Here is a 57,671-nt window from a genome sequence, read left to right on the forward strand (position 1 = left end):
CGTAAGCTCATCATCATGCTCAACGCCATCATCAAAAACCCAAACTATAAAATAGCATGAGCCAAAACAAAGACAGTTGCTCCAGACACCCTGCCCGCCCGACACCGGTGAAAACCGCGCCCCAACTACCTTCACGCGACTGAAACATTCCAAAAATGGGCTTTAACCCTCCCCAGAATCCGCTAGCTTCAGTGGTTTTTTACGCCTCCATGCCGTTGAATTTCTTCTCAAAAGCCAAAAACTCCATCGTCAAGCGTTGTCAGGACGACGATGTGACGCGGCTGCGCAAACGTTACAACCCTTATTACCACACGTTTGAAACGCAGCGGGGCTCCCGGGTCATCCGGGACGGCAAGGAGTACGTCATGCTCTGCAGCAACGACTACCTCGGCCTGAGCAACCACCCCAAAGTTCTTGAGAACGCCAAGCGCGGCCTCGACGAATGGGGCAGCAGCACCACCGGTGCCCGCCTGGCCAACGGCTCACGCGGTTTCCACACCGCGCTGGAGGAAAAGTTTGCTGCCTTCATCGGCAAGGAAGCCTGCCACATCAGCGTGGCTGGCTACATTTCGTGCATGTCTTCGGTGCAGTCCTTTGCGCAAAAGGGCGACATCGTGCTCGTCGATAAAAATGTCCACAGCTCACTCTGGGCGGGCATCGGCCTGACCCAGGCTTCGGTGGAGCGCTTTTCGCACAACAACCCCGCCGACCTGAAGGACGTCATTTCGTTCGAGAAACCGGAGACGCCAAAGATCGTCGTTTTCGAGGGTGTTTATTCGATGGAAGGCCATGTAGGCCGTGTCCCCGAATTGCTCAAGGCCTGCGAAGGCCACGACTGTTTCTTTGTCATGGACGACGCGCACGGCTTCGGCGTGATGGGTGAGCAAGGTCGCGGCACCGCCAACCACTTTGGCCTGACCGACGAGATCGACGTCATCACCGGCAGTTTCTCCAAGTCCCTCAGCAGCACGGGCGGCTTCGTCGCCGGCTCGAAGGACGTCATCGAATACCTGCGCACCCACAGCAAGCAGACGATTTTCTCCGCCTCGATCAGCCCACCGCAGGCCTACGCGGCCTCGGCCTCGCTGGACATCCTGCAAAACGAGCCCGAGCACCATCAGCGCCTCTGGGAAAACACCCGCCGCTACAAGGAGATGCTCCGCAGCCTGGGCCTGGACATTTGGGAAAGCGAAACGCCCGCCGTGCCGATCATCATGGGCAAGAAGGAGAAGGCTTACCGCTTCTGGCAGGCCCTGCTCGAAAAGGGCGTCTTCACCGTAATTTCGATCGCCCCGGCCGTCCCCCCAGGCAAGGACCTGATCCGCACCAGCATCTCCGCCCGCCACACCGAGGAAGACCTGGAAATCGTCTTCGACGCCATGTCCTACGCGGCAAAAAAGGTCAAAGGCGCATCGACGTTTAGCTTCGGCTTTTAGGAAGCCGCTGGCGGAAAGAAGGCGACGTTGGCAGAACACGGAACGCTGGTGGAACGCGAACCTCTGTGTTCGCTTACGATCCGTCTAGAATGAGGTAGCGCGGAGCGTCCCCGCTCCGCAAGCAGTGGCAAGAGAGGAAATTTCGTTCGATAGGAGTTGGTTAGTGAAATTCACCTTACTCGAACCTTTGGACCGAAGTCTCATTTCTTGCGGAGCGAGGACGCTCCGCGCTACCTCAGAATCATCGATTATAGGCGAACACAGAGGTTCGCGTTCCCGCCACTCCACGTCATTTTGCCGCGCTCTTATAAGTGCTCAAATTAACACTGAATAAATTTGCAATTATCCGCCGCCCGATGTAGCATGCGCCCATTCTTTTCGGCCATGTCCTTGCGGTTTATCTTTGTCGACCTCGACTCCTACTTTGCCTCCTGCGAGCAGCAGCGTGACCCTGCGCTACGCGGGCGGCCAGTGGGCGTGGTCCCCATGATGACGGACTCCACTTGCTGCATTGCCGCAAGCTATGAGGCCAAGGCCTTCGGCGTGAAGACCGGCACGAATGTCCGCGAGGCGCGCTGGTTGTGCCCGCAAATTAAATTCGTCGAAGCCGGACACGCGAACTATGTAGATATCCACAACCGCATTACCAAAGCAGTGGAGCATGATTGCCTGCCGGAAATCAATATCCGCTCCATCGACGAATTTTGCGCCGTCATCCCGCCCAGTTGGTGCAACGAACGCGACGCCCGCGCGCTCGCGGGCCGCATCCGGGAGACCATTACCCGCGTCGCTGGCGAATGCGTGACGTGCTCCATCGGCATTGGGCCCAACGTGTTTTTGGCCAAGATGGGCAGCGGCATGAACAAGCCGCGTGGACTGACTTTCCTCCACGCCGACAACCTGCCCGGCCCGCTGGAGGCGCTGGATCTGTCCGACATTTATGGCGTCGGCAAACGCATGCACCAGCGCCTGCTGCGCCGCGGCGTGCGCTCGATCCGCGACCTCTACGACTGCAACCGCGCCAAGATGCACTCCATCTGGGGCGGTATTGAGGGCGACCGCATGTATGCCGAGCTACGCGGCGAGATCATTGAGCACGCTGAAACGGTGCGCCGCCAGGTGAGCCATTCACACGTGCTTCCGCCCAGACTACGCAACCGCGAGGACGCCTTTGCCGTAATTCACCGGCTCACGCAAAAGGCCGCCATGCGCCTGCGCAAGCTAGACCACTACGCCGGCAGTTTGTCCATCGGCGTGCGGCTGGGCTTCGACAACCGCTGGGGCCGCGAAACGCGATTTTTCCCGACGCAGGAGAGCCGCATTTTTCTGCGCGAGCTCAGGAAGCTCTGGTCGCAAATCCCCGACGACGCCCCCGAGCCGTGCAAGGTGAGCGTGGTCCTCGGCGAGCTCGTTTCCTCGACCAACTACACCAACCCGCTCTTCACCGAGATGAACAACCCCCGCAACGTAAAGCTAGACCAAGCCATGGACGCTCTTAATAAACGCTTTGGCGCGAAGACGCTCTACTACGCCGGCGGCCACAAGGCCCGCGACGAGACCCCGATGCGCATCGCCTTCCAACACATTCCCGATCTGGAAACGGAGAATGATCAGGCGTGAGGCTTGAACTATCGCGGCATTTAAAAACACCCGCCGCGAAAACGCCGCTCGGAAAATTTCTCAGTGTCGATTTTAACGACCTCCCCGTAGCCGGTAACGACTTGGACTTGCTCGCTCTCGCGCGTGATCTGCAACGACGAATAATCCTCGCCCGCCACCTGCCGCAGGTTTTTAAAAGCGGTGAGTAGCATGGTCCGGTTGTTGCTCGAATCCCTCATAAACGGATCAAAGATGCCCGCTTCTTTCACGGCGGGGTCCAGCTTCTCATAATCCGAAACAAGGTCCTGAAACGTTACCACCGTCACTGCGTCGCGCCGCATTTTTTCATGCGCCGCCATGACCAGCAAATTCAGGTTTTCCGCAATCGCGCCGGAGCCCTTCCCCGTCAGTTTTCCGTTACTCTCAATGTCGCCAATGGTCAAAGCCATCCGGTGCTGCGGCCGCTCACTTACCGAGGCACCACCATGCAGGTGGATGCGGTATTGCACGCCGTCGCGCTCCAGTTCGACGAACGAGGAATCCTTCTGCGCCATGACGCGCCGCACACGAAAGTCATCGATGAGCGAATCTTGTCGCACGCGGTAACGCAGGCCGTAATCGAGGTCTTCCACAATGGCTTCGGCGTCGTCATCAATGCGCATCAGCCCCACCAATCGAAAGCACGACGCCGACTGCACGCTAGCCCCCTCATCCGCTGCATAGAGCGGGTAAAATACCCCTAATAGGATAAGCGATAACAGGGCCGCTTTCATTAGGTATTAATATCACCTTCGCTGCCAACGCGCATCGTTGGCAGCGGAAATTATTAATGCGTAATCTCCACAGGGGTCGCATTGATGTCCACGTCAAAGTCCGCATTCACGACTGGTGCATTATTTGTCAGGACCGAATATTCAACCGTTTCACCATAACGTGTAACAACGCTGAAATGAAAAGTATCCTGAGTAAAACGAAAGCTGGAATAGTTCTCACCAGCAATTGCGGTTAACTCATGAAAAGCTTCAAAAGTATGTCTGAATTGAATGAACTCGCTATAGAGAGTTTCCATGCCTGCGTTCATAATGGTTGCCTTAGTCCGTTGATAATCCGCTTCCAAATCGGCAAAGGTCGCCGTGTTTATATTTTCACGATCTAATTTTTCTAATGCGGCGTCGATGAGGTTTCTCAAATTTTGCTCAATATGGTCCCGCCCTTGCGGTGTCAACGAACCATCTTCATTGATGAAACCCGCCTCGACGCTCGCGAGGTGTGCTGACTCCACATCATCCGTTTTCACGCGCTTCAGGCCAACGCGATAGGCATTCCCGGCGCGCTCCAGCTCCACATAGGATTCGCGTCCATTCAGCGCCAAGCGGACAACCTTGTAGCCGTCTAGCTCATCATCCGCCGATACGCGGAAACGCGCATGGTCTTTGTCGCGCTCAATGATCGCAACCACGTCATCATCGACGCGCAGTAAGCCCACCAGGTGATAATCGCCCAGCGGCTGCAGGAAGCGGAAGCTGGTATTGAAATCATAGCCCAACAGCAGGGAGGCATTCATCAGCGCCAATAGCGAGAGCAGGACCACTTTCATCGAATAATAATATCACACAAGACACGCGCTTGTTCCCGAAATATGCGCATCAACGGCAGCGCGTGGGAACAAAGGCCCGCATTTTTCAGTCTTTCCCCGTGGATAAAAATTCATAGCATTGCGGCATGGATACGGACACAATCAGTCAAGGACTGGCGATACTGATGGGCATTGGCCTGGCGGCGGCCTGTGGCTTTCGCGTGTTCGTGCCCTTGTTTGTCGCCAGCCTCGCGGCCAATGCGGACATCAATACGATCGGCGGCGAAAACATCCAGCAACTGCTTGGGCAGGACTTTGAATGGCTCGGCAGCACACCGGTCACGATCGCCCTCGGCGTGGCGACCGCCGTGGAAATTGCCGCGTATTATATCCCGTGGGTCGACAACATGCTGGACTCCATCGCGAGCCCGGCGGCGGTCATCGCGGGCACGTTTGTCACCGCAGCCGTGATGCCGGACTTCCTCGGCGGCGGGGCCACGCAATGGTTCACCGCAATGATCATCGGTGGCGGCACGGCGGGCGCGGTGCAGACGGCATCCGTCGTCACCCGAGGTGCCTCGACAGCGACCACCGGTGGCGCGGGTAACCCCATTATCTCCACTGCCGAGCTGGGTGGCTCGATCATGACGGCAATCCTCGCGATCCTGGTTCCCGTCATCGCGGGCATTGTGCTGATCGTGATTTTCTTCTTCGTGATTCGGACGATTCTCCGCTATTTCAAGCGCCGCGCTCAGGCCAAGCCAGTCAGCCAAGCCACCACGCCTCAGACCCACGGCTAAAATAGCCTGAGATAGGGCGTGCCCGGCGATTCAGTCGGTCAGGTTAGAGGAAACCGTTTCTAGCGCCCGGCGGGTGCCAGTTTGCGTTGCGGATTTTCCATCCAGCAGCAGGCGATGAAAAAGCCACAGGCGGCAACAATGCTCGCCCAGTAGGCCCAGCCGTAGTCGCCGGTTAACCATTCGCACAGGTCGAAGAACACCGGCCCCAGAGCGCTGGTCACGACGAGCAGCGACATCACCCAGCTACTGATATTGCCCAGGTGACGGAGGCCAAAATACCGGGGCCACGTCACCGTGAGCAGCGTTCCGTAGGTGCCCCAGCTAACCCCGAAGCCCGCGACAAAGATCACCTTGGCCCAAGCCTCAGGCAGGTTCATAAACCCGAACAGCCCCAGGGCCATACCAAAGGTCGTGATCAGGTAGCAATACTTCAGGCGGAAACGGCTCGTCATCCAACCAATAACAAAGCTCACCGGGATGTTAATCAGCACCGTCTGCGCGATGAGCGAGTACAGCGCCTCCGCGTCCATGCCCAGCTGCCCCGCAATTGTCGAGGCGTGAAACCCGATGGCCGTGCCAACGAACCCATTGAGGCATATCGCCAGCGAGAAGACCCAAAATGGCCAGGTCCGCAGCGCCTCGGGCACGGTGAAATCCCGATGCGTCACAAATTCAGCATCCACCTTTTTGCTCGAAGCCGTCTTGCCGTCGTCAATCTCCAGCCCGCATTCCTCGGGATTATCCCGGAATACGAGCCAGCAAAACAGCGAGCAGAAGAAAAACATAAACAGCGCCATGCCGATCCAGGCCTGCCGCCAGCCGCCGGACAAATCGATCACCCAGGATAAAATCAGCAGGGCCGAGGTAAACGCCACGGCCACCGGCACCCCACTAATCGCGCTGGCCAAGCCACGGCGGCGGTCAAACCACTTGCCAATCATCATGCGCGAAACGATCGACAGCACCCCCTGCCCCCAAAAGCGGATCAGGAAAAATCCCAGCACCATCAGCGGCATGGCGAGCCAAAAGGTCGTCTGCCCGGCCAGCGCCAGAACGATACGGTCCACCTGCGAAATAAACAACAACGACACACCCAGCGCGAGCGAGGCCATCACCCCCGTCTTGCGCGCGCCCATACGGTCGAAAAGCCCGCCCAGCGTGGGCAGGGTCAACCCCGAGGCAATCGTCCCGATCATGTAAGCAATGCTCAGGTCCATACTTTCGATCCCCAGCGCCTCTAGCATATAGGGCTTAAACGGGCCGACACCCGCCGTCTGCCCCGGCAGGCTGAAGAGCATCGCCGCCGTGCACCCGGCCACAATCACCCAGCCGTAGAAAAACGGAAAAGCACTGGGCCGGAAGGGCGCGTTCGGATCAAACAGTCGTTTCATTCAAAGACCGTGAACCTACCCGCTTCACTTACCAGCACAACCCGCGAATCAAATTTTTCGCGCCCTCTGCGGCCTGTTGTGGCCGCACCGGACTTAATCGTAATAACTCGGAGGGAGCAGCCGGCCGCCAAAGAAAAAGACGACCATCATCATGTTGGCCAGCAGACCGAGGCGGATGGCGGTTTCCACCGTCATCAGGACCAGCGCCCATTTGAGCCCGCATACGCGACGCAGCGCAAAGCCGCCAATCGACACCATCAGCATCAGGGCGCCCTGCAGGCCTCCGCGCGGATCGAACACCAGCGCCACCATGTAGAGCCACATGATGCCCATGCCCGCCAGCCACAGCAACACCGCCCAGGAGGGCAGGCGGCGGTCACCGTCGACCGGGTGCACGCCTTTGCGAATTTGCTTCACCCCGATAAAGCGCTCCGACACGAGCAATTGCACGATGTCGATCACCATAATCAAGGGGGCCAAATAGATCAGTAGCATGGGTCTGTCGGTCTGCGAGTTGGGAGTGTGGCTCCAGCGTCGCGTTTTCTGGTGGGCGGGTCAAATGCCGGTTGAAATTTTTTCCATTTGCACATTTGACAAGCTACGTGGTTTAAACAGACGTTTGAAACGAAAAATGGAGGCATTAGACACCAGACATCGTATTTTACTGACGGCCGAACGATTCTACGCCGAGCGCGGCTTCGACGGCACGTCGATGCGTAGCTTAACTGAGGACGCCGGCGTCAACCTGGCTGCCGTTAACTATCACTTCGGCTCGAAAAAAGCGCTGATGTGGGAAATGTTTCGCGCCAAAATCGTCCCGCTCAACACCGAACGCATCCGCCTGCTCGACGCCGCGCAAGCCAAGCCCGGCGGCGCGACGCTGGAGGACATTTTCGACGCCCTGCTCCGCCCAATGTTCGAGGTGGCCAAAGGCCCCGACGGCCCCAACATCATTCTCCTGCGCATGGTCGGCCGCCTCTTCTCGGAGTCCGAAGAGTTCTGGGAGCAGCTGCACGAGGAATTTTTTGTCGACCTGTCCGCCCGCTTCATTGAGGCCGTTCAGGCCGCCGCACCCGATGTGGAGCCCGAGTCGCTCGCTTGGCGTTTTCACTTCTCCATCGGGGCCATGCTCGGCGCGCTGCTGATGCACCACCCCAAGAAGTGCAACCACGCGGAGATCGATATCAATAACTTGGACCTCTCCTGCAAAAAGCTATGCAGCTATATGTGCGCGGGCTTCCGCGGCATGGAGGACAGCGCTTCGTGAAACGCCGTTGGCAGCGCTGGGCACCGCTCGGTGCCGGGCTGATTCTGGCTGGCTGCGCCACACCGCCGGAGAGCCGCGTGGAGGAAATGCCCGCCAGCTATCCGGCCAACTGGACCGCCGACGGCGCACCCGGGGAAACCGAAACCGGCGTCTCCCTGGAGGAAGATCAGGGCGGCTGGGTGGACGATTTTAACTCCGCCGACCTGCGCCCGCTGATCAACGAGGCCATCGCCAACAACTACGATTTGCAGGCCACCGCGGCCTCCCTCGGCATCGCCAGCGCGGACGCCACCATCGCCGGCGCGGACGCCTATCCTCAAATCAACGGCGAGTTCGGCGGCGGTCGCCAGCGCCAGAATATCGGCGGCATGAACACGGAATTTTCCAACGTGATGCTCAGTGTCGGTGCCACGTGGGAAATCGATATTTGGGGCCGATTGCGTGATCGCCAAAGCGCGGCCCTGGCCGACGTGCAGGCCCAGCTGGCCACGTATCGCGGGGCGCGGCTCTCCCTCGCCGCCCGCACGGCCAACGCCTGGTTCCGCACCATCGAGGCGCGCCAGCAGCTCGACCTCGCCACCGTCACCTACGAAAGTTTTAACCGTGGCACGGAGGCCATCCGCAGCCGCTACGAACGCGGTGTCAGCCCCGCGCTCGACCTGCGCCTGTCCCTCGCGCAAACCGCTGCCGCCAAGGCATCGATGGATCTGCGCGGGCAGGAATACGACGCCGCCGTGCGCCAGTTGGAGGTCCTCCTCGGGCGCTACCCAGCCAAGGAGCTCGCCGTCGTGGAAGAGCTGCCCAGCATCACCCGCCCGGTGCCCGTCGGCCTGCCGTCGGAATTGCTCGACCGTCGGCCCGACCTGATCGTCGCCGAGCGGCAGCTCGCCGCCTCGGGTAAGCGCATCAGCGAAGCCCGCAAATCCATGCTCCCGCGCATCGCGCTGACGGGTGAGTATGGCTACTCCAGTAGCTCGCTGAGCAACCTGCTCGACAGCAGTTTTTCCGTGTGGACGCTCGCGGGTAATGCCCTGCAACCGATCTTTCAAGGCATGCGCCTAAGCGCCGCCGTGGACCGCGCCAAGGCCGTGGCTCAGCAGAATCTGGCCGCCTACGGGCAGACCGCGCTCGACGCTTTTCGCGAAGTCGAAACCACCCTCGCCGCCGAGCAATTCCTCAACGAGCGTGTCGACAACCTCGACGAATCGGCCACCCAATCCATTGCCGCCGAAGACGCCGCGTGGGAGCAATATTCGCGCGGCTTGACGGACATCATCACCGTGCTGGAATCCCAGCGCCGCGCCTTTGAAGCGCGTACCGCACTGATCAACGCGCGCACGAACCGCCTCGTCAACCGCGTCAATCTCTACCTCGCGCTCGGGGGCGATTTCGACCACGCGCCGCAGGAGGGGGTCGAGGTCAAGTCGCCGCTTGGCCCGGACGAAATTACACTACCATCTGAAACTTTGCCTGAGAAAGTAGCTTTGCAGGACAAAGCTACCGCTGAGGAATCCTGACATGAACCGTCCCAAATCTGACTCATCCGTGGACAAGACACCGCCATTACCGCAGAGCCAATCTCCCGCTGCTAAGAACCGCGGGGTGACGCCGTGGAAAATCATTCTGCCCATCGTCATCCTGATCGCCGCCGCGTTTCTGGGCAAAGTCATCGTCAACAGCAAGCCGCAGCCCGAGAAAAAAACGCCGCCGCCGCGCGTCGTTGCGGTGGAGGTGGTCAACGTGCAGCCGGAGACTGTCCGGCTAAGCGTGGATTCGCAGGGCACCGTGCGCCCGCGCATGGAAACCCAGCTGACTGCCGAAGTCGCCGGGCGCATCGAATCGGTGTCACCCAACTTTCGCGAAGGCGGTTTTATTAAAAAGGGCGAAGTGCTGATCCAGATTGAAACGTTGGACTATGAAGCCGCACTGGCCAACGCCCAGGCCCAGCTTGCCCAGGCTAAGTTTACCCTCGCCCAGGAGCAGGCACAGTCCGAACAGGCCGCCGCTGATTGGGAAGACCTCGGGCGTGGCGACCCCTCCGACCTCGCCCTGCGCAAGCCACAGCTGGAGCAGGCGCAGGCCATGATCGGCAGCTCCAAGGCCGGTGTGATTCGCGCCGAACGTAACCTCGAGCGCACTAGGCTTCGCGCCCCCTACGATGGCCGCGTGGTCGCGCAGGATGTTGACCTGGGCCAATACGTCGGGGCCAACACCGTGCTCGGCAAGATCTACGCGACCGACGTTGCCGAAGTCTTTTTGCCGCTTTCGGACCATGAGCTGGCCCGCCTCGATTTGCCAAGCGGACTCGACGCCAATGACGATATCACCGGGCCGAAGGTAACGCTCTCCAGCGATTACGGCAACCGCCGCTACACCTGGGAAGGCCAGATCATACGCACTGGCGCACAGTTCGACTCGAGCAGCCGTTTGCTCGATGTCGTGGTGGAAATCACCGACCCGCTCGCCGCTGACCGCAAGCAGCCGGGCCGCCCGCCACTCAAGCCGGGCAAATACGTGGAGGCGCAGATTCAGGGACGCGAGGTGCACGACGCTTACTCAATTCCCCGCAGCGCCCTGCGCGAGGGCGATACCGTGCTCATCGCCAAGGCGGACGATACTTTAACGCAACGCGAAGTCGTGGTGATTCAGGCCGACACCGAAAAGGCCGTGATCAGCGAGGGCCTTGAACCCGGCGACCGCGTCATTACCAGCCCGGTCGAATACGTGATCGAGGGCATGAAGCTCGTTATCGATAACGGCGAAGGCAGCGCGTCATGATTAACTGGTTTGCCCGCAATGGCGTCGCCGCCAACTTGCTGATGTTCGTCCTCGTTCTGGGCGGGCTGGCAACCATGTACACGATCAAGATCGAGCTGTTCCCTCAGTTTTCGTTCGATACGATCAGCGTGCGCGTGCCGTTCCGTGGCGCGGCTCCGGCCGAAGTGGAGGAGCAGATCGTCAAGCGCATTGAAGAGGAAATCCAGGACCTCGACGGCATCAAGGAAATGACGAGCACCGCGATCGAGGGCTATGGCACCGTGACCGTGGAAGTCGAGAAAGGCTACGATGTTCGCAAGCTGCTGGACGACATCAAGACGCGCGTCGATGCGATCAACACCTTCCCCCCCGAGTCCGAGCGCCCCGTGATTCAGGAGAACCTGATCCGGCGCGAAGTCATGGCCATTTCGCTCGCAGGTGACACCGACGAAAAGACGCTCAAGCGCCTCGCCGAGGAAGTCCGCGAGGACCTCCTGGCCACCGGAAAGATCAGCCAGGTGGACATCATTGGCGTGCGCGATTACGAGATTGGCATCGAAGTCAGCGAGAACGACCTGCGCCGCCACGGCCTCACGTTTAATGACGTGGTTAACGCCGTGCGCTCGACCTCCATCGACTTACCGGGCGGCTCGATTAAGAGCGATGGCGGCGAAATCCTGGTCCGCACCAAGGGCCAGGCCTACGAGCGCCAGCAGTTTGAAGACATCGTTCTGATCACACGCGAGGACGGCTCGCGCATCACATTGGGCGAGGTGGCCACAGTCAACGATGGCTTCACCGACGAGCCGCTGCGCATGATCACCGACGGGCAGCCGGGTGTCGATTTGGTCGTGTATGAAGTCGGCCAGCAAAACCCGCTAAGCATCTCCGCCGCCGTCAAAGAATACGTGAAAGACAAGCAGAGTGACCTGCCGCCGGGCATCACGATCAGCACCTGGCGCGACACCTCGTTTTACCTCTGGGGCCGCCTGAACATGCTGATCGAAAACGGTATCCTCGGCCTCGTGCTCGTGCTCGCCGTGTTGACACTTTTCCTGCGCCCGTCGCTCGCATTTTGGGTGACACTGGGCATCCCGATTTCGTTCCTCGGCACCTTTTTCGCGATGCCGTTTATCGACGTGTCGGTGAACTTGATTTCGCTGTTCGGCTTCATCCTCGTGCTCGGCATTGTGGTGGACGACGCCATCGTTGTCGGCGAAAGTGTCTTCACGGAGTTCCAGCGCAGCGGACCCGGCGTGGAGTCTTCCATTCGCGGCACCAAGGCCGTGGCGACGCCCGTGACCTTCGCCGTGCTGACGACTGCTGTGGCTTTCATTCCGATGCTGATGATCCCCGGCTTTCAGGGTAAATTCCTGAAGGCGATTCCGATGGTGGTCATCCCGACGTTGCTCTTCTCGCTGATCGAATCGAAGCTCATCCTGCCCTACCACCTCTCGCTGTGCAAGGTGGGTGACCGCAAGCGCGAGAAGCTGAATTTCTTCCAACGCTTTCAGCGCAAAATTTCCGATGGCCTTGAGCGCCTGATCGACAAATGGTATCGCCCATTGCTGGCCAAGGCGCTGAACTTCCGCTACGTGACGATGGCGAGCTTTGTCGGCATTCTGGCGCTAACGATCTCGCTCGTGATCGGCGGCTTTATTAAGTTCGTGCCGTTCCCGGCCGTGCCCAGTGACTACATCGGCGTGGTGTTCTCTTACCCGGACGGCACCCCGGCCAGCGTCACCCAGAAAGCGATCGACCGCATCAACGGCGCGCTGGACGAAGTCATTGCCGAGAGCAAGGCGGCGGGCCGGCCCAACCCCGTCGACAAGCGCCAGAGCGTGCTCGGTATCCAGGCCTTTGGCGGCGGCCCCGGCGGCACGCAAACCACCGACGTGCAGAGCCACCAAGGGCAGGTCGTGGTGGAGCTACGCAAGTCCGAACTGCGCACCGACGAAGACTCCGCCGTGCTGCTGGCTAACCGCTGGCGCGCCGCGCTCGGCCAGGTGCCAGGCGTGAAGTCCATGACTTTTGAAGCCACCGCGGCCGGCGGCCAAGGCGAACCCATCGACATCCAGCTGACCGGTGAATCCCTGGAACAGCTCCGCTCCGTGGCCAACGAGCTTAAGGACGCACTGCGCAACTTTGACGGCGTGTTCGACATCCGTGACAACCTCGCCGACGGCCAAAAGGAAATTCAGCTCAACATCAAACCGAGCGCCGAAGCCTTGGGCCTGAGCCAGCTCGAGCTGGGCAACCAGGTGCGCGCGGCGTTCTTTGGCGAGGAAGCGCAGCGCGTGCAGCGTGGCCGCGACGACATCCGCGTGATGGTCCGCTACCCGCGCGAAGAGCGCGAGTCCGTGGGTAATCTGGAGCGTATGCGCATCCGCACCGCCGACGGCCGCGAAGTGCCGTTTAGCGAAGTGGCGGAGGCCGAAGTTGGCCTTGGCTACGCGGCAATTAACCGCGACAACCGCCAGCGCATCGTCAACGTGTTCGCCGATGCCGACAAGGACAACATCGACCTGGAGTCCGTGAAAAATACACTGAAGGAAGAAATCCTGCCCGGCATTCTGGAGCGCTATGACGGCGTCAACGCCGTCTTCCGCGGCGAAGACGAGGAGGTCCGCGAAAGCAATTCGAGCATGCTCAGCAGCACGATTCTGGTATTTTTCCTGATCTATGCACTGCTCGCGATTCCGTTTAAGAGCTACCTGCAGCCGCTGATCGTGATGTTCGTCATTCCGTTTGGTTTGGTGGGCGCATTCCTGGGTCACGCCTTCATGGGGCACCCGATCAGCCAGCTGTCGATCTTTGGCATCATCGCGCTGTCGGGCGTCGTCGTGAACGACAGCCTTGTGCTCGTGGACTACATTAACCAACAGCGCAAGCAGGGCGTGTCGCTGCTGGACGCAGTCTGGGAGTCCGGTGCCGCCCGCTTCCGGCCGATTTTGCTCACCTCGCTGACGACATTCTGCGGGCTGACGCCCATCCTTTTCGAGAAAAGCCTGCAAGCGCAATTCCTGATTCCCATGGCGATCTCGCTGAGCTTCGGCATCCTCTTCGCGACGTTTATTACGCTGCTGCTGGTGCCGGCGATCTACCTGATTCTGGAGGACTTCAAGCGCATCACGGTCCGCCTGTGGTCCTGGTTCTGGGGCCTCGACAAGCCCGAGCCCAACGCCTCGCAGCACGCGTAGGGCTTGTCAAAACCGGCCCCGCCCGCCAAGGTGCGCAGATGGAAACCGTCGCCAATTGCCCGTATCTGCCGCCCGCGCCCGACCGCATGAGCTGGCGCGATCTGGCCGCGTGGCGTGAGCAGCAGGGTCCAGAGTTTTACGCCATCGCCCTGGCCTACGGCCAATACCTCTGGCGACAGGGGCTGAGCGCGCGGGCACTGCTGGCCGTCGACCGCGGACTTTACGCCGACCTGACGGGCAGCGAAGCCATCCTCGCCGACTGGCCCCTGCCCTACCGTGCGATCGGCTGGCTGGTGGCGAACAACCCGCCAGGCGTTTTCATCGGCAACCCGCGCGTGCACTACCAGCACTTGGCCGACCGCGTTCGCGGCGAGCGCGCCGAGCAGAAGAAATGGCGCGCCTGGGCCGCCTGGGCCGTGGTTCGCCAAGTCGCCCCCGATTACTCCGCCGATCCCAAGCACGACGTCGCCGAGCCCACGCTGGAGCAAATCGAAGACGGACTGACCCAGCACGGTGCGTCAGGCGAAGTGGCCGTCTGGCAGGCCTTGATTGATGAATTCCGCCAATCTCAAACCCGCACGTGAATGCGGCTTAGCGCAGCGGCGAGGTCTTTAATTTTGATCGGCTTGCTCAGGTAGTCGGACATGCCCGCTTCGCGGCATTTTCTTTCATCGCCCTTCATCGCGAGGGCGGTTAGCGCAATAATCGGGATGTCCCGGCAGGTCACGCCGTGGAAGCCTTCGCGGATCGCGCGGGTGCACGCAAAGCCGTCCATCTCCGGCATCTGGCAGTCCATCAGGACGCAATCAACCGTCTGGCTGCGTAAAAACTCCAAGGCTTGCAGGCCGTTTTCCGCCAGGTAAACCGTGTGGTTGAGCTTTTCCAGCATCTCGATTGCCACCTGCTGGTTCGTCGCGGAGTCTTCCACGATGAGCACACGCAGGCTGTGCTGCGGCTCTGCCTTCTCCTCGTCGGCGGCAATCGCGGTCAAATAGGCCGGCGCATCGGGCTGGTAGCGTTCCAACAGGCGCTGCACAGCATTCGGGCTCAAGGGCTTGTAAATGTTGGCGACGTTCTCGCAGCAGGATTTCACTCGGCGAGACATCAGGCCGACCATGATAATCGTCACCGCGTCGAGGGCCTGATCACTGCGTACCTGGTCGCAAAAATCCCGACCGGAAAGCGTCTCCTGCTCGGTTTCGATCAGAGCGAAGTCAAACGGCTTACCCTGCTCTTGCGCGCTGCGAACACGGTTTAGCGCGGCGACGTTGTCATGGTAGATTTCTACCTGACAGCCAATACCTTGCAGCATCTTCCCCATAATCTCGCACATGCGGGCGTTGTCATCGCAAAAGAGCACGCGCAGGCCTTTGATCAGGCGCAGCGGTTCGGTGGGCAGCGCCTCCGTATCCGACTTTATTAGCGGCAAATCGAGCCAGAAAGTGCTACCCTCGCCCTTGGAGCTGGAAAACTCCAGCTCGCCATTCATCAGCTTGGCCAGCTTGCGGGAAATGGCCAAGCCCAAGCCGGTGCCGCCGTAGCGACGGCTCGTAGAGCCATCGGCCTGCATGAAGGCGTGAAACAGGTTTTTTTGCACCTCTGAGCTGATCCCAATACCGGTGTCACTCACCAGCGTGCGCAGCGATGTGCCCTTTTCCGGTGTGTGATAAAGGTCGAGCACGACACAAATCTCGCCCTCATCGGTAAACTTGATCGCGTTGCCCAGCAGGTTGTTGATCACCTGGCGGTAGCGCAGCGGGTCGATCTGCACCCACTCCGGCACCTGGGGTGCGATATCCAGGATGACTTCCACGCCTTTATCGAACGCCTGGCGCGCCAGGAGCTGCACACACTCTTCGGCGAGCTCGCGGATGGGCGTATCTTCAGCCTCAACGGTCAGCTTGCCGGCCTCGATTTTGGAGTAGTCCAGAATGTCGTTGATAATGCCCAACAGGGCGTCCGCGCTGCGCTGCACGGTGTCGGCAAACTGGCGCTGCTCGTCGTCGAGCTCCGACTCTTGCAACAGGCTCACCATGCCCACGATGCCATTCATCGGCGTGCGGATTTCGTGGCTCATATTGGCCAAAAATTCTGACTTCAGGCGTGCGCCTTCCAGGGCCAGGTCGCGGGCGGACTCCAGCTCGTGGTTGGCTTTTTCCAGATCGAGCGTCAGCTTTTCGAGCTGCTGCTTTTGGCGGATCAGCTTGTCCTCGCTGTGCTCAAGCAGGCGGATTTTCTGGCTGATCAGCGCATTTTGCAGACGCACAAGGTTGTCCACCGGGATGAGGCCGATGAGGCTGCGGTTGGTGTCGACCAGCAGCGCGTCTTCATAAAATCGCTCCGAGCTGCGGCTGAATACGCGCTCCAGCACCTGAGGCACCGGGGACGAGATCGCAATAATCTCCGGCGAGGGCACCATTACGTCGCGGATGCACTTTTTGCCGTAGATAGAAAAGCCAAACTGCGAGCCCAGCAGCCCGCCAATGCGTTCCCGCGAGCACATGCCGACGACCTGATGGTTGTCCACCACCGCCATAAAGCTGTAGCGGTGCTCCTGGAAGAGCTTTTGCACCTTGGCAATGCTGGTCGCCCCGGCCACTGCGTGGTTGTGCCCCACGAGCGTACGCAAGTCCACCGTTTCCGGCGACTCCGTAAAATCGTTCTGCTTTTCCTGGCTCATGCTTAGGGAATCTCGCGACAAGCACCTGGCGGGTTAAGCCTATCACAACCCATATATCTGCCACAGGAATGCGAAAACGCCACTTTAAATAACCCGCTGGTTGTTACGCGAAAGTGAAGATTTTTTCGACCCTTTAACCGGTTAATCACATAAATCGGCGTCTTACCGCTTGCGTGAGTATTGGCGCAGCGCATGCTCTTAACAAAATCTTGGTATGAACATAAGCTATCGTCACACGAAAATCGTCTTCACCCTCGGACCCGCCAGCGAGAGCGAGGAGCGTCTGGAAGAACTCATCCTTGCCGGGGTGGACGTCTGCCGTCTCAACATGGCCCACGCCAGCCACGAATGGACACGCGACGCCGTACGCCGCGTTCGCAAGGTGTGTGATCAGGTGGGCCGCCACATCGCCATCATGATGGACGTCAAGGGCCCGGAAATTCGCACCGGCGACCTGCCCGAAAAGATCGAGCTGAAAGAAGGTGAGATTTTCGACTTCCTCGTCAAGGGCACCATCGAGGACAATTTGGAAGAAGGCATTCGCGGCGTGACGGTCAATTACCCGAAGTTTGCCGATGACGTCAAAGAAGGCGCGACGCTCCTCGTCGACAGCGGCCTGGTCCGCATGAAGATCCTCGAAGTCCGCCCGGGCGACCGCGTGCGCTGCGAGGTCGTCATCCCCGGCCCCATGGGCAACCGCCGCCACATCAACCTGCCCGGCACCCACATTAGCCTGCCCGCGCTGACCGAAAAGGACCGCGGGGACATCGCTCTGGGCGTCGAGGAAGGTATCGACTTTTTCGCCCTGTCCTTTGTTCGCGAGGCGGACGACCTGGACATCCTGCGCCGGCATCTCGCCGAGCGCGGCTCCCAGGCCCGCATCATTGCCAAGATCGAGGACCAGACCGCGATCGCGAATTTGGACAGCATCGTCATCGCCTCGGACGCCGTCATGGTCGCCCGTGGAGACCTAGGCATCGAGTGCCCCTACGAGCAGCTCCCGGTCATCCAGCGCCGCGCGGTCAACAAGTGCATCGAGCAGAAGAAGCCCGTCATCATCGCCACGCACATGTTGGAATCAATGATCGAGGCCCCGCTGCCGACCCGCGCCGAAGTGTCGGATATCGCCAACGCTGTCTTCGAAAAAGCCGATGCAATCATGCTCTCCGGCGAGACCACCACGGGCAATTACCCCGTCGAGTGCGTCCGCGTGATGGACCGCATTTCCCGCCAGATCGAGCGCGAAATGCGCCACGATCCGCTGAGCCCAAACGTCCAGCTAAAGACGCCCAAGGCGCAAATGCTCAAGGCTAGCGCCCAGCTTGCGCAAGACCTCGGTGCCGGCATCGTGGTTTATTCGCGCCGCGGTTATCTGGCGGAGGTGCTCAGCGCCCTGCGCCCGAACTACAGCCCGATCTTTGTCTTCACCGATGAGGAATTGCTCTTCAAGCAGCTTCTCCTCCTGCGCGGCGTCGAGCCGTTCATGATGGAATTCTCCGACGAAACCGAGGCCACAATCCAAAAGAGCTTCACCCGCCTCAAGGAAAGCCGCCACCGCTGGGCCGTCCCCGGCGACTGGATGGTCGTCATCACGAACCTCATCGTCGGCGAGCGCTCCATCGACTCCGTCCAAATGCGCCAGGTCGAGTGATGCCTTCAGGCAGCAGACAATCATTCTGCAAGCGCCAACGGCGCGGGCTCATATTAGCCTAGGGTCAGTGAAGAGCTTGCTCTGAACGCAGCCCTAGGAATAATTCTACGAGCTATAATCGTTGAGTGCTGAAAGCACGGCCTCAAAGGCGCTTTTAGAAGCCACCCTTTCAGGGGTCAGTTTACTTATTTCAATCAGCACCTAGGGCTACGCTTCAGTCGCGATGCGACTTGCGCTCACCCTAGGCTAAAATGGGACCGCACCTTTGGCGCTCGATACCAACGGCTGATGTTTGATTCGATAGCCTTAAACTTACTTCTCGGATATGAATAGTCTCTAACGCTTCAGCCGATCTTCAATCAGCCGCTGGCAGGAAAGTTTCTGTCCAGCCAGATCGCTCAAGCGCGCCGTTGGGCTGGCCTGAATCGCCGGCAACCAGCGTCCTAAAAATTCCGGCCTCGGCGTGACACACGCGCCGAGGTCTTTTTTGTACTGCTGGATCGATTGCCCAAGATTCCAAAACTGGTAACCGCACTGCTGCAAAACCAGCCCCAACGCGATGAGCTGCACCTTGCCGTAGTTACGCACACCGGGAGCCGAGCGGTCGAGGAAGCCCGTCAGGCTGGTGTAAACCGCGCCGCAGAGGTAGCCCATTTCGCCGCCGATCAGCCGCCCATCGGACTCGCGCCACAGCTCAGTCGCCACCGTTTGGCAGCCCGGAATCGCCCCCGTGGATAGGTCGAGCATCAGCTTGGCGTAGCGCGGAATGAGCCATCCCTCGTCCCCATAAGCGCGGCGAATTCCCTGACACACTGGCCGCGGGTTGCTCGAAATGCGCAGGTGGACGCCCTGCTCCGCCAAATCGCCACGCCGCACGAGCCGGGCGACTTTTTTGTCCACCCGCAGCTCCGGCCACTCCAGCTTGGAATACTGTTGATGGAGCTGCGCGATCAGCACGGGGGCCTGATGTCGCGGCGGACAACTGATCGTCAAAAAACCCGCGCGCGCCATCGCGGCAAAATTTTCCGCCGACCAATCATTCGTCCAAAAACTCTCCAGCTCCATGTTCGGATAAATCGCCGACTGCAAGATCGGCGGCTGTAAATACTCCGGAAGTATCTGGTAAATTTTCTGCACGCGCCGTTCAAGATGACGGCGGCGAGCAGCCGAGTCTAGCGCAGAGAAAAAAACTCAACCGCAACGCAACACGTGGACGGTAATTTCCGGCGGGCAGTTCAGCCGCGCAGGTATGCCGCAGGAGCCGGTCCCACGCGAGGTGTAGCCCGGCATCGCGCCGCTTAGCCAACGCCCTTTGATGAACGCGCCACTCAGGTTTTTCACCGGGCACACCACGTGCCGCCCACCGGGCAAACACAGCTGCCCGCCGTGGGTGTGGCCGCTGAGCATCAGGTCGAAACCGTGTTGCGCGGCCTTCGGGTGCGGCTCCGGCGAATGGCAAAGCAGCACACAGCAGTCGTCGTCGGGCACATCCGCGCGTGCTTTGGCAAAATCGGCCACACCGTAAAAATGCTCATCATCCACGCCCGCGATCCACAGCCGCTCGACGCCGCGCGTAAGGCACGCCGATTCATTGAGCAGGACGGGCAGGCCCGCCTCCTCTAAGGCCCAGACTTCCTCGATGAAATCATGATTGCCCAGGATGCCCCAGCGCTGCGAACTCACCGCCTCCAGCACGGGTGCCATCAAGCGCATTGACGGGCCGTAATCGTCGTCGGTCGAGTTGCGGTAATCACCGGTAAACACGCAGGCATCGTGCGGCGTCTCGCGCACCTTGGCGGCGATGGTGTCAGCCAGAGTCGCGTCGATATCGATGTGCAGATCGGTCAGTTGCAGCAGTCGAAATCCGTCAAACGCCTTGGGCAAGCGCGGCAGGTGCCAAATCTGTTCGACTATCTCATGGGCGTGAATATTGCGGCGCGCGCGGCCCTTCAGCCCAAGCACCGTCAGCCCTAGCTCGGCGAGGCGATCCAACGGAATGTATTTCTCCAGCTTAAAGGCACCCTCGCCCTGGTGAGACAGCCGCGCGTAATGCGAAGCCTGCCGGTGCAACCGCTCGCTGAGCAATGCCCGCCCCAGCCGCTTCTCCAGCGATGCATATTTCGGCGGCAGCGCCATCGCTAAGGGTCAGCGCGAATCGCGCCATTGAGGAATGATTCAATTTGCTCGCTGATCGGCTTGAGGTCGTAGTGCTCGACCACCTCTTTACCCGCCTGCGCAGCAATGCGTTCGCGTAGCGCGGCGTCGTTCGCCAGCCGATGGATTGCAGCGGCAACGGAGTCCGGATTCGCCGCCTCAGCCAGCACGCAGTTTTCCCCGTCGCGCCCCAGCTCGACATCACCGCCGTCGGGCACGAGCACCACCGGCAGCCGCGCGGCCATCGCCTCCAGCGGCGTCAGCGCAAAGGGCTCGCCCCAGTTGCTCGTAAAGAGCAGCGCATCGTACTCTGAGTAAACGCGGCGCATCTGCTCGGGCGTGGTCGACTTAAACTGCGCGGCATCGCCGAGGCCCAGTTTCGCGCACTCGTCCTTGAGCTGTTGCTCGTAATCGGGCTCGCCTTTACCGTAGAGATCGAGCGTCACGTCGAGACCCTGTTCGCGCGCCTTGGCCACGCCGCGAATCGCCGTCATCGGGTCTTTGTCTTCGCTCAGTCGCCCGACGAAGAGCAATTTTTTAAAAGAACCATGGTTCGTCTTCTGCTCGAATTTTCCCGTCTCAACGCCGCAGTAAATCACGCCTCCGTGGGCAACCTTGTAGCCGGCATCGACGGTCAGCTGACGCAAAAACGCGCTGCAAAAATAAATGTGCTTCCAGCGAATGTTCTCCACGGGAAAGGTCGGCGTGTCGCGGTCGAACTTGCGCCGCTGAGCCAACAGCTCGGCCAGCATGCGTAACAGCCCGGACCCGCCGCGCGCCTTGCGGTTCCACCAGTCCAGCCACACGTCGCCCTTCAGGCTGCGCGCAATCCAGTGGTCGGAGATGTCGTAAACGATCGGGATGCTGCCCGCTTCAAGCCGGTGCAATAGCGACTTCGAGATGCCGCCCATATTCCACACATGAATCACGTCGGGTTGCACGCGGTGAATCGCGGCGGCGAGCGTCGCGTGGTTTTGGCGCTCCAGCTCAATCAGCTGACTCATCGGCAACCACGGGTGCCCGAAGAAACCATGTATGCGCAAGGCGCGCTCCACACCCGGTGGATCGGGCTCGTGGACGCCGGACTTGGTGTGATTCGAGGTGAGCACGTGAATCTCGTGCCCCCGCTCACGCAGGCGATCCATCACCTGCTGGCAACGCACTTCATAACCTCCAACATGATGCGGCGGGTAGAGATTGCTGATGGTTAAAATTCTCATGGCGACTAGTGGCTGGATTTTCGTTCGGCAGCACCGGCTTCGTAGCCATCGGCGCGTCCCCGGCGCTGCTGCCAGCGAACACCAATCGCGTGCGGCCATTCGCCAAGGCGGCCCTCGCGCTGGCAGTATTTGAAGTCGGCCAACGCGTCTTTAACCGTGCCCATCAAGAGGAACTTCGGCTTGTTGCCAACGGGGTTCGCGTGCCCGGCCTTGGACACCGCCACGGCGTCACCCCGCGCACGCTTGTAGGACTGCGCCAGCGTGTAGTTGTGCGAATGGATCGCGATGGATTTCTCAGCGAGGACGATCTCGCGGCCAGCGTCTTTCATGCGGCGCGACCACTCATCGTCCTCGGCATATTGCAGGTCTTCGCGAAACGGGAATTCGCTCCAAATCGTTTTCGATGTGATGCAGCTGACCATGCTGAAAAAGTTCGGCCAGTTGACACTCTCGCGGTTTGGGCCAAAGCAGCGGTCGTAGTCGTGCGCAAAGACCGCCTGGCAATCGTCGCGCGGTATCTGTCGGCTAAAAGCCGAGCCGAGATTGGGCGTAGCAAGTGCGGTCTTGAGCAGTTCGCTGAGCCACTGCCGGTTGGCGGGCGTGGCGTCGCTGTTAAGATAAACAACCCACTCATTCGTCGCCAACTGCATGCCGCGGTTGAGCACCTTGCCGGGCACGTAAGTTCCAGGCTCCAGAATTTCAAAGGCAAACGGGTCGAACTGCCGGATGATCTCGTGCGAGCCGTCCGTCGAGGCGCTGTCGATCACGATGAGTTCGATTTTCCCCGGATAGTCTTGATCGAACACGCTCTTGAGCGTGTCGCCAATGGCCCACGCCTCGTTGTAAGAGCGCATGACCAGGCTGATGGATTCGGGCAGGTTATTCATGATGGGTAGCGCTCCTCCGCTTGTTGGTAAATGGACTCCTGTTCCGCGGCGATCGTTTGCCACGTGTAGCGTTCCTGGACTTCGGCCTGGCCGGCGCACGCCAGCCGCTCACCCAGTCCGGGCTCATCGATGAGCTGCCGCATGCGGGTGGCCAGCGCCTCGACATCGCCACTGGGAAAATGCAAGCCAGTCTGTTCGTGCGTCACGAGGCGCTGCAAACCGCCAACGGCCGACGCGATGACGGGCGTCTTCGTCGCCCACGCTTCCAGCACGACAATGCCAAAAGGCTCATGCCGCGAAGCGAGGACAAAGCAGTCCAACGCCGCGAGCAGATCCTTGTGCGCCTGGCTCTCCACCTCGACTGCGGGCAGCAAATGCACATCGCTGGCGAAGCCGGATTCTTCAATGAGCTGCTCCAGCTCGCGCGCGTAGTCGGCGTTGGTCGCAGGCCCGCAAAGCAGCAGACGTGCGTTGGGCTTTTGCGCGCGCACACACAACCAGGCCTCGAGGAGCAGCTTTTGGTTTTTCTGCGGATCGAGCCGGCTGATGCAGCCAAAAAGGAAATCATCCGGCTTGATGCCGAGGCGCTCACGTGCGGCGCTGCGGTAACCGCCGGTCAAGTTTCCCGGCTCCACGCCGTTGGGCAAATGATGCACACGATCAGCGGGGAGCTTTTCCTTTGCCGCTTCGTATTCGGAATAGCCAACGCAGATTATCGCATCCGCATTTTCCAGCAAATGCCGACTGCCGAGCAGCAGCCCAAACGGACGCCCCCACTCGAAGTGCCCCTGCTGCGCGGCCACAACGGACTGCGCCTCGTCCTTGGGCACGTCGAATATATTTCCATGCAGCGTGACCACAAACGGCCGCTTGCGCAGGCGCGCGGCAGTGCGGACCGTGGCCCCCATGCGCTTGGTCACATGCGCGTGAAAGATGCGCACACCTTTGTGGCACGCCAATCCGGCCAGCAGCGATAGCGAAAGCAGGTTGCCACCCTTCTTGTCGAGTGCCAGCCGCTCCGCATCGCTTAATCCGAAAAATGGATAGGTATAATTATAGCGGCGGATCGAAATGTCGCGCCACGTCTCGACGGGCTTGGGTGCCAGCGCGCGCGAAGTGTGAATCTCCGGCTGCCAACCAGCGGCTTGTTGCTGCCGACAGAGGTTGTAAATCACCGATTCCGTGCCGCCCCATTCATCGAGGGCGAAGCGTCGCGGAACATGGATGATCGTGCGGTCCTTCATTGGTCCAGCCGTTGCAGGATGTAGGGAATGAGCTGCTTCTTGCGGGAGACAAATCCATCCGCCAGCCATGGCTCGCTGTTGGCTTCGGGGGACAACTTGCGCGGCCACTCGTCACTGGGTGCCAGCACACTGAGGCGACTGGTTTGCTTGAGCACATCGGTGATCATCAGCACGGCGAAGTCGTGGCCATTGAGCGATTCGCGCAGGGACATTTCCAGCTCTCGCGCGCGGTCTCCAGTCAGCGCATTCAGGTCGACGGTTTCAATTTGCGCCGCCAAGAACTGGCGCTTGTCATGGGTGAAGGCCTTGCAGTCGGCCTTGACTAACTCGCTCGCTTTCGCCGAGACCAAGCGATCGTTGCGACGCAGTACTTCCAACCCGAACTCTTGCAAATCGACGCCCGCAAGGCTGGCCAAGTCACGGGCGATGCGGCGGTCCTGTTCGCGGGTCGTGGGTGATTGCAAAAGCAGCGTGTCGGAGATCAAGGCACCCAGCAGCAGCCGCGCCTTCGAGGCCGGGACGGTAATGCCCATTTCCCGGCAACGTGCAAAGAGGATGCTGGCCGTGGATCCCCAGATGCGGCAATCGATGTCCACCGGCTCGCTCGTTTCGATGTCGCCAATGCGGTGGTGGTCGACAATCGCCGTGACCACCGCTTCGTCGAGCCCTTTGATGCTCTGCGCTTTTTCAAAATGATCGACCAAGGCCACACGTGCACGGTGGGTGTCGGCAAGCTCCTGCGTCGTCACCACGCCGACCAAGTCGCCCGCGGCGTCCACCGCCAACAAGCCGTAATCGGCATCGGCGATGGCGTGCTTTTGCACCATGAGCACCTCGTCGCAGTCGATCGTGGCAAAGTCGGTTTCCATCGCGTTGCGGCATGGGATACAGCCGCCCAGGCTCGCGCAAAACGCAAATGCGCTGCCGTGATAACTAAAGACCGGCGTCTCCGTTTGCTCCTCCAGCTCAGGGCAACGCTCCGGGCCAACGACGATGATCGCCGCCGGCTTTTGCGCGAGCAGCTGCGCCGGATCGACCGGATGCGGACCAGTTACTAAAATGTCGTTCGGGCCAGGCTGCTCACCGCTGACGAAGCGCATTCCCGTAGGTTCGACGTTGACGGGGACCCCGTTGAGGGAGTTTAACGGCAGGCTTTCCACGAGGTGGTGCCACTGCAAGAGCGCGCCGAGCATGTCCTCGATATTCGCACTGAGCAGATAATTCACGCGCGGCATACGGTCGCTGATGATGCCCTGAATCTCGCCCTTATCGTCTTGCACCACGATGACCGGAGCCCGCTTTTCGCGGAGCAATCGCAGGGCGGCCGAGAGTGGTGCGTCGGGCGCAATCGTCAATGCCTTGGCACACGTTTCACGAATCGTGGGGCGGCAGTCTTCGCGAAAAACCGGCAAGGGCTCACCGGCAGTTTCGAAGAGCCAGGCGCTTTGCGGATTGGGGTCACCCAGGCGCAGCGCAGTGGCGGCAATCGCGTCCTCCCCATGCCCAAGCATCCAAGCAAACACGTGCGCCGACACCAGCGAATCGGTGTCGGGATTCTGGTGACCAGTGACGAAAATATTATTCACAGACATGGGTTGAGTTCGCGGCTTCTCGCATGACGGGGAAGATATCAGTCAACTGTGCGACGGGCAAGGTTTCGTGTGTGGCCAGCCAGCAAGCCGTGCTGTCCGGATGCGCGGGATCGTAGCCATGCATGCCGGTCACGAAGCCCATATTCATAAACGAAGGCACGAACAGGCTCCCTGCGGGCAGCAGGTAAAAGAGCTCGCCGTAGCGGCGGTTGGGGAACAGGCAACCGCCCGCCTCCAGCTCGGCATCGGTCACGATTTTTCCATCAGGCTGCGCCTGGAGCCATGCCGTTGTTACCTTGCGCGCGTGGTCGTTGAGGAACCAGAAACGCACCATGGTGGAGTCCCACACGGCCACGTAGTCCACGCCGTAAAGCAGGTCAACCTCACTCCAGCGACGCAACATGTCCGAGGCCGTCGTCACCTTGGCCATGCCGTGGTCACTAAACAAATGCAGGCGTACCTCGCGGTAGCTTTTGGCGGCAGTTGCATGCAGCTCGCGCAGGGCGTTCGCAAACTGGTCAAAGGCGGCATCGACGCCCGGTCCCGTTGGGCCGTATTTGTGCATCGTCGCATCAAGGCCCGCGGTGAAAAGATACATTAGCTCAATGTCGCCTTTGGCGAGAGCGTCCTTGGCTTGGGCAATGTTCGCGGCGTCGCCCGCACGCCAGTCGGAGCGGATCCAGGCTTTGCCCGACTCCTGCCAATGCTCAAAAATCGTACGCTGTCCACCGATGATCCCGCCTGGTTCGTAGATGTCTTTTTTCTCCGTGTAGTCGAGGTATGGCAGTCGCCCAAAGGGCACGCTGTAGAGTTGAAAGTAGCCGGTGTAGCCAAGCTTGGTGGCAAAGTATCGGCTGACCCGGTTGCGCACGCGGTGATGCCCGGCGAGTTTTTGCGGCAGGAAGCCAAGCTTACCCAAATCGCGAAAAGGGGACTCGCCCTCGGCCTTTACAAAGAAGGAGAAGTGCCCGTGGTCGCAAGGCAGCGCGCCGGTCAGGATGGTGGGGTCGCAAGTAGACGAGTAACCGAAGAGCGTCTGGCAGGGGTTGCGCACCGGGAAAAGTTCGCGCATAAAGTCCCGCTCCTCGGCGATCTTCCAACCGAGGGCGTCAGCAAAGATAAACACGTCGACGCGTGGTTTCACTCGGCGGGTAAAAGGCTTTGAATTTGGCGAATCAAGTTCGCAGGGCTGAAGGGCTTGGACATGACGCCACTCGCGCCGGAATCGTTTAACACCGGCATGAGCTCACTGCTGGTGCGCGCGGTAAAGATCAACACCGGCAGGGATTCATTGCCTGGCATCGCGCGGAGGGCCTTCATCAGCTCGGTGCCCTTGGTGTCGGGGAGGTCATAGTCCAGCAAAGCCAGGTCAAGCTTCAGGCTCGGTGCCGCCTTGAGACATTGGTCGCCGGATTGAAAGAAATGCCCTTTGATCTTCGTGCGCCGCAGGTGTAGCTGCACGAGCCGGATCATGGTTACGTCGTCGTCGACTACGATAATTTCACTCATTGTTCTGTCTTATAAATACCATGGTTATGTCATCACTCAATGCGTCTGTGCTGGAGTCTTCATCCATCACATCGCACAGGTCCCGCCAGAGGGCGGCACCACTTTGATAATTGCTGGATCGCATCAGCTCGATAAGGCGCTCCCAGCCGTAGAGCTCACCGCGATAGCGCCATTCGTAACAGCCATCGGATACCATGACGATGCGATCCTCGGGGCCCATCTCGATAACGTCCGACGTGTAGGTGAATGACGGCATCAGCCCAATGGGCGGGCCCGACGGCTCGAATTCCTGTACGTCTCCGTTCTTCGTAATGCGGATTGTGGGGCAATGCCCGGCGTTCACGTGCTCGCAAATGTCGGCATCGTCACTCCAACGAAGAATGGTCACCGTGATGAACATCGTCAGGTCGCCCAGCATGTGGTTGAGGATGCGGCCGATCTGCTGAAGCATCACGGGCAATGGCTTGGGGTTGTCGAGGAGCAGATTGAACGCGGCGCGATAAATGATCCCCAGCAGCGCGGCGGAGACGCCCTTGCCCATCACGTCGATAATGGTTACGTAGTGGTTGCCCAGCCGGTCCTGACAATACTCCGCAAAGTCACCGGCGACGTTCTGCGCGACGCGCTGGAACACGCGCACATTTTGCTTCATGACATTCGTCGGCTGGCGAACGGGGAGCAGGTGCTGCTGGATGTCGGCCGCGATCTCGAACTCGCGCAAGTCCTTCTCCGCCTCTTGACGGATCGTTGTGGAAATAAAGTTCGCAATCGAGATGCCAAAGATTTCGGCAAAGGTCCGCAGGTTGTTCACATGCGAGGAGACCAAACGCTTCTCGGTACTAATGCGACCAGCCGCGAGCATGCCGAAGAATTGCGTTTCTGAAGTGATCGGCAACAGGCAGCCGGAGCTGAACTCGCTAAGCAGCGGGATGCTCGCATTGAGGTCATTGCGCTGATGCTCGTCTTCCCAGATGATTTCGCAGTTGCGGCGGACCAGCTCCAGCACCTCATCGGTGACTGCCTCTTCCGGCATGACGGAGCTCACCTTTTCCAACTGGCTCATCACATAAACCGGCAGCTTACCATTGGGAATAATTTGTAGATAATCCAAATCGGAATTACCGCGAACATTGGTTAAGCTACTTTCCAGAAAACTACTGAGCGAGTCGGACTTCACCAACGATTCGCTGAGTTGATAAAACGCCGCCAGCCCTTCGTAGCTCGCAGAGAGTTCATTAAGAATGGACTGCATTTCATCGGACGGCGGCTCAATGCCAACGGACTCCGCGCAGTGCTTTTCCACGTCGACACGATAGCCGGAGGGGCCATGCCACTCCTGCAAACTATCGACAAACGACTTGATTAAAAAGCGACCACGCCCGTTCTCCTGCTCGATGTCTTCCGGCAGGTTGCCTTCACCCCTGGCAGTTGCCGGCCCCGTGCCCGGGTCTTGGATGGATAGCCTGACCACGCTGCGCGTCAGCGACCATTCGACCATAATTTCTGCTGCCGGGTTTTCCTTCGCCCCATGGACAATCGCATTGGTCAACAGCTCGGTGAAGATCAACTTCCAGCCATTAATTTCGTCCGTCGGGAGTTCGCACGACTCGAGGAAGGTAACAAACTTCTGACGGGCCAACGGCGTGACACCTACCGCAGCCTGCACGCGGGCTCGTTGGGAAGTCACCGTATCGGTTTGCAAAAAGAATGAGGGGTTAGTCGGCATTCTCTGGTTTGGGTAAATAGAAAGTCAAAGTGGCCCCGCCTTCGGGATCATTGTCCGCCAGAATCGAGCCGCTCAGCCGGCGGATGATGCGCTCGACAATCGTCAGGCCCAAGCCCGTGCCCTCGATGTAGGCGCTCTGACCACGGGAAAACGGTTTGAAAAGCTCTTCGTGATCATCGGGCAGGCCGTTGCCATTATCGTGAACGGTGTAGCTGATTTTATCATCGGTCGACTTAGCGTTAATGATGACAACGGGCGGACGGCCACCGTATTTAATGGCGTTGCTAATCAGGTTGGTCCAAACTTCGGACAACCAGGGTGCATAACCGTAAGCCGGTGGAATTTCACCCTCGATCCGGACCTCCGCATCGTACTCCTCTATCAAAGTCGCTAACGATTCCAGTGACTGTTTTACCAGCGCCTGCATATCCACAGTCGACAGCTCCACGACGCCTTTGCGAAAGCGCGCAAAAGACAACAGGCCGTTGATGATGTTCTGTGCATGGTTGGCACCGAGCTTAATCATTTCAACAATCTCACGGGCTTCGTCGCCGGTCAGATCTTCGATCATTTCAAAGGTCTCCACCGCCGAGGCAATGCCTCCAATGGGGTTCTTCAAGTCATGCGCAACGGTCATGTCGTAGGCGTCGAGCTGGCTGATTAACTCGTCTTTTTTGGCATTCTCCTGGCGCAGCGCCTCGCGTAATTGACTCACCTCCAAATGGGTCTTCACGCGCACCATTAGCTCCTCGTGCTGGATGGGCTTGGTGATGTAATCCACCCCGCCGGCAGCAAAGCCCGACAGCTTGCTATCCATGTCGTCCAAAGCCGTCATGAAGATAATCGGCTGCCCGTGATAATCCTCTCGCTTGCGAATTTCATGAGCGAGCTCAAAGCCATCCATGTCGGGCATCATCACGTCGAGCAGCATCAAGTCGGGTTCCACACGGTCCAAGCGGCGCAAGGCACTACGGGCGTTTTCCGCCGTGAGCATGCGGTAGCCACTCTTGGCCAAGTGCGCGCAAACCACGGCCAGATTCGTGGGATTGTCATCCACGACGAGGAGGGTTGCAGGAGATTCTTCAGACATGATTATGCAGAGTTGGCTTTGCCAAGGGCTTGATTGAGGATGTCCTCCAGAGCTTGGCTTTGAAATTGGGCGGCGAGGTCGGAAAGGTGCGAGTAGAAGTCCTGGCAGGCTTCATCTTCGGCGGAGAGCTCACTTACTTTGTCTTGCAAAGCTAAGATATCGCCCTCTTCTGCAAGGTTCAGCAATGCCTGCAAAATGTCGGCAGACGGCGTGGCCATTTCGCTCCGATCGGCAGCGGTAGTTTTCTGCCTGACGGGCTCATCATCGAGGCTTTCCCAATCAATGCCGAGCACCTCGCCCACTTTTTGATAAAGGTCATCGGCCTTCACCGGCTTGGCGACAAACGCAGCAAACGGCCGGAGCCGCACCTCGTTCTCCTCGTTTTGCATGACGCTCGCGGAGACGGCGATGACCGGCACGTTGCGCAAAATGGGATCGCACATGATGCGGTGGCAGAGCTCAAAGCCGTCCATCTCCGGCATCAGTAAATCGCTGGCGACCAGGTCGGGTAAATCACGATGCATCAAGTCCAGCGCTTCCTTACCCGAAGACGCAGACTCCACCTGGAAACCAGCGGCAACGAGCAATTCCTTGGTCACGCGGCGGCTGTTGTCATCGTCGTCCACCACGAGCACCGAACGCTGCTCTCCCTGAAAGCGCACGCGCCCAAGTTTGCGCGCAGGGATGTATTCCGAGTGCGACTCCTTGGGTGGCAAATAGGGTATCTCAAACCAAAAGCACGAGCCCTCGCCCAGCTTTGATTCGAGATAAATACTGCCCTCCATAAGCTCGATCAGCTTGCGGCAAATCGGCAGGCCCAGGCCGGTGCCTTCCGCGGTTTTCTTGCCACCGGACTGCTCGAACGTTTCAAATACACGCTGTTGATCCTCTTCCGGAATGCCGGCACCAGTGTCTTGCACGACGAACTTGAGTGTCTCCCCGCAAGGCCCGCCCTTGAGCGTTACGCGTCCGTTTGTGGTGAACTTGATCGCGTTGCCCACGAGATTCAGCAACACTTGGCGTATCGCGCGTTCATCTGCCTGGAAGTAAAAAATTTCCTCGAGCGGTTGGTCCTGATTAAAGTCCCAGGGTGTCACGGTGTAAGTCACCGACTTAAGCTCCGCATTCGGCGAGAACATGTCGTCCATGTCGCGCAAGACCTCCTGCAACAGCACGTCCGCATCTGTGAGTTGGAACTTGCCTGCCTCGATTTTCGATAAATCCAGGATGTCGTTGATCAAGTGCAGCAAGTGCTCACCACTACGCCCGATGGAGGAGATCATTTCCGCAGCGTCGGCGGGCAGATCATTGCGCATGCCGAGCACCTGCGTGTAGCCGAGCACACCATTGAGCGGGGTGCGAATTTCGTGACTCATGTTGGCCAGAAAACGGCTTTTGGCCTGGTTGGCGCGGTTGGCTTCTTCCGCCGCTTCGCGCGCGTGTTCAGAGGCAAGTTTGAGCGCCGTTTCCGTTTCCTTCTGCTTGGTGATGTCGGTCTCGATGCCAATGTAATTAGTCAGCTCTCCTTTATCATCGTAGAGCGGGTTCACGTCCACGCGGAGCCAATAGGTGTTGCCATTTTTATGGTAGTTGAGCAGTTCGGCGGAAAATGCTTTTTGGCTCTTCAGTTGCTGGCCGATCTCGGCAACGGTGTCCTTATCGGTCAATGGACCCTGGAGCATTTCTCCGGGTTTTCGCCCCCGCATCTCGTCGAGCGTATAACCGGTGATATTCTCAAAAGCCTGATTAATCCAGACCACCCGACCGCTTTCATCCGTAATGACCACGCCGTTCATGGTCTTACTCGCCACAAGCGACAGACGGCGGATTTGCGCCTCCGCTTTTTTCTGCTCGGTGATGTCGAGCATCACGCCATTAAAGACAATTTCGTTTGGTGAAATACGCTGGGGCTTACTATCGCCTTGCCACCACTTGACTTCGCCCGAGGGAGTGATCATGCGGCCAACGAATCGCCAATCCTGCATGGTCCTCATCGCTTCATCAATCGACTCACGCCAGGCAGAAACGTCGTCCGGGTGTATCTGAATGGCACGCCAATCTCTGATCGCGGCATCCGCCTTAAAGCCGAATACCTGCTCCGAACGCTGGCTCACATAGTAAAGGCCACACTCGCCGTTTTCGCGCTCAAACCACTGAAAGATAACCCCGGGAAATGTCTGCGCCAATGAGGCCAGACGCTGCTCCTCCTCCCGGAGTTTGCTGGTTGAGTAGCGCAGCTCCTGGGTGCGGCGTTCCACGGTTTGGGCAAGCTTGCCGCTGAGCTCTTCCAGTTCGCGATTTTTTTCAAACAGACGCAGCGCCTTATCCTCCAGCAAGCGCTCCGCCTCCTTCCGGGCATTGCGCTCCCGGTCGTATCGTTTTCTCCACTTCTCAATTTCTTCAATCATACTCGCGATTAACTAGCCCCTCGTCAGGGTAAATACGGAGGTATCGTCGCTAATGCTTTCCCGGCTGATGGTTGCGGTTTCGTTAAAGTGTTTGAGACAGCCGCGAATAAGACCCTCGGCGAAATCTTCCATGTGGCGGCTTGAGCTGTAGATCATCTTCATGGTGTCGCCATCGCGCTCACACTCGAAGTGCGGCAACTCGGCGTCAGGGTAAAGCTTGCGGACTTCCACATGAATATATTGGTCGATACTGGAGAGGAAGCCAAAGGCATCCGTGGCACCATGAAAGAACTGCGGGTAAGCGCCATGGAATCGCCCGAAAAGATGCTCACCGTAAATCTTAAGCAACTCATCCGGAGCAATACCGCTGTGCTTGCTGAGCTGCATGACCAGGGAGACCACTTCCTCATGCGGGTAGGTACCAACCGCCGTGTAAACTCCCTTGGAGACTGGCAGGTCTGCATCCGCGATGATGGAGTCGACCATGTTGATGCCGAACTTCTCCTCGACCATGTCCAGAAGCTCGGTGAATACCATTCCTTTCATTCTTGATCCTTAGTGATGGGTTAGTTGCTGGAGATAAATTGCGCACTGCGTCCGGGTGTGCTCCGGATGGGTGACTTGATAAACCGCATGCAAGGCCTCGGTCGGGTCGTCGGGGTCATGACAGCCCAGGCAGTCGCTGTAGGCGATGGCACCAGGCTTGGCCTCGCGTAAAATCGATTGCCAGTCTGGCGGCAGCGCGTCGAGCTGCTCATCCGAGCGCGGCAGCGGACCATACAAGCGCATTCGCCCGCAGGCGGCCTCCCACAGCCAGGGCAAACGCTCCAGCCAAAGCGGCAGGCTGGCCGGGCCGGGGTAGCTCGTGCCATTGAGCGCGATCCGCGCATCATGCGATGGTAGCCCAAAGTAGAGCAACGAGCGAAACTTAAACCAATACCAGAGCGCCGCCCAGCGTTCGGACCACGGGACTTGATTATCCGGCGGCGCAATCGAATCAGCAATAAACGATTCTATGCGTTCCAGACGCGCGCGGTTTTTGCAGCTATATAATACGCGCCCGTAGAGGATGGCGTTTTCCAGAGTCAAGTGAGCACCGAGGAAGCTGTGTGGCATCAGCCGGGCGTCACGGACCACGGTATCCTCCGCCACCAGCGACCCGCTGCCAACAACCGCATTGGGCCCAATGACAGAGCCTGGCCCGATCGCCACGTAATCACCGATAAGGTAGGGCGGATTCAGCTTAACTGACGGATGAATACGGCAAAGTCGGCCAACGGACAAATTAACATCGAGGTCCTCGTCATTCGTCGACTCCAGCCATGCCCGATCAAGCGCCTGCCAGTGGTCCATCAGCTCCCACTCCGAGGCGAAGCCATCGGGTGCTTCACCATCGGGCAGACCACTCATTACTTTGCCGTGGCTGGCGTCCGCCTGCGATACGGTAACCACTTCAATAATGATCGGCCAAAGCGTCGCTTCTTTAACGGCTTCGCGCACGCGATGCGGACGATCCGCAACAGATACGCGCACATGCTTATAGCCCTGATCCAGCGCGTAGTCGAACCAATGGTAAAGCAGCGGCTGGTCACCCACCGGCCACAAGACAAACGGATCCGGCAAGCGCAAGGCATGCTCCTGCTCACGCCAATCCGGGCAAACCAGTGAAAGAACGGCGGACTCCGTAGCAGCTACCGGCATGGCGTTAATAGGCACCCTTTCCAAGCACCACGGCAGGCACTGTTTTAAGTAATATTAATATATCCTGCTTCAGGCTTTGCGAACCGATGTATTGCAAGTCCAGCCGCACTTGCCCCTCGAAGTCGATCTCGGCGCGACCTCCGATTTGCCACAGGCAGGTGATGCCGGGCTTGACCATCAACCGACGCAAATGAAACGCCTTATACTCGGCGACTTCCTTGGGCACCGGTGGTCGTGGCCCGACCAGGGACATGTCGCCACGCAGCACATTGTAGAACTGCGGAAACTCGTCGATGGACAATTTGCGTATATATTTACCGACCTTGGTGATGCGCGGGTCATCCTTCATCTTAAAGGTCACCCCGGTCTCGTGCTGATTCTGCTCCGCCAGCTCATGCTTGATCTGGTCGGCGTTGATCACCATGGAGCGAAACTTAAGGCACTGAAACGCTCGACCGGCTTCCCCGACCCGCGTCTGCGAAAAGAAAACCGGGCCGCGATCCTCTAACTTGATCATTATTGCGGTTACCGCAAAAATAGGGGAAAATATCAAAAGCGCTACAGCCGAGCCGATGACGTCTAGGGCCCTTTTTCCTCCCTCGCTTAATGCAATGGTCAGTCGCCAAAGTTTAATTTTTCGGCGCATGGCTTTCCGCCATTTAGCCAATTCGACTTGGCCTTCTTGAGAGAGCCAGAACTCATCAAGAGCGGGGTTGGAAATATCATCGGCCATGACCGTTAATCCTTGATAACCAATAAATAGTTCTAAGCTTGCCTTGCCAAGGAAAGAATGATCATTTACTGATAGAATTTACCCCACGAGACATATCATGCCAATATTTGAAACACAGGATCAAGGCGAGGTATTGGTTATCCAGCTGCTGGCAACTCATCTTGAGGCCGCCAATGCTGCGGAGTTTAAACAAGAGCTGAGCCGCACCCAATTACCCTCCAGCGGAAACGTCCTCGTCGATTGCGCTAAGCTGGAATTCATCGACAGTTCCGGCCTCGGAGCCCTGCTGCATTTAAATAACTCGCTGAGCAAGGAAGTGCGCCCACTCGCCTTAAAAAATCTGCGCCCGGAAGTGCTCAGCGTGGTCGAACTCTTACGCCTCAACACCGTCTTTAAGCTAGAAAGCTGAGCCAATGCGCCGTTTCTTCAACGGGACATTCCCTTCCCTGTTGGACAAACTGGATGCGCACGTCGCGCGCGCGCAGGAGCGCTTCGCGGACAACGACTTGATCGAATCACTGATTCTTGGCGGCGGTTATGGCCGCGGTGAAGGCGGGGTCTATTTAGCGGACGACGAACCGCAACTCTACAACGACCTCGACTATTTTCTCTTCACGTCTGAGCCGGAGAATCCCGAGCTACTCCGCGAGGTGCGCGACTTTGAGAAAGTCGAAAGCGCGGCTCTCGGCATTGATGTGGAAGTCACCTGTCTGCCACCGGGTAACTTAAACGGTGCCGAGAAGTCCATGATGTTTCACGACTTGGTCAAGGGCTGCCTCGTCGTCACCGGACCGCAAAATTATCTTGCCGAATGGCAGGACAAAATGGACCCGGCCCTCATCGCGCCTATCGAGGCCACCCGCCTCCTCTGGAATCGTGGTAGCGGCTTGTTCTTTGCCCGCTGCCGATTGGATGAACCGGACGCACGCGGCTTCATCTACCGCCAGCACATGAAACTGGCCATCGCTCTGGGCGACGCGATCCTCTGCATGGCCGGCCAGCATAACGCCTATTGCGAAATCCGCGGCGAGCGCTTTGCCCAGCTCGACTCGCCGTTGGCCACGGACGAGATTCGCGCGCTTCACGCGACCGGTGTCGCCTTCAAGCAGCGCCCAGAGGAACCGCCAGCCGATCTCGATCTCGCCGCACAAAATGCACAGATGCGCGCGCTCTGGCAAACTGTCTATATTAATATAGAAGGGAAACGCCTCGGCTGCGCATTCGAGAATGCAGATGACTACGCCAAGTCGGCTCGCCGCCTTTTCCCCGAGGAGTCGGCCTTACGTTGCCTGCTGCTCGCGGTGCGCGACCGGCTCAAGCGCGGCGCGGCCCTGCGCCCCTACGGCGACTACCCGCGCGGCGCACTCATGCGCGCCCTGGTGCAGCTAAATGCCGACCAGCCCGACTGGGATCAGGTAAAGCAAAATTTGCCGATTAAAAATACTGACTGGAAATCAACATCCAGTGTTTACGAAACTTGGTGGAACTATTACAGTTAATCTCATGAACCGGCTGCTGGTTATCTTGCCCTACGTTCCATTTCCCATTCGGCGGGGGACTTTCCAGCGCGTTTTCCACCTGACTGAACAACTTGCCGGAGCCTTTCAGCTCGATCTGTTTTGCCTCTCCAGCGAAGCCGAGGACGCCGAGCATCATGACCGCTTTGCGGCAATGTGCCACCGCGTTGAGTTCAGCCATTTTGCGCATCCGCCCTGGCCATCCTTTTGGACAGACCGCGTGTGGCACCCCCAGCCAACCACGATTCGCCACTGGCATTCAGACGATGTCGAAAACGCACTGGGCGAGTTCATCGCCGGGCAGGACTACGACGCCGTGTTTTGGGTCGATATCGTGCTTTGGCCTTACGTGAAAAAGTTCTTCGCCGACCACCCCTGCCTCGTCATGGACCGCAGCCGTGTCGACTGGCTGTTCCAGCAGGAAGAGCTCGCCACACTCGACGACACCGCCTGGGGCCGCTTCATGCGGCGGGAGAATTTATTTAAGATCGCGCGCGCGGAGCGGGAGGTGATTGAGAGCATTCAGCTCGAAGTCGTGTGCGGTTTGGAGGACAAGGAATTCCTCGACGCGCGTCTGGGCCAGCCGGGCAAAACCTTTGTGCTGCCCAACGGCGCGAACACCGATTTCTTTAACGCCGACAACTGGCCACCGCAGCCCACGGAGTTTCCCAGTGCGCTCTTCTGCGGTGCCCTCGACTACACGCCCAACACCGACGCGATGCGCTGGTATTTTGAGGCGGTCCACCACCGAATCCTGGAGCTTCAGCCGGACTACCAGCTTATTCTCGTGGGCAAAAATCCGACCGACGAGGTGAAATCATACGCCAAAGAGCCGGGCGTCATCTTCGAAGGCGAGGTGCCGGACGTCCGCCCATTTTACCAAAAAGCCTGGATGCAGATTGTGCCCCTGCGCATTGGCGGCGGCACGCGATTAAAAATCGTTGAAGGCCTCTCGATGGAAAACCCCGTGGTCTCGACCACCCTTGGTGCCCAGGGCCTGGAGCTCGCACATCGACAGGAGCTCCTGCTTGCCGACACCGCCGAAGACTTTGCCCAAGCCTGCCATCAACTGATGAACGACCAAGCCCTCCGCCAACAACTCGCCCAAGCCGGACGCGCCAAAGTCCTCGGAGCCTACACGTGGACCGCCCTCGGCGGACGCCTGATCGACCAACTTAACCGCCTTCTCCCAAGCCATGAGCCCGCCTAATCCCATCGACCCACTGGAGCCGCCCATCGCGGTGCTGCTCGGCCTCCCCTTTCACGATCTCACGATGGAGGAGGCTCTTGAAGAGTGCCGCCGTGCGCTCAACAACCGACGAGCCGATTACTTCGTAACGGCCAATGTGGACTTCGCTGCGCAAGCTTATGAGGACGAGCATTTGCGCAAGATCTTGTTTTACGCCAAGCGCGTCGTGTGCGACGGCATGCCGCTGGTCTGGATTTCCCGCATCCTTGGCCACCCGCTGCGCGAGCGCATTGCCGGCTCCGACCTCACCCCAAAGCTGCTCGAAATCTGTGCCCAAACAAACAAGCGCGTTTACTTCTTCGGCAGTGATGACAAGACCCTCGGCGAAACCGTCGAAATATTGAAAGATAAGATGCCCGACCTCGAAATTGCCGGCTTTGAATCACCCCCGATGGGCAAGGTGCAGGACTGGGATAACGAAGGCGTCGTTCAGCGAATCCAGGACGCCAAAACGGATCTACTGCTCGTCGCCCTGGGCTGCCCCAAGCAGGAGGATTGGATTTACCTTTTTCATCAGCGCACGGGAGCTGCGCTGAGCATCGGTATCGGTGCTTCGCTGGACTTCGTTTCCGGAAAACAAGTCCGCGCACCGATGTGGATGCAAAAGACCGGCTTGGAGTGGCTATGGCGTCTGGGCACCAACCCCAAGCGCTTGCTCAGCCGCTACACGCGCGACTTCTTCTTCCTTGCCTGGGTGACGCTTCAGCAATGGCTCTCCAAGCGCCGCCGCGAACCGGCCCCCGCGATCAAACCAGCGCCCGAGCCAACCCCGGCAGAGTATCAACGGCTGGTCTGGCACGGCTCGGCCGAGCGCGCGACCATCGACCAACTTCCCGTGCCCGACAGCTGGGATCAACCCGTGCTGCTCGACATGAGCGATGTCGACTTCATTGACAGCGCCGGCATGGGCGCACTGGCCGGCATGGCCCGGCAAGCGCGTGAGCACGAGCAGTCCTTTGCAATTCTGTCGGCGGCAGACATCGTCGTCAAAGCGCTCAAGGCCGTGCGCCTGGATTCATTGTTTGAATTTTACCAGAACGAGGCCGACTACGCCATTGCGCTGACCACCGGTGCCACCGCCACCACCGAAGCAACCGAGGCCCTCCGCTACCAACTGAAAGAAATTCACGACAACACAAACTACAAGCACCTGACCCAGCAGCTTACGGATCTGATCGACGCCAACCCGTCGGCAAAGCTGCTACTCATCGATGCGTCCAAGGTGGTCTTTGTCGACAGTAGCGGCATCACGGCTCTACTCACGGCTTATCGCCGTATGAACGATCGCGGCGGCAAGGTGGAGCTAATTGCGCCGAGTCCACCGGTTAAACGCATCGTTCACTTGCTTCGGTTGACCGAATTCCTGCCCGAGCACCGCGAGGGAAAGGTAAGCTATTAAAGTCCTTCTCTCAGCGGGGATGATCCAGGGCGGGCGTTCGGGTGTCGGACGCTACGTCATTGCCTTGAGCGAGACACTCATCAAGCGCGGGCTTGAGCTGCACCTCGCAGGGCTGGATGCCGATCGCAGCCACTTCCCCATGATACCTGACGAGCACTGGGTCAGCATTCCGGCCAGCTTCGACTCGGGGGCTAAGAATCTGTTGTGGCACCAGGCGTCACTGCCGGGCATTATCCGGCACAACGGCTATGACGTCGTCCACATCCCCAGCTACCGCCGCATGGTCATCAACTGCCCGGCACCCCAGGTGGCCACAATTCACGACTGCGCGCCGTTCATCATGGCCGAGAAATACGACGCCCTGCGCGGCTTTTTCGGACGCAAAGTCGTGCCGTGGATTGCCCGCCGGATGGACCGCGTTATCGCCGTGAGCGCGACTGCGGGCAAAGACATTCAGCACTACCTGGGCGTCACGCCGGAGCGCCTTACCCTCATCCCTAACGGCATCGACCACGCGCGTTTTCAACCAGCCAGTGAAAATGCGCTCGCTGATTTCCGCACCAGACGCGCGCTGACGAAACCCTACCTAATCTACATTGCGCGTTTTGAGCACCCGGCGAAAAATCACGTGCGGCTCATCGAAGCCTTTGGGCGCTTCCGCGAAGAAAGTGGGCTTGACTGGCAGCTCGTGCTGGGCGGCGCACCTTGGCACGGCAAGGAAGTCATCGACGAGGCTTGGCAAAGCTCCACCCACCGCGACGCCATTCGTATGGAAGGCTTTGTGGAGGACGACGAGCTTGCGCTCTGGTATGGCGCGGCCGAAGCCCTCGTCTTCCCCTCGCTCATGGAAGGCTTTGGCTTCCCGGTGATTGAGGCGCAGGCCTGCGGAACCTTGGCGGTCTCCTCCAACGCCACGAGCCTGGCCGAAGTCAACGGCCCCGCCGCCCTGCCCTTCGACCCAACCTCGGTCGACTCCATAACCGCGGCGCTGCATCAACTGGGCCAAATGGATACCGCCGAGCGCACCAGGCGCATCGCGCAAGGCATCGAGTGGGCCGCGCAATATCGCTGGGAAAAACACGCCGAGCAATGCGAGCAAGTTTACCGGGAGGTCGCCGGTGGATAAACCGATGGAAAAGCCCGAGTGGAAACGCCGCTTCTGGGCCAACACCGGCAGTAGCTATGTGCAGGTGATGCTGCGCCTCGTGCTTGGGCTAATCCTGTTTCGCCAACTCTTCAGCGGTCTAAGTGAGGAGGCCTTCGGTTTCTGGTCACTTTTGTGGTCACTCTTTGGCTACGGCGTGTTGCTCGATTTCGGCTTCGGTTTTACGGCACAAAAAGCCGTCGCCGAAAAAATGGCACAAGGTGACATGGAGGGGCTCAACCGGCTGCTCGCCACAATCTTTTGGACCTTTGTCGCGCTGGCCGCCGGCCTGGTAACGGTGTTCCTCCTGCTGCGACCTTACTTCATGGAAGCGGTCTCGGTTTCGGCTGACGACTGGAGCGCGTTCAGCAGCGCGTATATTATCTTTTTCATCGGCATGGCGCTGACCTTTCCGCTGGGCCTTTTCCCCGAAGTGCTACGCGGCTTGCAGCGCATCGACCTCGCCAACTGGGTCGGCGTCGGCAACACCGTCTTGCACTTTTCGGTCATTGTCACCGCGCTCGCACTCGACTGGCCCTTCCCTGCGCTAATGGCGATCAGCGTCGTCTCCAGCCTGATCCCGAATATCTTCGCCGCGTTCTTTGCGTTCCGGTTAATCAAGAATCTCTCACTGATGCCCCGCTTGTTCGAGTGGCGCGCGGTGAAGGCGCAAATGAGTTTTTCCATCGCCGCCTATTTGATCACCTTTAGCAACCTGATCATGGCCAAGAGCGACCAGCTCGTGATCAGCCTTACCGTGGGCGTGGCGGCAGTAGCGATTTATCAGGCCGGTTTTAAAATGGGCGAAATGCTCAACCTGTTCAGCGTGCAGTTGCAATCAGCGCTCTCTCCGGCGGCCGCGCAATTAAAAGCCAGCGGCGATGAGGCCGGTCTGCGCGAACTGCTTCTGCGCAGTTCGCGGCTAACGCTGGTCGTCGTTACCCCAGCCTACGTGCTGTCGGCGGTATATCTCGATGGGCTCATCCGGCTGCTCACTGGCTTGGATGAGGTGCCTGCCGAGGCCTTTTGGGTCGGCCAAGCCCTACTGCTTGCAATCTACAGTTCACAACTGACAAATAGCTGCACCAAGCGTATTCTGATGATGACCGGGCATGAAAAGATACTCCTGCGCTTATCCGTCATCGATGCCGTTTTGAACGTCGCGATCAGCTTTGCCTTGGTGTTTCCTTTGGGCATATTGGGCGTCGCCCTTGGCACCTTGATCCCTACGGCGCTGATCGGCTGGCTGTTCGTGATCCCGCTGACTTTGACATCCGTGGAGCTCAGCGCCGGGCGTTTCCTGAAATTTCACTGCCAAGGAAGTGGCTGGCCCCTGGGAAGTTTCGCGCTCGTGTTGATTTTAATTATCCTTCTCGCGCCTTTCCCCAGTGACGGCGGGTTATGGTCCCTAGCCTGGCGAGGCGCACTGGCGGGCCTTCCGTGGCTTTGGTTCTCCCGAAAATTGGTTAAGGAAATGACATTATAGCCGTTAAATAATAACACATCTGTCGCGACCGATGAAATACCTCACTCCAATCCTCACCACCGTAATCATCAGCGGCCAAGTCGTTGCCCAAACAGAGTTGTCCGTTCAATCCACCGCGCGTCCTGCAGGTCTGGATATTGTCGCTCCGGTTATGCAAGCCGGCTCCGATGCACAGTCCGCTCAATTTCAAGCCGACGTGCTCCCCAGCATGCTGGATTTCATCGACACCAACCTTGGTGAATCGCAAAGCGTGAGTAACGTCTCCTCCATCGCACTGGACCCCTCCAAGCTGTATTTGGCCAACGATGCTGCCGTGCGCGTTTACTTTATCGGCGAAGGTGCGGGTTATCATAACACACTCGGTTTTAATACCGAAGGGCCGAGCATCAGCTCCGGCGATCCACTTCTCATTTTCCCCGACGCTTCGAGCATCGACAGCTATTACACCTATGGCGACCAAAACGCCTGGCGCTCCAACAGCGCACCGCTGATGCCGGGCGACTTTGTGGACCTCGGCGTGCTCGAAGCCGGCACCCAGCTCGACTTTTTCCTCATCGCCAACGGTGCCAATGGCGGCTCGAATGTGTGGTCGACGGATTCCTCAGTGAACGCCGACGGCCTGATCCACACAGTGAGCCTGGTCGAAGAAGGCAGCCCGTATTTGCTGATCGGTTTTGAAGACCTCTATGGCGGCGGCGACAAGGACTACAATGACTTGCTCTTCGCCGTCGATATCGGCGCAGCCAATGTTTCTTACCTGGCCAATCCCGAGCCGTCGACCTGGTTGATCATGGGTCTGTTTGCCGCTGGCGTGTTTTACATTGCCCGACGCCAACAGCCCGAGTTGGCCGAGGCTCGGGTAGGCTAGGTATATCGTCCCCAAGTCAAGGCGGTGTCTGAGAATAAGCGCTAGTTACCCCCATCGCACTTCCATTTCTCAGGCACTGCCTTTCGCCCCGAAGCCGCCTAAGGGGCAAATTAAAAAAAGTGACAGTTGATCTCTCCGTGTTGTTGTTCTAGCATTCCCTCATGTCCAAGTTGGCCATCCGCGCAAGTGTCGTTGTGATTGTCCTGATCGCACTGGGAAGCGGGCTTTGGGTGTGGCGCGCGCACACGCTAAAGAAAATGCAGGAGAGCACCTTGAGTGATCTCCAATCTGCCTGGGAGCAGGAAAACTTTTCGCGGGTCCGGCTACTCGCCGAGCACCTTGAGGACGAAACACAACGCGATGACTGGCTCCGCCAAATAGACGAAGCACAACTGGCGCAGGCTGTCGAAAACAACGATGCCTTTACCCTGCGCCAACTGCGCGCCAACCAAAGTGGCCTGGCCGAAACGGAAACCGAAGCGCTGGTTCTCGCGCGTGCGGCCATCCATGAGCGGGATACCCGCATCTACGACGCCATAGTCGAGCGCTGGCAGGGCAATGCCGCACAGCACGCGGCCTGGATTTTTCTTGAAACCGATGCGCTCATCGTCGCCGGGAAAATTACCGAAGCACGCGAGCTGCTGGAGCAGCATTCCTTCAGCGGGCGGCAGGAGTCCAACCGCTTGCTGCGCCTCTCGGTCTTATCGACCAACGAGCCACGCGAAACGCTGCGGCTCATCGATGAATCTGTCCGCGCCATGCCCGACAATCCGGATGCGCTGTCGTTTCGTGGTCAGGTTTTTGAAAGCCTCGGCCAGTATCAGGCCGCGCGCGCCGACTACGTGCGCGCCGTTGCGCTGGACAATGATTCGCCCTTGTTCTGGGACCAACTGGCGGAGTTTTACCGACGCCGCGAGCAGTATAACTTTGCGGTGCAAAGTTGGCTCGACGGCTTTGCCAAAACCGGCGTGCCGGAATTCTGGGTCAAAGCCTGGTTCTGGCGTCGCGTCAGCGGGTTGGGCCCGGCGCTACCCGCCGCCCCGCAGACCGGCCCCTTCACCGAGTATACCCAATATCTCGCAGCCCTGCCGGAGTCCACCTGGTGGGATGCGGAAACCTTTAGCGCCCTGCCCTACGCGAGCCGCATCCAGCAGCAACGACAGGAAACCTTCTGGCTTCGCCTGCTGCAAACGCTTCAGGACGACGCCCATACCGAGGCGCTCATGCTTCTGCGCGCGGACCCTTTCGCCAATCGCTCCTGGGCTCCCGATTTGAAACTCGCGCTGATGACGATACTGCTCTGGCAGGCCGACGAACCCCTGCCTGCAACGCCGCTGAACACCGACGAAACCGACCATCAATTTTACCGAAGCCTCGCCACCCTCGCGCAGACCACCGCATCGCCCGAGCTGGAAAAAGTGCTGGCCGGCACCAGTGCGTATGCGGCCGCATTTTTAGCCGAAGGCTGGCTCGCCACGGCCATCGATTTTGATGAGCGACAAGCCGGGCAACCCGCATGGTTTGACTACGGCCAAGCGCAGGCACGCCGCCAAATTGAATCCGTGGACGCCGCCATAGCGCGGCTCGACAAGAGCAGCGATCACGCCGAAACCCAGCTCCTGCTGGCCGATCTGCTTTGGCTGCAACAGCGCCCCGAAGAGGCCACCGCCATTTGGAAGAAATACCAGGCAACACCGGGAGCCGTAGGCCAGCGCGCTTCGACGCTGCTCGCCGTTCAGGCGGCGACCGCTAACCAGTGGGACGACGTTGCCGACGTCGCGGCAGCCAATCCGGAATGGGCCGCCTCGACCTTTGGTGCCGAAATGCGCGCCCGGCTCGCACTGGCCAAGGGCGACTTAAACGCCGCGCGCGAAATCTACGCATCCATCGCCGATGCCTCCATGGACGCCAAGCTCTTCCTCGCGCGGCTCGCGTATCAGGATAAAAACTGGACGCGTGCCCGAGAACTGACCCAAGCGTTGATCAAGGAAAACCCGGACGAGCCCGCCTTTTACCAAAACCTGCAGGCGATTGCCCAAGCGGAGGCACAGCCATGAGAGCCGCCTCTGGCTTCGCCTTGATTTTACTTTGGGCGCTGGTCTGGTCGCGCCCGATGGTCCAGCGATTGCCGGTGGACAACAGCTGGCCTTTGCTGCTCGGATTCGTGCTGGCGTATTGGCTCGGCCGGCCTTGGCGTCTGCGCGCAACGCCAGCCAAGCCAACGGCCCCACTTCTCGCACTCGGGGTAATTCTGTTCGCCTTTGGCCTGCTCGGCGAGCTGCTCGTGCTGGCAGCGATCGGGTGGACCCTGCTCCTCGTTGGCTGGGTCGCCCGCTATTGCGAGGGCCCGCGACATCGCGGCGCCTGGGCAATGCTCCCGCTGTTTTCATTCCCCTGGATCGCCACGGATTTCACGGCGCTTGGTTGGCAGTTTCGGCTAAGCGGCGCATGGATCGCCGAAGGGCTATTTACCGCGCTCGGTTTTTCCATTCACCGCGAAGGCACACTGCTGGACATCCAAGGGCTGCCGGTCGCCATTGAGCCCGCCTGCGCCGGGATGAATCTGCTGCCCGCGCTGCTTCTGACGGGCGCGGCGGTCGGCTATTTGTTCCTCGCGGGGCAAAGTCGGTTCTGGCTGTTCATCGGGTTGCTCGTCCCGCTGGCGTGGCTCGCAAATACGCTGCGTATCTGCGTGATCACCGCCGTGGCGCTTACCTGGGGCAGCCAGTTCGCGAGCGGATTTTTCCACACCTGGGGCGCACTGCTGGTGCTCGGGATCATGTTCGGTGCCTGCATCGGACTCGCTAAAGTTTTACGCCCCGCGCTCAAGTCAGCGCACTTCGCATGACGCAGGAAAAGACAGCCGATAAACATCATCGGGCTCAGGCTCTGGCAGCGTTGGGCCTGGGTATATATGCCGCGTCGAACCTGCCCTCGATCTGGCAGGCCGACGTCTATGCGCGCGGCGCGGGTTTTATTTTTTTGGTATGGCTGGTGCCGCTGATCTGGGTTGCCGTGCGTGACCATCGCGCGGGCAAACTTCGCCCTGATCCACTGGTGTTTGCGTTATCATTTCTAGCCTGCATCGTGGGCATACTCGGCTCGTTGAACATCGCGCGCCATGTCGCGCTGGGCCTCGCCCTGGGCGGACAGACATCGAGCAACGTCTGGAAGTGGCTTTGGCTGGCGGGCATGCTTTCCTGGCTCCCGGCAACGGGTTGGCTGACGCGCGAACTGCCGGGCAGCGGTCTGCCGATTCGCTGCACCATCCTCGCGCTAAGCGTGGGTGCCTCCTTCGCCTGGTGGAGAGGAGCGCGCACATGAAGACCTGGCAAAACGCGCTCCTGTGGGCGGTCTGCATTGTCGCGCTCTTCGTTGCCTTAATCGTTGAGCTGGCACCCCAGCGAGACGCCATTAGCCAACTGCTGGATATCCCCGATCGCGGTGAGGAATTCCGCTCGCGCGAAACGCCGCTCACCGCGCAAGAACGCGAACTGCTGGGCGAGGCGTCCGCCGTTAAAAAATACATCGCTCCCAACGGCGCGGAGCCGTTTCTGTTTTCGGCCATCGATGGCACGCGCAACCGCCACGCGGTGCATGATCCGCGCTACTGCTTCGTCGGTGCTGGCTGGCGCATCGTCAACGAGCAAAGCATCCCCGTCGACCAAGGTGAGCTACAGCTACTCACCCTCGAGCGCGACGGCGAGCAACGGCAAGCGATGTTTTGGTTTAGCACGCCGGGCAACTGGTTCGTCTCGCCGATGACCTACTGGATGCGCGCGACCTGGCGGCGCCTCACCTTTGGCGCAGGCGGCGAGGAGCCCATCCTCATGGTGGTGCAGTCCCTCGGCGACCAGCCATTGAACAATCCTCAGACACTGAGTATCCTGGAGGCACTTGACCCATGGAAATAGTCAAGCTGCTCATCAAGGTAGCAGTCATCCTGGCCGGAACCTTCGGGGTGCCACTGGTCGTGGCGTTTCTGGCCAACCAGAACAAGCTCTGGCGACGGGTTATCCTCTGCGGCATGGTGCTGCTGCTCGTGCGACCGCCGGGTAACTTCACGCTCATGCTGTACTCGGTGGACTGGTATCGCGGGCACACCAAAGGCTTTGAGTTTAACCTGCTGTGGATGTGCGGCGTGGGGCTGATTATTGCCGCCGCCATGCGCGGGCGTAAACCGCTGCTCCGGCTCCCCGGCTTGTGGGCCTATGCGCTGTATATCTTTGCCGGATGCCTGTCGCTGGTGACTGCCTTTAACCCGCTCTTCGGGGTGATGTCCGTGTGGAAATTCGGCATGATCATCATTATCGCCATGGGCGTCTGCCTGGCGATTGAAGACGAGGAAGACATTCACTGGATCCTGCGCGCGTTCGCGGCGGCACTGGTGATCAACGTGCTCGTGTGCATCAAGATGCGTTACCTCGAAGGGCGTTACCAGATCCCCGCCTGGTTCGAACACCAGAACCCGATGGCTATGTGGTGCTACTTCGTTGGGCTGCCGCTGCTGGCGGTTTCACTGGCCAAAGATATCCGCTTCCGTGACTCGCTGTGGTATTTCGTGGGCTTTGGCGCGGCGGGGCTGAGCATTATATTTTCCGTCTCGCGCGCATCACTGGCGGCGATTGGTGCGGGGGCAATTTTCCTGCTCGGCGCGAGCTTCCTGCGCGGCATTACGCCAAAGCGCATGGGCGTGCTTGTGCTGATGGGCAGCGCGGGTAGCATCGTGCTGCTGCTGGCAATGGACACCCTGGTCAACCGCTTTGAATCCTCGGAAGACACCGGGCCGGAAAACGACCTGCGCTGGATTCTCAACCAGCAGTCCAGGGCCATGCTGGACGACTCCCCCGTCGGCATTGGCTGGAACAGCTTCGGCATCGCCAACAGCCGCCCCGACGGTGCCAAATACAGCAAGCTGCTTGAAGCCTGGAACGCCAACCGCGGCCACACCATCGTCGCCGAGCACTACTACGCCAACCCGCTCACCGAGAGCCACTATTGGCTGATCCTCGCCGAAACGGGCTACCTGGCCTTTGCCGGATTCATCCTTTTCGAGCTTTGCACGATCTACTGGTGCGTGCGCGGCGTCTGGCATTATCGCAAATCCATGCTGGGCTTTTTGTGCCTGGGCATCGGCGTGATCTTTGCGATCACCTACCTGCATAGCCAGCTTGAGCGTGTCTTAACGCAGACCAAAAACATGTCCACCTGGATGGTATTCGTCGGCGTGATGATGCGCATCGAACTCTGGCGACGCCAAGGCTACCTGCCCGCAACGTGGGATGGCAAACGCCGACAACTCCAGGCCACTGCCACCGCGAGCAATCAACCGCACGCACCCGTGCGCCGACGCCCGCGCTTTCTCGACACCACCGCACGCGACGAAAACTTCGCGCGTGACGTAAACCCCAAACAGTGATAACTTTAGGCTAATTCAAACATGGTCAGCGAACACAAACCCCGGGTGCTCGTCATCGCGGAAGCCGCCAACCCGCGCTTAACCAGCGTCGCGCTCATCGGCTATTCCCTGACCAACGCCCTCCGCGAAGTAGCCGACGTCCAACTGGCCACCGAGCTGCGCAACCGTGACTCGATTCTGGAAGCTGGCTTCCCGGCCGACCAACTCATCCCCGTCGATAACCGCAAGATGCAGGGCTTGGCCTTTAAGGTGGCGAAATTCCTGCGCGGCGGTGAATCGCTCGGGTGGACCATTTACTCGGCATTTTATAACGTGGCCTACCCCGTCTTTGAGCGCAAACTCTGGCACATGCTGGAGTCGCGGCTCAAAAGCGGCGAGTTCGACCTGGTGCACCGCGTCACCCCGCTCAGCCCGACCAACGCCAGTCCGATCGCCAAGCGCTTAAAGCAAATCGGTGTACCGTTCATCATCGGCCCGCTTAATGGCGGCGTCCCTTGGCCCGCAGGCTTCGATGCCATTCGCCGGCAGGAAAAAGAATGGCTCAGCTACGTGCGCGGCGCGTATAAATTTACCCCCGGCCTTCAGCAAACGCGTGACCGTGCCTCGGCGCTCATCCTAGCCTCCGGCCACACTTACGGCGAAGTCGTCACCACCGACGCCCGCCGCGAGAAAGCCATCTACATTCCGGAAAACGCGATCGACCCCGCACGCTTTCCCATGCCCCAACCCAAGGCACCGAGCAAGATGCTCAAGCTCGCCTTCGTCGGCCGACTCGTGCCCTACAAAGGCGCGGTGACTTTGCTCGAAGCCGCGCTGCCGTTGCTCAAAAGCAGGCGCGCGCAGTTGGACATCATTGGTGACGGCGCGGAGATGGGACGGCTCAAGGAGCTCGTGGCCCAGCATCAGTTGGAGTCCTGTGTGTCTTTGCCTGGCTGGATCGCCCACGAGAAACTGCACGAGCGCCTTTGCGCGTCGGACGTCTTTGCGTTCCCCAGTGTGCGCGAGTTTGGCGGCGGCGTGGTGCTCGAAGCAATGGCGCTAGGTCTGGCACCCGTCATCGCCGACTACGCCGGGCCAACCGAACTCTTGCCCGACGATTGCGGCTGGCGCGTTAAATTTGAATCCGCTGATCAACTGCGGGCAGGCTTCACGGAGGTGCTCACGCAGCTCGCCGACCAGCCTGAGGAAGTCCGCGCCGCAGGCGACCGCGCCTGTCAATTTGTGCGCGCAAACTTCACCTGGCCAGCCAAGGCGCGGCAGATTCGCGCCGTGTATGACTGGACGCTCCAAAGCGCGCACAAGCCGCAATTCGCCTTTGCCTTCAACCCGGAGCACCGCGCATGAAGCACATTGTTTTTTACGACGACAACCCGGACTTTGGCGGCCATCAGTTTATGGCGATGCGTGGCGTGGCCGCGGCCAACCGTTGCCCCGACTTTCGAACGACCTTTGTGCTCAACCCGAACAACGACCGCCTCAAGGCGCACACCGATGCGATCATCCAGGAAGGCGGCAAACTGGAGGTCCGCTACTCGCCGGTTGTCACCAAGAAATTTCAAGCGCTGCGCAACCACGTCAGCGGCAAGGCGCTGGATGACCTCGCGCGCGCGTTTAACGAATTGCAGGCGGACCTGATCGTCTGCCTGCAAGGCGAGATCGAAGACAGCTCACTCGCACTGCTGGCGGGGAAGAAAGCCGGATGCCGCGTGATGAGCTATATCCCCGTCGCCCACACGATGGAGCAGATGGGCGCGAAGCTGGGTGCCCTGCGCGACCGCACCACCGGCTACCTTTTCCGCACGCCGGATTGCTGGATGACGATCAGCCAATGCATTGCCGACATGCTTCGCCGACGGGGTGCCGATGCGCCGATCCACATTGTCGAAAACGGCATCGACACCACACGCTTCGTCCCGCGCGACGCCGCCACACTACGCCAGGAGCAGGGCCTGCCGGATGGGTTGCTCTTCGGCATTTGTGGCCGCGTAGAGTTTAACCAGAAGCAGCAGCACTTTCTCGTCAACGCCATGAGCCGCTGGCCCGATGAACTCGCACGGGCCAAGCTACTCGTCGTCGGCGACGGGCCGGACTGCGCGCGCCTCAAGCAGATTATCGCCGAGCTGGGGCTGACCGAGCGCATCATTTTGCGCGCTTGGGAAAAGCAGCCCGAGACGCTCTACCCGGCGCTGGACTGCCTGATCATCCCGTCGCGTTTCGAAGGGTTTCCCCTCGTCATGCTGGAGGCCGCAGCCTGCGGCGTGCCCGTGATCGGCTCGGACAACGACGGCATGCACGACTTTTTGCCCGAGCCCTGGCGCTTCCCGCAAGGCGACGAGGCAGGCCTGATCAACGCCCTGAAAGCGGCGATCAACAACCCGGCGGCATTGGTCAACCAGCAACGGCAAGTCGTGTTGGAAAACCATACACTGCAACAATTTGAAGATCGCTTTGTGGAAACCCTTGTCCGAGAATTACCTTGAATGCGCCCTGCGCGAAAACTACACCTGCAATAAGAAACTATGAGTGAAATCCCCAGGGATCACACATCTGCCGCCGGGTCGAGCGTCGACAAGGCCAGCGCGGCGAACCCGGGGTTTCAGTTCCCCCTGGGCTTTGATCCCCTGCGCTGGGTTTACGCATTCCTGGTCCGCATTTACTGGCCCGTGGCCCTCGCACTGGTGCTGGCGGTGTCGGGGTTTCTCGTGGGCTCGCTGTTTAATACCCGGCAGTTCACCGTCTCGCTACAGCTCATTAAAAAGCCCGTCCCCTCGGTGATCAAAGCCGGCCAGGAGGGAGACGCCTTTCGCCCGCGCCAGCTCAACGACCGCAGCCTGCGCTCGACGCTCCTGGCCAACGAAGCCATTTTCAAAACCGCCACCGCACTTGGCATGGACCCGGACAAGCTCAAGGGCTCGGTGGATATCGAGCAGCTCGAAGGCACGGACTTTTTCTACATCACCGTGCACAGCGATGTGAGCGGCGAGGACGCCATTGAAACCGTCGAGCTCTGGGCCGACGAGATTATCCACTACACCATTGGCCTGCAGCGCCGCGAATCCCTGGCCATGCGCGAACTGCTGGAGGAGGAAAGCAACGATCTCGCGCGCGATCTGGAAGGTGTCAACCAGCGCTTGTTGTCGTTCTCCTCGGACAACGACTTTCTCGATGGCGACAAGCAACTGGAAGCTTCGCTGCGCTCGATGGCCGGGATGGAGTTATCTTTGGAAGACTCGCGCATCCTGCTGTCTTCCATGACCCAGCAACTCAAGGCGCTCACCGAGGAATTACAGGCGCTAAGCCCGATCTCGGATCAGCTGAAATCCGCGCGCGAGGAATTGGCCCAGCTGCGGGGCCGCTACACCGACGCCAATCCCCTCGTCAAAGAGAAGCTTTACGAAATCCAATACCTCGAGGAAAAACTCAAGGAAGAGGCCGAGAGCCCAGGCGACGACCTGCGTCGCTTCACCGGCACGCCCCTCGGTAACCAGCTGTATCTGGAGATCGTGCAGGCGCGCAATGAGAAGCTACAGCTCGAACAACGCGTCAAGGAATACGAGCGCATACTCAACGATCAGCGGAGCAAACTCCAGCACTTGCCTCGCCAAATCCTGCGCTACAGCGAACTGCTTCAACAGCGCGATCAGTTGCGATCAGCCTTCGAGCTGCTCAACAGTCGCCTGCAGGAGGCGCGCATCTTTGCCGAAAACGCACCAGGCTACTGGGAGGTATTCCAGTCGCCGTCCGCAGGGGATGTCAACGTGGTCGTAAAGCGTCAAAAGGCGCTGCTGCTTGGCTTGGCCGGGTTTGCCGGAGGCGCGTTCCTGGGGCTGGCGATCAGTCTGTTTTTAGAAATCCGCAACCCGACGCCGCACTTCCCGCTGGCCTACGCGATCGCCGCCAAGGCCCTGCCTGCGCTCGACCTGCCGGCCAATGATCCCGCCGCCTGGCGCACGCGCCTTAATGCCTTTTGGCTAACGGACCTCATCCGCCTGCAGCGCGACGGCTACCTGGCCATCGTCACCACCCACGCCGGGCAGCAGAACGAAACCACCTTTTGGCAAACGCTGTTTCAGCTTGCCGAGACCGACGACACCCCACTGAAGGTGCTCGACCTGAGCGCCAAGCCGGGTGATCTCGGAGCCGCGCCCGGACAGCACGTCCACTGGCGCGATCTGGATGACTGGCGCGCCTGGGCCAAGGAAAACCTGCTGAGAGGGCCCGTCATCCTGCGACTGCAGGGCGACCCCTACCCAGCCATTATCCCGATCCTGGAGCAAGTGGGGCACTGGCTGTGCATGGTGGACGACCAATGCCAGCTAGGCCAACTCAAGCACGACCTGCGCCTTTACGCCAACACCCTACACCAGCCCGATGGCCTGATTTTAATCCGCCAACCCGCCGCTAACCCGATTGCCAGTGGCTGCGAGCAGGCCGGGCTCATCCTCGGCTCGCTGCTGCGTAAAAAACCCGCCACGAACGCCGCCTGATGCGCCTGCTGCTCCTCATAACTATGCTACTGCCCCTAGCGCTACTGGCGCAGGAGGCGGAGCCCGCGGAGGATTCCTGGCGCGTCCGCTACGAGCTGGGGCCCGGCGATGTCATTAACTTCGCATTTTATGGTCGCCCCGAGCTGGACAGACCCGGCATCCGCATCGCGCCGGATGGCACCGTGAGCTACCTGCAAGCGACCAACGTAGACGTCAACGGCCTGACCATTGACGAGGCACGTCTGGCCTTCGAAAAGCGCCTCACCGCGAACTTCCGCAACCCGCGCGTGATCATTACGCCGGAAGAAGTCGGCAGCAAGCGCTACTCGATCATGGGCAAGGTGATGAAGCGCGGCGTTTTTACGCTGGACCGCCCACTGACACTCGTCGAGGCCGTGGCCCGCGCCGGAGGCGTTGAGGTGGGGCTCTTTGAGCAAAACACGATCGAGCTGGCCGACATGCAGCGCTCCTTCGTCGTGCGCGGTGACCAGCGCCTGGATGTAGATTTCCAAAAGCTTTTTCTCGAAGGCGACATGAGCCAAAACATCGGCATCGAGCCGAATGACTACATCTACATCGCCTCCAACATCACCAACGAATACTATGTGTTCGGCGCCGTCGGCCAGCCCGGCGTACAGAGCTTTACGCCAAACGCGACCGTCGTCACCGCGCTGACCCGGCGCCTGGGTTACCAACCCAAAGCCTGGGTCCACCGCGTGGTCGTCGTGCGTGGCAGCCTGACGGACCCCCAGGTGTTTGAGATCAACGTGGGTGACATCCTGACCGGCAAAACCAAAGATTTCCGCCTGGAGCCCAAGGACATCGTTTACGTGGCCGAACGCCCGACGGCCGAGCTGGAGGAGCTGACCGATCTGGCCATCCGCGCATTCATCACCAGCGCGGCGGTCACCTACGTCAACATCCACACCCCCAACCTGATCAACCCGGACTAATGATTGCCCGCTGCCTGACAGTCTTAGGCTGCGGCCTCCTGCTGCTGTTGGCCGGTTGCCTGCAAGCGCCGAAGCCAACCTTCGACCCCTATGCGCCCGACACCACCCTGACGTCGCCCGACTTTGAAACGCTGGAGCCGGAAACGACGATCACCCCAGCAATGCTGAAGCCGTCGACCGCACCTTATCAACTCGGCCCGGGGGACATTCTGGAAATCGAAGTCGCGGAAATCCCCGGCACCCTCGCCCGGACCTTTATCATGCCCGACGGCATGGTTTACTACAACCTCGCCGGCGGCGTGAAGGCTGAGGGGCTGACCGTCAATCAGCTTAGCGAGAGCCTGGCGAAGGCCCTGGCCCGCGATTACACCGAGCCGGTGGTCAACATCACCCTGGTCGAGGTGCGCAGCCGCCGCTACTGGATGCTCGGCCGCGTTTACAACCCGGGGCTGTATCCGCTGCGCCAGCCGACGACGCTCATCGAGTCCATCGCGATGGCGGGCGGGCTGTTTAGCGCGCGCTTCTCGGGCTCCACCGAAGAGCTGGCAGACCTCGGGCACAGCATCGTCATCCGCGATGGAGAGGTGCTCCCGGTCGACTTTACCAAGCTCATTCGCGAGGGCGACATGAGCCAGAACATCTACCTCCAGCACAACGACTACATCTACCTGCCCTCTGCGCAGGGTAGCTCGGTGCTGCTGCTGGGCCGCGTCACCCAGCCCAAGGCGGTTTCTTACAAGGACGACCTGACACTTACCGAGGCCATCGCCTATGGCCTCGGTCCGTCCGACAAGGCCTACCTGTCGCAGGTGGTTATTGTCCGTGGCTCCCTCCGCGAGCCACAGGTGGCGGTGGTCGACTTTTATAAGATCATGACCGGCCAGATGCCCGATGTGCCACTGGAACCGTGGGACATCGTTTGGATTCCACAAGATCCCTGGGAGACAGCCTACGACTATCTGAAGCAAGTCGTGCGCAGCGCGGCGCAGGCCATTGCGATCAACGAAGGCTCTCGCCTGGCGGGCGGTGACACTGGTGCCACGGTATCCGTGCCGGTGCAGACCTCGCCTACCCCAGCCGCCACGCCGGCTGCCGCCACTGGCGCGGAGTAACCGACCGGTAGGCAAATCGCTCCGAGTATCCATGGAGCAAACTAGTGACCTTAGTCCCCGCCCTGTAGACTCCGCGCTTTTAGCCGATACATGTGGCAGGTTTCTGCGGTGCATGATCAAACGCTATGATGTAAATTTCGTGCTAGGTTAAAATCAGCTGAGCAAAGCTATTAAAGCAGTTCGGCACCCAATACCCAACTAACCGAAGATGTGGCATGATGTGTAATCATGAAAACGCCCGCCCTTACCCTCATCTTCGCAATTCTAACCATTGGCATCTGCTCCGCCCAAGCACGTGTTTCGGGGGTAAGTATGCTGACCAATGTGCCGATGGCTCAAGCCATCAACGACGCACAACAAGCCGCTGACCAAAATGCCGGATGGATGGTTATGCTCGGCGACGGCCGCTCAATGGCTCCTTACTACGGCAAAGGCTCGGTCCTCCTTGTAGACAAAGCAGATTTTAGCCGCCTCAAGCCCGGCATGATGGCCGTCTTTCAGGATGCAGACGGCGACCTCGTCGGCCACTGGCTGATCCGCAAGGAAGCCGCTGGCTGGGTCACCCAAGGTGTCAACAATGCCGCCCTCGACACCGACTTGATGACACAGGGCAATTACGTGGGCGTCATCTTCGGAGTTCTGAAAACTGCCGGCGAAGACGCAACCGGTATCGCCTACGCCCGCCAGCACAACCTGCCCCGCGTAATCGGCAAGTCCTACTAACCCGCGAAGGTGCCTCCAATTGGCCAGCGTCAGCACTGCGCAACACATCGCTACGCGTTCAGCCGCGAAATGAATTTCTAAACAACCGGTTCGGGCAACGCTGACATGCAGTTTCCAGTTGCCCAAGGCAGTCCCCCGCAAGCGTTACTGAACCAGGACTACATACGCAGCTTCGTCCGGGCAGCTTAAGGGCAAAAAGCGGGTCGTCGAAAAGTGCGCCGTGCTCAGGGGTTTGGGTCGACCAAGCCGTTGGCAATTGCAAAACGGGTCAACCCGGCGGAGTCGTGAATATCCAGTTTGGAGATAATGCGGTTACGGTGCGTTTCCGCCGTTTTAACGCTGATCCCTAATTTCTCCGCAATTTGCTTATTGCTATAGCTTTCCGCGACGAGTTGCAGCACCTCCCGCTCGCGGGTTGAAAGATCATCCGGGTGGTTCGCCTGCTCAGGGTGGAGCATCATTTCGCGAAGAATGTCCGACACATGCGGGCTGAAATAGGTTTGGCCTTGCGCCACCGTTTCAATCGCGGTTTCCAGCGTTTGCAGGCTCTCGGATTTCTGGACCAGACCACCGGCACCAAGCTCCAACATCTGCCGCACAAGGATGCGGTTCGGAAAAGCCGAAAACCCGAGCACTCTGACTTCGGGCATTTCTTGGCGAATCTTTTTCATGATGCCGACGCCATTCAAACCGGGCAGCATGATGTCCAAAATAGCCATATCCGGCTTCAGCTTGGCGATAAGCGCATAACCGTCCAAGCCATCACCAGTTTGGCCAACCAGTTCCAGCATGGGGGACGCCTCTACGAGCCTGATAATGAACTCACGCAGGATCACCTGATCCTCAACAACAACGACACGTTTCATTTTGATACAATATACAGAGTAACCTCATTATGATGCAATCAAAGAAGTATTCGGGAGCAGAAAATCCCCCTACAATGAATCCCCTAGGCAAAAAACTACAATAAACCATGTATTCGATAGGCGGGCCATATGTAACTTCTTGTTAAACAGTAGCCTTACACGATTGGATGGCACATAAAAACGCGAATACCTAGCATATTACTCTGGCTGATAAAATCCTTTAATGATTCAAATTGCACTAATTTTAAAGTGCTAAGAGATCAGTAATAGATATTGTATACCTAGGGCGATTTTGATATGAATAATGCATGAAATCCCGTGGGGGACAATGGAGATTCGGACCGGATGATGTCCTGATATTGATTGCATGGTCAGCAATCATCATTCCGTTGTTGGTTTTGTTTGGTTGGATCATTGAGAATCAAGCGATTGTTAGCATATACCCCGGCCTCGCCTCCATGAAGTTTAACACGGCGTTATGCTTTCTACTGGCCGGAATATCCGTCACCCTAATTCGACGTGCAAAACAGGCTGCCAAGGTTAGCCTGGGCGCAAGGATTTGCAGCACACTGGTCCTCTTAATCGGCGCATTGACGATAACCAAGTATGCCAGCGGTTTCCAACTGGGCATTGATCAAGTCATTAACGATCCCTGGACCGCGAAGGGCGACTTTCCTGGCCGGATGTCGGTAGCGACTGCGGTCGGTGCGACGCTCCTTGGCACCACTTTGCTGTTGGTTAACACAAGCACCAGAAAATCACCGGTTTTGTCGCAAATATTGGCGCTCCTTGTGTTCACCGGGGCACTAATCGCGTTTCTGGGCTACGTACTCGACCCCCAATCGCTCTACCAACTGCCCTGGTTTTCATCGGTCGCGCTGCACACCTCAGTGCTGTTTATCGGCTTGAGCCTGTGCGCACTGCTGCTGAGCCGAAACCTTGGCCTGATGCGACCACTCACCTCGAAAATGCTGGGTGGGCGTTTCGCGCGGATCATGCTCCCCACCACAACGCTTTACCCTATCCTTATCGGCATACTATTGGCGAGGGGCGTAGAGAGCAACTTGCTCAATTTCCATATGGCGGTGGTGTTGTTTATTGTAGGTGCCACCATGACCATCAGTTTGATCATCTGGGTCAATGCACGTGAGCAAAACCGGATCCATGCGGACATGCTGGAACAATTAGAACGCGTGCGTCGCTCCGAGCAGGAGAATTCCCGATTAGCCGCCATCATCACCCACTCGAAAGACGGCGTGGTATGCGTGGATGAATTTGACCAAATCAGAGTCTGGAACCTCGGCGCACAGGAGATATTTGGGCACACCGCCGAAGAGGCCCTCGGCAAGCCGCTCAGTGAAGTCATCCCCCACACCGTGTTCAATCAAGGATGGTTGCAAGAGGCTCGGGAGAACAAACATGTGAATGGGAGGGCCATTACTTTAGCCAAGTGCAACGGCCAGCTAATCGATGTCTCCGTAAGCATTTCTCCCGTACGTGATGCCGACGGCGTGCTAACCGCTGTATCCATTATCGCGCGCGACGTGACTGAGATGCGCCTACTCGAACATGAACGCGACATCGCCTTGCGCGATTTGGTCAATTTTAAAGCCGCCCTCGATGAGCACGCCATCGTCGCCATGACCGACGCCCGCGGACGCATCAACTATGTGAACGATAAATTCTGCCATATCTCCGGGTATTCTGCTGAAGAGCTAATCGGCCAGGACCACCGTCTCATCAACTCCGGCTACCACCCCAAAGAATTCTTTCAAGTCCTGTGGAAAACCATCAGCCAAGGCAATATCTGGCGCGGCACGATTTGCA

The 57,671-nt window shown here is 59.2% G+C and carries 48 protein-coding genes (1 of these 48 running past the window's edge); 28 read left to right on the plus strand and 20 right to left on the minus strand.

The genetic code is table 11. The features are described from left to right. The first annotated feature begins 209 nt into the window (after positions 1–209). Both O3S85_RS06665 and O3S85_RS06670 read left to right on the plus strand, forming a co-directional pair. Complete coding sequence (locus O3S85_RS06665; protein WP_269539063.1) at positions 210–1,436, plus strand: aminotransferase class I/II-fold pyridoxal phosphate-dependent enzyme; 1,227 nt, start codon at positions 210–212, stop codon at positions 1,434–1,436. Between the two features lie 384 nt (positions 1,437–1,820). Then, complete coding sequence (locus O3S85_RS06670) at positions 1,821–3,056, plus strand: DNA polymerase Y family protein (RefSeq protein WP_269539064.1); 1,236 nt, start codon at positions 1,821–1,823, stop codon at positions 3,054–3,056. A 20-nt stretch (positions 3,057–3,076) separates the two neighbouring features. On the opposite strand, the gene O3S85_RS06675 is transcribed toward O3S85_RS06670, so the two are convergent. Both O3S85_RS06675 and O3S85_RS06680 read right to left on the minus strand, forming a co-directional pair. Next, on the minus strand, positions 3,077–3,808 hold the full coding sequence (locus O3S85_RS06675; RefSeq protein WP_269539066.1) for a hypothetical protein: 732 nt from the start codon (positions 3,806–3,808) through the stop codon (positions 3,077–3,079). A 53-nt stretch (positions 3,809–3,861) separates the two neighbouring features. After that, complete coding sequence (locus tag O3S85_RS06680) at positions 3,862–4,632, minus strand: hypothetical protein (RefSeq protein ID WP_269539067.1); 771 nt, start codon at positions 4,630–4,632, stop codon at positions 3,862–3,864. 125 nt (positions 4,633–4,757) lie between these two features. On the opposite strand from O3S85_RS06680, the gene O3S85_RS06685 reads away from it, so the two are divergent. Then, positions 4,758–5,411: a DUF4126 domain-containing protein gene (locus tag O3S85_RS06685; RefSeq protein WP_269539068.1), complete on the plus strand. Its 654-nt coding sequence runs from the start codon at positions 4,758–4,760 to the stop codon at positions 5,409–5,411. Positions 5,412–5,470: 59 nt separating this feature from the next. On the opposite strand, the gene O3S85_RS06690 is transcribed toward O3S85_RS06685, so the two are convergent. Together O3S85_RS06690 and O3S85_RS06695 are read right to left on the minus strand one after the other, a co-directional pair. Beyond that, the gene (locus O3S85_RS06690) at positions 5,471–6,802 is read right to left on the minus strand and encodes an MFS transporter (protein ID WP_269539069.1); all 1,332 of its coding nucleotides are present in this window, start codon (positions 6,800–6,802) and stop codon (positions 5,471–5,473) included. A 93-nt stretch (positions 6,803–6,895) separates the two neighbouring features. Then, entirely contained in the window at positions 6,896–7,297 is a 402-nt protein-coding gene (locus O3S85_RS06695; protein WP_269539070.1) for a hypothetical protein, read from the minus strand. A gap of 136 nt (positions 7,298–7,433) precedes the next feature. Here O3S85_RS06695 and O3S85_RS06700 point away from each other — a divergent pair, with 136 nt between their 5' ends. Genes O3S85_RS06700 through O3S85_RS06720 form a run of 5 tightly spaced genes read left to right on the plus strand, consistent with a single transcriptional unit; the run spans position 7,434 to position 14,610 of the window. Beyond that, positions 7,434–8,069 carry a TetR/AcrR family transcriptional regulator gene (locus O3S85_RS06700; protein WP_269539071.1) on the plus strand — a complete coding sequence of 212 codons (636 nt, stop codon included), beginning with the start codon at positions 7,434–7,436 and terminating at the stop codon, positions 8,067–8,069. Continuing rightward, a complete protein-coding gene (locus tag O3S85_RS06705; RefSeq protein WP_269539072.1) occupies positions 8,066–9,586 on the plus strand; it encodes an efflux transporter outer membrane subunit in 1,521 nt (506 codons plus the stop codon). Before O3S85_RS06700 ends, O3S85_RS06705 begins: the two co-directional genes overlap by 4 nt. A gap of 1 nt (position 9,587) precedes the next feature. Next, positions 9,588–10,847, plus strand: a complete 1,260-nt coding sequence (locus O3S85_RS06710; protein ID WP_269539074.1) for an efflux RND transporter periplasmic adaptor subunit — start codon at positions 9,588–9,590, stop codon at positions 10,845–10,847. Next, positions 10,844–14,026 carry an efflux RND transporter permease subunit gene (locus O3S85_RS06715; protein ID WP_269539076.1) on the plus strand — a complete coding sequence of 1,061 codons (3,183 nt, stop codon included), beginning with the start codon at positions 10,844–10,846 and terminating at the stop codon, positions 14,024–14,026. The genes O3S85_RS06710 and O3S85_RS06715 overlap by 4 nt, the downstream gene beginning before the upstream one ends. 38 nt (positions 14,027–14,064) lie before the next feature. After that, positions 14,065–14,610, plus strand: coding sequence for a hypothetical protein (locus tag O3S85_RS06720; RefSeq protein ID WP_269539078.1), 546 nt, complete (start codon positions 14,065–14,067; stop codon positions 14,608–14,610). Here the strand turns inward: O3S85_RS06720 and O3S85_RS06725 are convergent. Beyond that, positions 14,595–16,706, minus strand: a complete 2,112-nt coding sequence (locus O3S85_RS06725) for a response regulator (RefSeq protein ID WP_269539080.1) — start codon at positions 16,704–16,706, stop codon at positions 14,595–14,597. The genes O3S85_RS06720 and O3S85_RS06725 overlap by 16 nt on opposite strands. A 214-nt stretch (positions 16,707–16,920) precedes the next feature. Here O3S85_RS06725 and pyk point away from each other — a divergent pair, with 214 nt between their 5' ends. Beyond that, positions 16,921–18,357 carry a pyruvate kinase gene (pyk, locus tag O3S85_RS06730; RefSeq protein WP_269539082.1) on the plus strand — a complete coding sequence of 479 codons (1,437 nt, stop codon included), beginning with the start codon at positions 16,921–16,923 and terminating at the stop codon, positions 18,355–18,357. A 336-nt stretch (positions 18,358–18,693) separates the two neighbouring features. Here the strand turns inward: pyk and O3S85_RS06735 are convergent, their stop codons facing one another. The 14 genes from O3S85_RS06735 to O3S85_RS06800 are packed head-to-tail and all read right to left on the minus strand — an operon-like array spanning position 18,694 to position 34,621. Next, on the minus strand, positions 18,694–19,494 hold the full coding sequence (locus tag O3S85_RS06735; protein WP_269539084.1) for a hypothetical protein: 801 nt from the start codon (positions 19,492–19,494) through the stop codon (positions 18,694–18,696). A 54-nt stretch (positions 19,495–19,548) separates the two neighbouring features. Next, the gene (locus tag O3S85_RS06740) at positions 19,549–20,493 is read right to left on the minus strand and encodes a metallophosphoesterase (protein ID WP_269539086.1); all 945 of its coding nucleotides are present in this window, start codon (positions 20,491–20,493) and stop codon (positions 19,549–19,551) included. A gap of 2 nt (positions 20,494–20,495) precedes the next feature. Beyond that, the gene (locus O3S85_RS06745) at positions 20,496–21,731 is read right to left on the minus strand and encodes a glycosyltransferase family 4 protein (RefSeq protein WP_269539088.1); all 1,236 of its coding nucleotides are present in this window, start codon (positions 21,729–21,731) and stop codon (positions 20,496–20,498) included. Between the two features lie 5 nt (positions 21,732–21,736). Beyond that, entirely contained in the window at positions 21,737–22,618 is an 882-nt protein-coding gene (locus O3S85_RS06750; protein WP_269539089.1) for a glycosyltransferase family 2 protein, read from the minus strand. After that, positions 22,615–23,862, minus strand: a complete 1,248-nt coding sequence (locus O3S85_RS06755) for a glycosyltransferase family 4 protein (RefSeq protein ID WP_269539091.1) — start codon at positions 23,860–23,862, stop codon at positions 22,615–22,617. Before O3S85_RS06755 ends, O3S85_RS06750 begins: the two co-directional genes overlap by 4 nt. Then, positions 23,859–25,454: a DHHA2 domain-containing protein gene (locus tag O3S85_RS06760; protein WP_269539093.1), complete on the minus strand. Its 1,596-nt coding sequence runs from the start codon at positions 25,452–25,454 to the stop codon at positions 23,859–23,861. The genes O3S85_RS06755 and O3S85_RS06760 overlap by 4 nt, the downstream gene beginning before the upstream one ends. Further along, positions 25,441–26,598: an alkaline phosphatase family protein gene (locus O3S85_RS06765; protein WP_269539095.1), complete on the minus strand. Its 1,158-nt coding sequence runs from the start codon at positions 26,596–26,598 to the stop codon at positions 25,441–25,443. The genes O3S85_RS06760 and O3S85_RS06765 overlap by 14 nt, the downstream gene beginning before the upstream one ends. Next, positions 26,595–26,963: a response regulator gene (locus O3S85_RS06770; protein WP_269539096.1), complete on the minus strand. Its 369-nt coding sequence runs from the start codon at positions 26,961–26,963 to the stop codon at positions 26,595–26,597. The genes O3S85_RS06765 and O3S85_RS06770 overlap by 4 nt, the downstream gene beginning before the upstream one ends. Further along, positions 26,956–28,689 (minus strand): ATP-binding SpoIIE family protein phosphatase, encoded by a 1,734-nt coding sequence (locus O3S85_RS06775; RefSeq protein WP_269539097.1) that lies wholly within the window; start codon positions 28,687–28,689, stop codon positions 26,956–26,958. Before O3S85_RS06775 ends, O3S85_RS06770 begins: the two co-directional genes overlap by 8 nt. Next, a complete protein-coding gene (locus O3S85_RS06780; protein ID WP_269539098.1) occupies positions 28,679–29,779 on the minus strand; it encodes a sensor histidine kinase in 1,101 nt (366 codons plus the stop codon). Before O3S85_RS06780 ends, O3S85_RS06775 begins: the two co-directional genes overlap by 11 nt. A gap of 2 nt (positions 29,780–29,781) precedes the next feature. Next, positions 29,782–32,187, minus strand: a complete 2,406-nt coding sequence (locus O3S85_RS06785; protein WP_269539100.1) for an ATP-binding protein — start codon at positions 32,185–32,187, stop codon at positions 29,782–29,784. A 12-nt stretch (positions 32,188–32,199) separates the two neighbouring features. Continuing rightward, a complete protein-coding gene (locus O3S85_RS06790; RefSeq protein ID WP_269539101.1) occupies positions 32,200–32,733 on the minus strand; it encodes a heme NO-binding domain-containing protein in 534 nt (177 codons plus the stop codon). Positions 32,734–32,742: 9 nt separating this feature from the next. Then, positions 32,743–33,888: a nucleotidyltransferase family protein gene (locus O3S85_RS06795; protein ID WP_269539103.1), complete on the minus strand. Its 1,146-nt coding sequence runs from the start codon at positions 33,886–33,888 to the stop codon at positions 32,743–32,745. Between the two features lie 4 nt (positions 33,889–33,892). Next, the gene (locus O3S85_RS06800; RefSeq protein WP_332107535.1) at positions 33,893–34,621 is read right to left on the minus strand and encodes a sugar transferase; all 729 of its coding nucleotides are present in this window, start codon (positions 34,619–34,621) and stop codon (positions 33,893–33,895) included. Positions 34,622–34,718: 97 nt separating this feature from the next. Between O3S85_RS06800 and O3S85_RS06805 the strand changes: the two genes are divergently transcribed. From O3S85_RS06805 to O3S85_RS06890, 18 genes are all read left to right on the plus strand, one after another. Then, positions 34,719–35,030 carry an STAS domain-containing protein gene (locus O3S85_RS06805; RefSeq protein ID WP_269539105.1) on the plus strand — a complete coding sequence of 104 codons (312 nt, stop codon included), beginning with the start codon at positions 34,719–34,721 and terminating at the stop codon, positions 35,028–35,030. Positions 35,031–35,034: 4 nt separating this feature from the next. After that, positions 35,035–36,120, plus strand: coding sequence for a hypothetical protein (locus O3S85_RS06810; RefSeq protein WP_269539106.1), 1,086 nt, complete (start codon positions 35,035–35,037; stop codon positions 36,118–36,120). A gap of 4 nt (positions 36,121–36,124) precedes the next feature. Continuing rightward, positions 36,125–37,348, plus strand: coding sequence for a glycosyltransferase (locus O3S85_RS06815; protein ID WP_269539108.1), 1,224 nt, complete (start codon positions 36,125–36,127; stop codon positions 37,346–37,348). After that, positions 37,335–38,786 carry a WecB/TagA/CpsF family glycosyltransferase gene (locus O3S85_RS06820; protein WP_269539109.1) on the plus strand — a complete coding sequence of 484 codons (1,452 nt, stop codon included), beginning with the start codon at positions 37,335–37,337 and terminating at the stop codon, positions 38,784–38,786. Before O3S85_RS06815 ends, O3S85_RS06820 begins: the two co-directional genes overlap by 14 nt. 19 nt (positions 38,787–38,805) lie before the next feature. Further along, positions 38,806–39,912: a glycosyltransferase family 4 protein gene (locus O3S85_RS06825; protein ID WP_269539111.1), complete on the plus strand. Its 1,107-nt coding sequence runs from the start codon at positions 38,806–38,808 to the stop codon at positions 39,910–39,912. 4 nt (positions 39,913–39,916) lie between these two features. Next, a complete protein-coding gene (locus O3S85_RS06830) occupies positions 39,917–41,416 on the plus strand; it encodes an oligosaccharide flippase family protein (RefSeq protein ID WP_269539112.1) in 1,500 nt (499 codons plus the stop codon). 31 nt (positions 41,417–41,447) lie between these two features. Beyond that, positions 41,448–42,284 (plus strand): DUF4114 domain-containing protein, encoded by an 837-nt coding sequence (locus O3S85_RS06835; protein WP_269539114.1) that lies wholly within the window; start codon positions 41,448–41,450, stop codon positions 42,282–42,284. 161 nt (positions 42,285–42,445) lie between these two features. After that, complete coding sequence (locus tag O3S85_RS06840; RefSeq protein WP_269539116.1) at positions 42,446–44,341, plus strand: tetratricopeptide repeat protein; 1,896 nt, start codon at positions 42,446–42,448, stop codon at positions 44,339–44,341. Further along, positions 44,338–45,132 (plus strand): exosortase/archaeosortase family protein, encoded by a 795-nt coding sequence (locus O3S85_RS06845; protein WP_269539117.1) that lies wholly within the window; start codon positions 44,338–44,340, stop codon positions 45,130–45,132. Before O3S85_RS06840 ends, O3S85_RS06845 begins: the two co-directional genes overlap by 4 nt. Next, positions 45,129–45,608 carry a hypothetical protein gene (locus O3S85_RS06850; protein WP_269539118.1) on the plus strand — a complete coding sequence of 160 codons (480 nt, stop codon included), beginning with the start codon at positions 45,129–45,131 and terminating at the stop codon, positions 45,606–45,608. Before O3S85_RS06845 ends, O3S85_RS06850 begins: the two co-directional genes overlap by 4 nt. After that, entirely contained in the window at positions 45,605–46,198 is a 594-nt protein-coding gene (locus tag O3S85_RS06855) for an exosortase-associated EpsI family protein (protein WP_269539119.1), read from the plus strand. Before O3S85_RS06850 ends, O3S85_RS06855 begins: the two co-directional genes overlap by 4 nt. Beyond that, positions 46,189–47,703, plus strand: a complete 1,515-nt coding sequence (locus O3S85_RS06860; RefSeq protein ID WP_269539121.1) for a hypothetical protein — start codon at positions 46,189–46,191, stop codon at positions 47,701–47,703. The genes O3S85_RS06855 and O3S85_RS06860 overlap by 10 nt, the downstream gene beginning before the upstream one ends. 21 nt (positions 47,704–47,724) lie before the next feature. Then, complete coding sequence (locus O3S85_RS06865; protein WP_269539122.1) at positions 47,725–49,047, plus strand: glycosyltransferase family 4 protein; 1,323 nt, start codon at positions 47,725–47,727, stop codon at positions 49,045–49,047. Beyond that, the gene (locus tag O3S85_RS06870) at positions 49,044–50,183 is read left to right on the plus strand and encodes a glycosyltransferase (RefSeq protein ID WP_269539124.1); all 1,140 of its coding nucleotides are present in this window, start codon (positions 49,044–49,046) and stop codon (positions 50,181–50,183) included. The genes O3S85_RS06865 and O3S85_RS06870 overlap by 4 nt, the downstream gene beginning before the upstream one ends. Positions 50,184–50,222: 39 nt before the next feature. Then, positions 50,223–52,190: a GumC family protein gene (locus O3S85_RS06875; RefSeq protein ID WP_269539125.1), complete on the plus strand. Its 1,968-nt coding sequence runs from the start codon at positions 50,223–50,225 to the stop codon at positions 52,188–52,190. Between the two features lie 23 nt (positions 52,191–52,213). Beyond that, positions 52,214–53,143: a polysaccharide biosynthesis/export family protein gene (locus tag O3S85_RS06880; RefSeq protein WP_269539126.1), complete on the plus strand. Its 930-nt coding sequence runs from the start codon at positions 52,214–52,216 to the stop codon at positions 53,141–53,143. Then, complete coding sequence (locus tag O3S85_RS06885) at positions 53,143–54,255, plus strand: polysaccharide biosynthesis/export family protein (RefSeq protein WP_269539128.1); 1,113 nt, start codon at positions 53,143–53,145, stop codon at positions 54,253–54,255. Before O3S85_RS06880 ends, O3S85_RS06885 begins: the two co-directional genes overlap by 1 nt. A gap of 228 nt (positions 54,256–54,483) precedes the next feature. After that, entirely contained in the window at positions 54,484–54,978 is a 495-nt protein-coding gene (locus O3S85_RS06890; protein WP_269539130.1) for a S24/S26 family peptidase, read from the plus strand. Positions 54,979–55,202: 224 nt separating this feature from the next. Here O3S85_RS06890 and O3S85_RS06895 read toward each other — a convergent pair whose 3' ends face one another. Beyond that, complete coding sequence (locus O3S85_RS06895) at positions 55,203–55,844, minus strand: response regulator (RefSeq protein WP_269539132.1); 642 nt, start codon at positions 55,842–55,844, stop codon at positions 55,203–55,205. Between the two features lie 458 nt (positions 55,845–56,302). Here O3S85_RS06895 and O3S85_RS06900 point away from each other — a divergent pair, with 458 nt between their 5' ends. Continuing rightward, positions 56,303–57,671: the 5' portion of a sensor histidine kinase gene (locus O3S85_RS06900; RefSeq protein ID WP_269539134.1), read on the plus strand. It continues 869 nt past the right edge of the window; the window shows 1,369 of its 2,238 coding nt (coding positions 1–1,369); it begins with the start codon at positions 56,303–56,305; its stop codon lies beyond the right edge, outside the window.

Origin of the sequence: Cerasicoccus sp. TK19100, assembly GCF_027257155.1 — a bacterium.
Lineage (GTDB): Bacteria > Verrucomicrobiota > Verrucomicrobiia > Opitutales > Cerasicoccaceae > Cerasicoccus > Cerasicoccus fimbriatus.

Excerpts from the sequence above, each read along its gene's own strand:
- O3S85_RS06665 (WP_269539063.1), top strand. The coding sequence starts at position 210 with ATGCCGTTGAATTTCTTCTCAAAAGCCAAAAACTCCATCGTCAAGCGT.
- O3S85_RS06670 (WP_269539064.1), top strand. The coding sequence starts at position 1,821 with ATGTCCTTGCGGTTTATCTTTGTCGACCTCGACTCCTACTTTGCCTCC.
- O3S85_RS06675 (WP_269539066.1), bottom strand. The coding sequence starts at position 3,808 with ATGAAAGCGGCCCTGTTATCGCTTATCCTATTAGGGGTATTTTACCCG.
- O3S85_RS06680 (WP_269539067.1), bottom strand. The coding sequence starts at position 4,632 with ATGAAAGTGGTCCTGCTCTCGCTATTGGCGCTGATGAATGCCTCCCTG.
- O3S85_RS06685 (WP_269539068.1), top strand. The coding sequence starts at position 4,758 with ATGGATACGGACACAATCAGTCAAGGACTGGCGATACTGATGGGCATT.
- O3S85_RS06690 (WP_269539069.1), bottom strand. The coding sequence starts at position 6,802 with ATGAAACGACTGTTTGATCCGAACGCGCCCTTCCGGCCCAGTGCTTTT.
- O3S85_RS06695 (WP_269539070.1), bottom strand. The coding sequence starts at position 7,297 with ATGCTACTGATCTATTTGGCCCCCTTGATTATGGTGATCGACATCGTG.
- O3S85_RS06700 (WP_269539071.1), top strand. The coding sequence starts at position 7,434 with ATGGAGGCATTAGACACCAGACATCGTATTTTACTGACGGCCGAACGA.
- O3S85_RS06710 (WP_269539074.1), top strand. The coding sequence starts at position 9,588 with ATGAACCGTCCCAAATCTGACTCATCCGTGGACAAGACACCGCCATTA.
- O3S85_RS06715 (WP_269539076.1), top strand. The coding sequence starts at position 10,844 with ATGATTAACTGGTTTGCCCGCAATGGCGTCGCCGCCAACTTGCTGATG.
- O3S85_RS06720 (WP_269539078.1), top strand. The coding sequence starts at position 14,065 with ATGGAAACCGTCGCCAATTGCCCGTATCTGCCGCCCGCGCCCGACCGC.
- O3S85_RS06725 (WP_269539080.1), bottom strand. The coding sequence starts at position 16,706 with ATGAGCCAGGAAAAGCAGAACGATTTTACGGAGTCGCCGGAAACGGTG.
- pyk (WP_269539082.1), top strand. The coding sequence starts at position 16,921 with ATGAACATAAGCTATCGTCACACGAAAATCGTCTTCACCCTCGGACCC.
- O3S85_RS06740 (WP_269539086.1), bottom strand. The coding sequence starts at position 20,493 with ATGGCGCTGCCGCCGAAATATGCATCGCTGGAGAAGCGGCTGGGGCGG.
- O3S85_RS06745 (WP_269539088.1), bottom strand. The coding sequence starts at position 21,731 with ATGAGAATTTTAACCATCAGCAATCTCTACCCGCCGCATCATGTTGGA.
- O3S85_RS06750 (WP_269539089.1), bottom strand. The coding sequence starts at position 22,618 with ATGAATAACCTGCCCGAATCCATCAGCCTGGTCATGCGCTCTTACAAC.
- O3S85_RS06755 (WP_269539091.1), bottom strand. The coding sequence starts at position 23,862 with ATGAAGGACCGCACGATCATCCATGTTCCGCGACGCTTCGCCCTCGAT.
- O3S85_RS06760 (WP_269539093.1), bottom strand. The coding sequence starts at position 25,454 with ATGTCTGTGAATAATATTTTCGTCACTGGTCACCAGAATCCCGACACC.
- O3S85_RS06770 (WP_269539096.1), bottom strand. The coding sequence starts at position 26,963 with ATGAGTGAAATTATCGTAGTCGACGACGACGTAACCATGATCCGGCTC.
- O3S85_RS06775 (WP_269539097.1), bottom strand. The coding sequence starts at position 28,689 with ATGCCGACTAACCCCTCATTCTTTTTGCAAACCGATACGGTGACTTCC.
- O3S85_RS06780 (WP_269539098.1), bottom strand. The coding sequence starts at position 29,779 with ATGTCTGAAGAATCTCCTGCAACCCTCCTCGTCGTGGATGACAATCCC.
- O3S85_RS06785 (WP_269539100.1), bottom strand. The coding sequence starts at position 32,187 with ATGATTGAAGAAATTGAGAAGTGGAGAAAACGATACGACCGGGAGCGC.
- O3S85_RS06790 (WP_269539101.1), bottom strand. The coding sequence starts at position 32,733 with ATGAAAGGAATGGTATTCACCGAGCTTCTGGACATGGTCGAGGAGAAG.
- O3S85_RS06795 (WP_269539103.1), bottom strand. The coding sequence starts at position 33,888 with ATGCCGGTAGCTGCTACGGAGTCCGCCGTTCTTTCACTGGTTTGCCCG.
- O3S85_RS06800 (WP_332107535.1), bottom strand. The coding sequence starts at position 34,621 with ATGGCCGATGATATTTCCAACCCCGCTCTTGATGAGTTCTGGCTCTCT.
- O3S85_RS06805 (WP_269539105.1), top strand. The coding sequence starts at position 34,719 with ATGCCAATATTTGAAACACAGGATCAAGGCGAGGTATTGGTTATCCAG.
- O3S85_RS06810 (WP_269539106.1), top strand. The coding sequence starts at position 35,035 with ATGCGCCGTTTCTTCAACGGGACATTCCCTTCCCTGTTGGACAAACTG.
- O3S85_RS06815 (WP_269539108.1), top strand. The coding sequence starts at position 36,125 with ATGAACCGGCTGCTGGTTATCTTGCCCTACGTTCCATTTCCCATTCGG.
- O3S85_RS06820 (WP_269539109.1), top strand. The coding sequence starts at position 37,335 with ATGAGCCCGCCTAATCCCATCGACCCACTGGAGCCGCCCATCGCGGTG.
- O3S85_RS06825 (WP_269539111.1), top strand. The coding sequence starts at position 38,806 with ATGATCCAGGGCGGGCGTTCGGGTGTCGGACGCTACGTCATTGCCTTG.
- O3S85_RS06830 (WP_269539112.1), top strand. The coding sequence starts at position 39,917 with ATGGAAAAGCCCGAGTGGAAACGCCGCTTCTGGGCCAACACCGGCAGT.
- O3S85_RS06835 (WP_269539114.1), top strand. The coding sequence starts at position 41,448 with ATGAAATACCTCACTCCAATCCTCACCACCGTAATCATCAGCGGCCAA.
- O3S85_RS06840 (WP_269539116.1), top strand. The coding sequence starts at position 42,446 with ATGTCCAAGTTGGCCATCCGCGCAAGTGTCGTTGTGATTGTCCTGATC.
- O3S85_RS06845 (WP_269539117.1), top strand. The coding sequence starts at position 44,338 with ATGAGAGCCGCCTCTGGCTTCGCCTTGATTTTACTTTGGGCGCTGGTC.
- O3S85_RS06850 (WP_269539118.1), top strand. The coding sequence starts at position 45,129 with ATGACGCAGGAAAAGACAGCCGATAAACATCATCGGGCTCAGGCTCTG.
- O3S85_RS06855 (WP_269539119.1), top strand. The coding sequence starts at position 45,605 with ATGAAGACCTGGCAAAACGCGCTCCTGTGGGCGGTCTGCATTGTCGCG.
- O3S85_RS06860 (WP_269539121.1), top strand. The coding sequence starts at position 46,189 with ATGGAAATAGTCAAGCTGCTCATCAAGGTAGCAGTCATCCTGGCCGGA.
- O3S85_RS06865 (WP_269539122.1), top strand. The coding sequence starts at position 47,725 with ATGGTCAGCGAACACAAACCCCGGGTGCTCGTCATCGCGGAAGCCGCC.
- O3S85_RS06870 (WP_269539124.1), top strand. The coding sequence starts at position 49,044 with ATGAAGCACATTGTTTTTTACGACGACAACCCGGACTTTGGCGGCCAT.
- O3S85_RS06875 (WP_269539125.1), top strand. The coding sequence starts at position 50,223 with ATGAGTGAAATCCCCAGGGATCACACATCTGCCGCCGGGTCGAGCGTC.
- O3S85_RS06880 (WP_269539126.1), top strand. The coding sequence starts at position 52,214 with ATGCTACTGCCCCTAGCGCTACTGGCGCAGGAGGCGGAGCCCGCGGAG.
- O3S85_RS06885 (WP_269539128.1), top strand. The coding sequence starts at position 53,143 with ATGATTGCCCGCTGCCTGACAGTCTTAGGCTGCGGCCTCCTGCTGCTG.
- O3S85_RS06890 (WP_269539130.1), top strand. The coding sequence starts at position 54,484 with ATGAAAACGCCCGCCCTTACCCTCATCTTCGCAATTCTAACCATTGGC.
- O3S85_RS06895 (WP_269539132.1), bottom strand. The coding sequence starts at position 55,844 with ATGAAACGTGTCGTTGTTGTTGAGGATCAGGTGATCCTGCGTGAGTTC.